This window comes from Herbidospora sp. RD11066 (assembly GCF_054661255.1).
This window is the reverse complement of the sequence record NZ_BAAGDO010000008.1, coordinates 402726-454289: the sequence shown is the minus strand read 5'-3', so window position 1 is coordinate 454289 and position 51564 is coordinate 402726. Positions and strand designations below refer to the sequence as shown.

Here is a 51564-nt window from a genome sequence, read left to right as displayed (position 1 = left end):
AACGCGTCCATGACCTCCTTGCCCTTGGCCCGGGTGAAGTCACCGCTCTGCGACGCGATCACCTTGAACTTCGGGTCGGCGCCGATGACCTCACCGAAACCGGCCTTGCGGTCGTTGGCCGGGGCCGAACCGGTGGTGCCCTGGAGTTCGACGATGTTCACATCGCCCGTTTCGGAGGCGTACTGCTCGACCAGCCACTGGCCGGCCTTCTTGCCCTCCTCCACGAAGTCCGACCCGAGGAAGGTCTTGTACAGCGAGGTGTCGGCCGAATCGACCGCACGGTCGGTCAGGATCACCGGGATGCCGGCGGCCTTGGCCTCCTGCAGCACCGTGTCCCAACCCGACTCCACCACCGGCGAGAAGGCGATCACATCGACCTTCTGCTGGATGTAGGACCGGATCGCCTTGATCTGGTTCTCCTGCTTCTGCTGCGCGTCGGAGAACTTCAGATCGATCCCGGCCGCCTTCGCCGACTCCTGCACCGACTTGGTGTTGGCGGTACGCCAGCCACTCTCGGCACCGACCTGGGCGAAGCCCATCGTGATCGTCGAGTCGCCGGCCGTGCCGCCGCCTTCGGCGGCCGTATCCGAACCGCCACCGCAAGCGGTCGCCAGCACACCGACCGCCACCAGGGCAATGATCTTCTTAAACAAGGGCCGAATTCCTTCCTTGCCATCCAGCGCTCACACAAATGGCGGGGCCAGCGCAGAGGAGCGTGTTCTGCTGCGTCGACTGTGAGCGCTAACATAGGTGAACGTCAAGGGCTCCCCTCGTCACGGTACGGTTACGCGCCACCCCTTCTCCGACTATCGCGGGCAACGTCCGCGAAACCTGCCGATCACGCGATCGGACAAGGTCGACCACCGACAGTGAAACGAATGACGCCTTTACCACCGGCCATTGACAGCATTAAAAGTTAGCGATAACAGTCGTCAGCAGGAAGGACTCCATCGCGCCCTCCCCCCGACCCGACGGCAGGAGCGATCACCGTCCTTCGACCCTGGGCTGAGCAGTGCGCAGCCCGATAGGACCGAATTTGAACGCAATGACACCAGGCTCCGGCGGCGGGCCGGCCGAACGGGCCAAAGCGGCGATCCTGGAGGACGTCGCGAGCCTGGCCGGGGTCTCCGCCATGACCGTCTCGCGAGTGCTCAACACTCCGGAGAAGGTCCGCCCGGAGACCCGCACCCGCGTGCTGGCCGCCATCAGGGAACTCGGCTACCGCCCCAACTTCGCGGCCCGCTCCCTGGCCACCGGCCGCTCCGGCGTGCTCGGCGTCGTCAGCTTCGACACCACCCTGTACGGCCCCGCCTCCACCCTCTACGCCATCGAGAGCGCCGCCAGAGAACACGACTACCTCGTCAACATCGCCAGCCTGAAGGCGATGACCCGCCGCTCGATCGCCGAAGGAGTCGACCGCCTCCGCCAGCAGTCGGTGGACGGCATCATCATCATCGCCCCCCACGAGTCGGGCGCCGTGAGCCTCCAGGACCTCCCGCCCGACCTGCCCGTGGTCGACGTCGGCGGCGGCGACCGCCTGCCGGTCCCGGCCATAGCGGTCGACCACCAGGCGGGCGCGATGCGCGCCACCCGCCACCTGCTCAACCTGGGCCACGAGACCGTCCACCACCTGAGCGGCCCCGCCAACTGGATCGACGCCAACGGCCGCATCGCGGGCTGGCGCAAGGCCCTCGGCGACCACGCGGCACCGGAGCCCCTGGCCGGCGACTGGACCGCGAACAGCGGCTACGAACAGGGCAAACGCCTGGCCCGCGACCCGTCGGTGACGGCGGTGTTCGTGGCCAACGACCCCATGGCCCTGGGCCTGATGCGCGCCCTGCGCGAGGCCGGGCGACCGGTCCCGGAGGACGTGAGCGTGGTCGGTTACGACGACGTCCCCGAAGCCGCCTACTTCTGGCCGCCGCTGACAACGGTCCGTCAGAACTTCGAGACCCTGGGCCGCCAGGCCTTCCAACTCCTCCTCGACCAAATGGAAGGAGCAGAATCAGCCGAACGCCGAACAGTAGAGCCCGAGTTGGTCGTACGAGAATCAACAGACCGCCGCTGAGAATTCAACGGCATTAACATGCCACACAAAATTAGCGGACCCCCGGATATTCACCGGCACGGAGATACCGAGGGGTTATTCAGCGATGCCCACTCGAATTCCCGACAGAATCGCCTGCCAGCTCCAACATGGCCCCACTGCGCCTCCCATCAGCATGACCTCCGCCTCGGCGCGGCTCCGCCCTCCAGCGCACGCCCCCTTCCGGAGTGAGGCCGCATTCCGGACACGCCCACCTTTCGGCGCGCGGCTTTCCACTCCAGAGCACGGCTTTCCCCTCCGTAAACGATCTCCCCTCTAGCGCATGCCCGCCCCGACACACGGCCGTCAATCAACACACGGCCCTTCGACCAGACTTCCTTCAGATGCGAGCCCCCCTCGCATTCCCTCTGACACGCGTCCTGCCATTCAGCGCGCGGCGCACCTTCAAACCACGGCCCTCCCTCAAACCGCGCCCCTCCCCCAAAGCGCGGCCCTCACCGAGAGCATGACCCTCCTCTTCGACGCGCGGCCTGCTCTTGAGGACATGCCTCCTCTCCGACCTGCGATCCGCCCTCGGCACACGGTCAGACATTCCGCCCACGGCCGGTCCGTCGATGCGCGGCACCTCTTCGAGGACATCGCCTACCTTTAGGGTGCAAACCCCACCTCTGGCGCACAGTCCCCTCCAGCCCAAAGCTCACCTGTGCCGCAAGCGCCCTTCCGGAGCGGTCCCCTCAGCCCACAGCTCCCTTCCAGCGCGCCTTCTTCCGGCCCCGCCTTCTTCCGGCTCCGGTTCCCTTCCAACGCGGCCTTCCTTGGCGCACGATCCCCCACCCGCGCGGTCGCTCCTGGCCTTCGGTCTAGCCTCCGACCCGCAGGCCGCCATCCCGTCCTGCGGCCCCCTCCGGTTCAGGGCCCCTTCGACGCGTGGGCTGCTCTCCAGCGGCGGCAGGTAGACGTCAGCCCCCTGCCAGTTCCTTCAGCCGGGGGAACTCCCCCGTCCCGCTGAGGAAGCCGTTGTGGATGGAAGGGTCGCAGCCCTCCAGCACCGTGACTCCCGCGCCGGGGCCCTCCTCGTAGCGGAACTGGAGGTTGTAGTGGGCCGTTGACGGGCCCTGGCATGACACGCCGATCCTGGTGTGGACCACGATCGAGTTCAGTTCGGCGGCGAGGGATGCGGCGACCTCGGGGCCGTGGTCACGCCCCACGTTTCCGCCCTTCGAGTCCTTGCCGCAGACCAGCACACCGATCGGCCGGTCGGGGACCATGCGGCGTTCCTGGCCCCGGCGCCCTGCCGACTTCCAGCAGGGGTCCTCGTTTTCCAGGCGGCTCCATCGGCCCGTCCGGAAGGTGGCGGTCATCGCGCTGCCGATGTAGCTCGGGGTGCGGAAAACGCCGTTGCTCGTGCTCACGCACCTGTTGGGCTCCTCGGCCGTGGTGAGCCAGACGCGTTCGCCGCCCGGGTAGTCGAAGCGGACCAGGTAGTTGATCTGCCTTCCACCGACCAGGCTGCAGATACCTGGGCCGGGGCCGGACGGGAGGTAGCCGAGGTCGCCGGCCATGCTTTCCGCCACCTCGCCCGGCAGTTCCCGCTGCCCGACGAGGCGCTCGCCGCCCGGGTCGGTGTTCGTCCCCGGATAGGCGCAGACGAGCGCCCCGACCGGATCTCCCGGCACCAGTTTGTCCCACACGCCGTAGACGGTCGCTCTCTCCGGCACCTCGCCGGTCCACTCCACAGGGCACGGCGGGGGCGCCGTGACGGGGGGCGGAGCGGTCGTACAGGCGGCGGTCAGGAGGAGCACCGGTAACAGCGTTGATCGCCTCATGGCCTCATGGACGCCCGCAGACGTCCATAAGTTCACGTCATGATCACTTTTCCTCGCGCAACGTCCCCGCCGCCTCGGTCAGGTGGTGCAGAGTGCGGCGGACCTCGTCCCAGCCGCGGGTCTTCAGCCCGCAGTCGGGGTTGGCCCACAGCCGGTCGAGCGGGATCGCCGCCAGCCCCCGGCGCAGCAGCGCCGTGATCTCCGCGACGTCCGGGACGCGAGGCGAGTGGATGTCGTAGACACCGGGCCCGACCTCGCGCGGATAGCCGCCCTCGGCCAGCTCATGGGCCACCCGCATGTGCGACCGGGCCGCCTCCAAGCTGATCACGTCGGCGTCGAGGGCGTCGATGGCGGGCAGGATCTCGCCGAACTCGGCGTAACACATGTGCGTGTGGATCTGCGTCTCGTCGCGGACACCCGAGGTCGCCAGCCGGAACGACTCGGTGGCCCACTCCAGATAGGCCGCCCGGCCTGCGGCGCGGAGGGGCAGCGTCTCCCGCAGCGCGGGCTCATCGACCTGGATGACCGCGGTCCCGGCCGCCTCCAGGTCGGACACCTCGTCGCGCAGGGCGAGGGCGACCTGGCGGGCGGTCTCGCCGAGCGGCTGGTCGTCGCGGACGAACGACCACGCCAGCATCGTGACCGGCCCGGTCAGCATGCCCTTCACCGGATGCGCGGTCTGCGACTGGGCATAGGTGGTCCAGCGCAGCGTCATCGGCTCGGGGCGGGAGACGTCACCGGCGAGGATCGGCGGCCGGACGTACCGGGTCCCGTACGACTGGACCCACCCCTGCCGGGTCGCGAGATACCCGGCGAGTCGCTCGGCGAAGTACTGGACCATGTCGTTGCGCTCGGGTTCGCCGTGCACCAGGACGTCGAGCCCGGCCTCCTCCTGGAACGCCAGGACGTCACGGATCTCGGCGGCGATCCGCTCGTCGTAAGCGGCCTCGTCGATCCGCCCCGCCCGCAGGTCGGCCCGCGCCGCCCGCAACTCCGCGGTCTGCGGGAACGACCCGATCGTCGTCGTGGGCAGGGGCGGAAGCTTCAGCCGGGCCCGCTGCGCGGCGACCCGTTCGCCGTAGGGGCTGGTCCGACGCGAGTCGGCCGAGGTGACCGCCTCGGTCCGGGCCCGGACGGCCGGGTCACGCGTCAGCGCCGACTCGGCCCGCGACCGCAGCGCGGCACGGTTGGCGGCGAACTCCGGTCCGCCCCCGGCGAGGGTGACGAGCTCGGCGGTCTTCTGCCGGGCGAACGCGAGCCAGCTCCGGATCTCCGGGTCGAGGTCGGTCTCCAGCGCGGTGTCGTAGGGCACGTGCAGCAGCGAGCAGGAGGCCGCGACGTCCACCCGGTCCGCCAGCCCCCGCAACCTGGTGAGCGTCGCCAGCGAGCGGCCGAGGTCGTTGATCCAGATGTTGCGCCCGTCGACGAGCCCCGCGACGAGCCGCTTCCCGGGCAGACCGCCCAAGGCGATCAGCTCGTCGAGGGCGCCGGGAGCGGTGAAGTCGAGCCCCAGTCCCTCGATCGGCGCCGCCGCCAGCACCGGGAGCGCCTCGCCGAGCCGGTCGAAGTAGGAGGCGACCAGGATCTTGGGGCGCCGCTCCAGGTTCCCCAGCCGCTCATAGGCGCGGGCCAGCGCGGCGAGAACCGCCTCGGGCCGGTCCTGTACGAAAGCCGGCTCGTCCAGCTGCACCCATTCGGCCCCCTCTTCAGCCAGGGCGGCGAGAAGGGTGGCGTACACGGGAAGGAGCCGGTCGAGCAGCGTGAGGGGATCGAAGTCGGCCGCGACGTCGGGGGCGGGCTTCGACAGCAGCAGGTAGGTGACCGGCCCGACCAGCACCGGACGGGCGTTGTGCCCTTGGAGCCGCGCCTCCCGCAGTTCGGCGACCTGCTTGCGGGGGTCGGCGGTGAACGCGGTGCCGGGGCCCAGCTCGGGCACCAGATAGTGCTAGAACATTCATATAGGCCCTATTACGCAGACGGAGGAGAACATGGCCACTGACCTGGTGCCCGTGGTGTCGTACGCCCGGATCTCCGCCGACCTGCGGGGCGACGAACACGGTGTGCAAGAGCAGCACCGGGTGAACCGCGAGACGGCTGCCCGGCACGGCTGGACCGTCGTCCACGAGTTCACCGACAACGACAAGTCCGCTGCCAAGGCCGACGTCTACCGCGACGAGTTCGAGGCAATGTTGAAGGCACTGCGGGCGGGGAAGCTCGCGAACGGCTCGACGGTGCGGGGTGCCGTGGTCGTTGCCAATGACCGGCTGGCCCGTCGCCCCGGCGACTACGAACGCTTCGTAGAGGCGTTCACGTACAACGACGGCTTCGTCTTCGCGGACTCCAAGCAGCGGTCGGACCTCTACAGCGAAGACGTGGAGAGCATGGGCCTGTTCGGGGCGGTCATCTCCAAGATGGAAGTCCGCAAGATGCAACGCCGCATGCGCGCCTCGCACCAGGCGCGGGCAATCCAGGGACGGGCGGTCGGCGGGCCTCGGCCGTTCGGCTGGAAGGAAGACCGCATAGCCCTCGACGAGGATGAGGCCGCTCTCTTGCGACAGGCCGCGCGAGACTTCGTCTCCGGCTCGTCGCTCTACGCCATCGTCATGGATTGGCAGCGCCGGGGCATCAAGACTCCTCGTGGCAACGAGTGGATCAAGACCACCCTTCGCGCGGCCCTGCTCAAGCCTCGGATGTGCGGCTATCGCGAACTGCGCGGCGACCTGGTCCGCGACGCGGCGGGCAACCCTGTTCTTGGTGAGTGGCACCCGATCCTCACCCCGGAAGAGTGGCTGGCCGTCCGGGAGATCATCGATGCGCGCCGGGGTCACACTGTGAAGCGCGGCGGCGCGGTCGGCGCTCCTCTCCCCCATGACTACCGGGAACATCGCTACCTGCTGACCGGGGTGGTGCGCTGCGGGCGTCCCGTTGACGGTGGCGGTGTCTGCAACACGGCTCTGCGGACCAAGAAGCTCGGCGCGCGGTTCAACTACTACTGCCCCGGCAAGGACGTGGGAGGTTGCGGCGGAGTCTCCCGGCGCGGTGACCTGGTGGACTTCGCGATCTCGGAACTCGTGCTCCAGAAGATGGAGAGGGCTCAGTTCGTCTCCGACACGGACACCCCTACGTGGACTCGCGAGCAGGAACTCAAGGACGTCGAAGAGCAGTTGGCGGAGCTGACCCGGCAGTGGCGGGCCAAGCGGATCTCCAACAACCTGTACTTCGAGCAGGTGCCGGGGCTTGAAGCCGACATCTCCCGGCTGCGGGCCGAGAAGAACTCGATCGTCGGTATGGCGGAACGTGTGCGGGTGAACCGGGAGATCGACATCAAGGACATCCGGGAGCGCTGGTACAAGTCCGAGGAAGATGGCGGGCTCCCGTTGTCGCGGAAGCGGGCGCACGTCCGTGAGATGCTCCACGCGGTGATCGTGCATCCGGCGGGCAGGGGGCGCACGACCTTCAACCCGGATCTGCTCGAACCGGTCTGGGTGGAGTAAGACGTCCTGGACGTCCTCACCCTGTCGTGAAGGTGACAGCTCCCTTGCTCGGCACTCTTTTCCGCCCGTCGAGACGGACGGCATGGGACTCCAACGGACCCCAAGGGACGCCTACGGACATCTGCGGTGAATGACTGGCACGCACTCTGACCTGCGTGGACTCCCTCATTTCGTGGTACATCTGAAGGTAATAAAAGCCCCCTCCCTCCGACGCAGCGAGCAACCGGCCGCGACGACTCAGAGCGAACCAAGCCACCGGGTGAAAGAGAACCACCAGCCGTTCCGCTGGAGTGACCCGGCCCAGCGGTAGGCATCGGCATCGCTCACCGGTTCACCGTCGCACAGACCCTCCTTGCACTCGCCTCGCTGAAAGCACCATCCCTGCATCCGCCGTGAGCCGTCTTCAGCATGCGCGCGGATGCCTCGTCGGACGTGGCGGGCGGCTTCCCTACGTAGGAAAGGAGGCCCCTGCTGGTACCCGAGGAACTGGGTCCATATGCCGCGCTTGTCGGGGAGTGGTGCAAGCGCAAGGTCGACGAGTCGCCTCGGTGGTCGGCCGAGAAATGGCGTCGTATCGCTGCCATTCACGGCATCCGGTACGCCGACGACTCGTCTCCCTCGCGGAGCAGGAAGGACGCGGCATGACCGAGCCGAGCCCCTTCACTCCCGAGATCCTGGCAGCCGCCCAGCGCGCCGCTATGCCGGACTTCACCCGGTGGCGAGAGATGGTGCGCGCGACGGGCGGCTGCGCCCAACCGATCCGGCTGCAAGGTCACCGGATCACCTTCGATTCCGGCTTGGAAGTGCTGGACGTCTACCGGACGCGCGACGAGCCGACCGGATACCTGCTGACGTCGTGCGGCAACCGTCGCGCGTCACGTTGCCCGGCCTGCTCCGAGGTCTACCGGGACGACACCTATCACCTGATCCTCTCCGGCCTGCGGGGCGGCAAGGGCGTACCCGAGGATGTGAGCGGCCATCCTCGGGTCTTCGCCACGTTCACCGCTCCCTCGTTCGGGGCTGTCCATGCATCTCGGCGAAAGGGCGACAAGGTAGTGCCGTGTCGCCCTCGCCGGGATGGGCCGGTGTGCGAGCACGGGAGACCGGAAGGATGCGGCGTCCGGCATGGTGAGGATGACAAGCAGTCAGGCCAGCCCATCTGCGTGGACTGCTACGACTACGCCGGTGCGGTGCTGTGGAACGCGCACGCGGGCGAGTTGTGGCGGCGGTTCACACAGGCGCTTCCGGCAACCTTCGCTCGACGTCTCGGGATCTCGCGGGCTGAGCTGCGGCGACAGCTTCGTCTGTCGTACGCCAAGGTGGCCGAGTACCAGGCGCGGGGCCTGGTCCACTTCCATGCCGTGATCCGGCTCGACGGTCCGGAGGGACCAGCCGGTTCACCACCTGGTTGGGCGACTGTGCCGGTACTTCAGGAAGCCATCCGTGAAACAGCGGGAATGGTGACGGTCTCCACGCCGGGCTTCGTCGGCCGGTGGGGAACCCAACTGGATGTCGATCCCATCTATGTCGCCTCGTCGCTCGATGACCTCGGTGACCTCCGGGTGGCTGGCTACATCGCCAAGTACGCGACCAAGGGGGCCGAGTCGGCGGGGACGGTGGACCGGCCGATTCGGCAACTCGGGGACGTGGCACGGTTGAAGGTGACCGAGCATGCGCGGCGCATGATCTACACCTGCTTCGGCCTGGCCAGCGACCCGGCCTACGCCGACGTGCCGTTACGGCAGTGGGCGCACATGCTCGGCTACCGGGGACACTTCTCGACCAAGAGCCGTCATTTCTCGACCACGCTGGGGGCGCTGCGTCAGGTCCGCGCCGACCACCAGGCGGAGAAAGCCCAGGAACGGCAAGGGCTGCCCGGGCCGGGAGAGAAAGAGACGATCACCGTAGGTCAATGGCGCTTCGCCGGTGCCGGGCTCCGTCACGGTGAGCATCTGTGGGGGGAGATGATCCGGAACCAGGTAGCCATGTCGCGACAGATCGAACGCGAGCGAAGACGGAACCAGGCTGACTGATCCGCCGATACGGAGTGGTGCGGCCGGCGCAATGCGAAGCACCCGAAGGGCCGCGAAGCGGTTGGGCCGGCGGCACCACGGCGATTCCCGAACTGATGGCGTGCGTGCTACTCGTCGGACTCGTCACGCTGGGGGCGACCACCGGTCTGCGGGTCGGCCACGAAGGTGCCCTTGCCGACCACGGTGTAGATCTCGCCGGTCTCCAGCAGGGCCCTGATGACCTTGCGGGCTGTGCCCCTGGCGACGCCGAACTCCTCGGCCATGCGAGGTTCGCCCGGGATGGGGTGCCCGACCTTGTACTCCCCCGACTTGATGCGACGGCGTATCTCTGCCAGGACGGCTTCCCACTTGAGCTCGTCGGGCCGGAACTCGATCACTGGACCAGGTTAGGAACGACAGCGTTCCATGTCGTTACCAGGCGTACCCATGGAAACCTATAGGTAGGACTAGGAAGGAGTAGGAAGGTTGGCGTAGCCTCGACCTACTGCCCGCCCGCGAGAGGAGCACCCATGCGCCCGACCATCGCCATCAGCGACCAGGACGTGGAGCGGCGCAGCCGGACCTTGCGCGCACTCGGTGCGCCCCTGGCGGCGCATGGCCTTCGTGTTCGTCTCGTTCGGCGTATCGCGCTGAGGCTGGGGCAGGCTTGGACGGCCTCCGAGGAAAGAGGGGTCGAGCTCGACGTCTACGGGCAGCGCGGGCAGCTTGCGATCGTCACCGTGAGCCTCGGAGATGGCTCGTCGTGGTTCGCGATCACGCGGCGGCGGGCTGGCTGGGAGGTCTCACGGGTTCCCGTTGCGGAGCCGCAATCTGTAGCCGTGCGGCTCGTCGACTGGGCCGCCGACGGTACGCGGTGAACCGGCTCCGGCGATGGGATCTTTAGACGACTTGATCGGCTGCATGAGCCCTCACTATGCGGTCGTGCAGAAAGATCACATGCGGCTTGAGTGGTACGCGCCGACTGCGGGGGCTGATCGGGTGCGGGCCATGGCGTGGACGTGCGATTGCCGCGCCACTGTCTATGAGCTGCTCCATGCGGGTGGGCGGGCCTTCATCCGCAAGACGATCCAGAGCGAGCCGAAACCGAAGGTCGCAGAGACGTACCGCTGGGCCGTCAGGGACGCTAAGGCTGTGTGGGATCGCCTGCTACGCGGCGAAGCGCGATAGTCCTTGGGATTGCCGCTGATGCGCCCGGGCCATCAGACGGTCCAGTCCTCTCCGCTGCCCCCAATAGCTGCCAACATCAGTGGCCCGACCGAGGGGTCAATGTCGTCTTCGCGTGTCCGTTCACTGACGACGTACACCCCGGCCTTATGCCCAACCTGCACAGACGGCGTTGACGCCGACAGAGGGCCACGAACAATCGGGCGGCGGGGGCAACCGCAACAGTAGACCCATTGTGGGCTTTGGGTGCAGGATGATGACTTGCACAAGTGAGCTAATGGCGAGCTAGCCATGCTTGCTATGAAGCCTGGGAGGTTTCAAATTGGAAGCGGCGGCAGCTTGGGTGACGGCAATAATCGCACCGGCAGCACTCGCTATTGCCTATTTAACCTATAGGAGTCAGCGCGGAAAATCTCGCCTTGAGTATGTGGTGGTGAACAACACTTCGGTAGTGCCAAGAGCGGTAGCATCCCGCCTTGATGTCACATACAATGGCAAGCCCATACCTGATGCATCAGTGACAGTTATTCGCATCGTCAACACCGGCGATAAACCATTCTCTCCAGAGAATTTCAATACAGAGCTCGCCGTCCGCGCATTGGGCGCCGAAGAGATTGTCTCAGCATCGATCACGAGCATCAGGCCTCCAGATTTGAATCCAGAACTCTCCATCGAGAGAGACCGCGCCAGAATTGCGCCACTATTGCTTAACCCGGGAGACATGATAGAGATCCAGCTCCTTGTTGCAGGATTAGCTAACAGAGTAATCCTAGAAGGTCGAATCTTTGGCGTGACCCCCTTAGCACGCAAAGGGCTACCATATCCCCCCGGAACTGGCATCGAAGGAGAGCTGTCAAACTGGTTCGAGAAAGCAATGATGTTTATCGTGCCCGGTTTGGCAATAAGCATCCTCTCAATTCCTTTATTAATCACATCATTGATAAATCCCATCATCAAAGCGGTTATTGCGGCAGGCGTGGTGCTGGTAGTATTCGTACTTCACCCGATGTATATACGTCACCTAATCAAAATGCGTAGATTATGGGCACCGTAGGACAAAAGGGGGGACTTTAGTGTCAACCGCCAGGCAGGCGAAGTGGAGCAGCGGCGCATACAGCCACACACCTCGCATAGTTGCGATGAACCAAGGAAGCTTCTTGGCGGCTGCGGGCATCGAATGTTGGAAGGGGACGCTCGATGAGTTGATGGTGGCCATCAGGTCACTGCCTCAGGCAATCGGCGTCGAGCAGATATCGATCGTGCGCGCCTGGATATCGTGGACCAGTGGACAGCAGGAAGTGATATCAAACATTGATTCACTAAATCAAAGATTGGAAGGTGCAACACTTGAGGAAATTTTCTCTCTTCGGGTCGAAGTAGCATCGAGCCCGCAGGGAATATCTGGACTCGTAGTTGCTCGCCAGCGAATACCTGGACTTCTGGTTAACGTCAACGGAAACGACCAAGCAAAGGTACTCGGAGTTACTCAGCTAGTTTTCCAGGAAATGATGATTGGTTATGTTGATCGAATGGGTGGATGGCGTGCGCCAATTTGGATACTCCTATCCCTTGCCCCAATGATGCTCGTCTCCTTTTTTATTCAAGAGAACGCCGAAAACAATGTTTCTCGTTCATTTCTCGTCATCGCAAGTGCTGCATCGGCTATAATGATCTTGGGGTTAGGTTATCGAATGCTGCAACATTCGATCGCTTTTACTCTTGTGCAAGTCCTGCCCCGCAAGCGAGGAAGTGCCCTTCTTGAGTGGGCGATAAAGAAATATAGAATACCTGCAATCAAATGGCTCGCTGGCCTCGTCGGGGTAATTTTGGTTGGAATTGCTACCAATAAAATCGCCGATTGGATCCCCTGGCCCTAATTTGACCATTGGGTTTGATGGACTTGTTCTCGTGAACAGGTGACGTACCGATGTCACGTCAGTATGGCCCCGAACATGATTTGCGCGGCGGCGCGGTCCGTGACCGGCCGAAGAGCCGCAGCGCGGACCGCGACCGCCAAGCGCGCGGCACGCCGCAGGCGGGCCGCCTTGACCCTGTAGTGAAAATCCTCGCGGCCGTGTGCTCCCTACCGATCTTGCAGACATCTCGCCAAACGGGAAGACTGCCCGAGGTTCATGTAGTGGTGCTGGTCAACGACACAAACGCCTAACCTGGACCGCTCGGTGCCTAGTCTCTGGCCCTCGAAGTCCTTGTTGCCTTTGTGCACCAACTACTGATAGTTGGTGTCGAACCACTTGGTCATCTCCAGCGGCGCGACGTCCTGCGTTCCCCGCGCCATGGCGAAGTAGCCGTCGAGCGCGTCGGCCGCCACGGCGGCGCGGTGCCTGTCGGGGATGGCGCCGACCATGACGGTGGTGTCGAGCACATGGTCGTACAGGGAGAAATCACCGGTGGGAACCTCGGCCAGACCCGATTCCACCATGTCGCGCCAGTTGGCGCGACGCAGGGTGGCGGCGGTGGCGCGCAGGTCGCCGGCGCTGAGACGACCGGCCCAGTAGCCCTCGACGGCCTTCTTGAGTTCCCGGTCGGCGCCCTGTCGTGGGTAGCCGTAGACGGTGGCGAGTGTCACGAAACTCTCCTTCGCGAGTCACGGAAGACATCCGATCGCACTCGAACGAAGGCACGGCCACGGCACGGAACCACGCCCGCCCGCTGCGCCGGCCCGCCCTCGAGGCCATCGACGTTTCCGCGCGCGGCCGCGCGCGGGCAGTGGCAGGTCTTCGGACTCGTGGGCGTCGTGCTCGTTCCTACTGGCCGTCGCTTCCCCGGCCCCAAGGCCGAGTGCTGGTTGACGGCGGTCGTTCCCACTCACCGCTGCGGGGCAGTCCCGGATTCACACCGGGTTCCCTCTTGCGACTCCCCGCCTGGCTGACAGGGCGAACCGACTGCGCTCCCACCCTACGGCCGGCGGCGGGGCGGCCGGAACCGGTGGAGTTCGAGGATCGCGGGTAACGGCACCAGACCCGGGCCGCCCGCGCTGATCCACGCCGCGATGTCGGCGGTCGCGTTCTCGTCGTTGACGAAGGCGAGCCACACCGGCCGCCCTCCGGCGGCGCGGCCCTCCGGCGTCGGCTGCACGACGACGACGTTGGCCTGGTCGCACACGTCGAGGCAGTCGGTCACGCGGACCTCGGCGACCTCGCCCAACAACCTGATCTGCTCGTCGTGGTCGAGATGGGGCACTTTGCGGGCGCTGCCGCAGCAGCAGTCCCGGCATACCGTGATCCTCTTCACACGGGCCTCTCTCGGGGAGATCCGCCCCGGCTGGTGAGGAGGCGACCGCGTGAGTCTCTGGCTCCCGGTGCTCACGCACCGGTCACAGTGGCGGGACCGCGCCGGATTCGCACCGGTTTCCTCAGTCCGCGCTCGCCTTTCCCGAATTGTACGACTATGTCGCGACCAGCTCGGTGGGCAGCAGCCGCAGCCCCCGCACGACGGAGGGAGTGGCCGCGAACGCCTCCCCCACCACGGGATCGCTGTGCAGCAGGTGCGCCAGGTGCCGCAGGGCGTGCGCCGCGACGTTCTCCACCTGAAGGTCCTGCGGCGTCGGTGTCGCGGGGGCCTCGCCGCGGGCGAGCCGGTAGTCGGTCAGCAGGTCGGCGGGAGAGGCCGGGTCGGGGTCGGGGCAGACGGCGTAGGTCAGCACCAGCCTCCCGTGTGCCTCGTAGCGCCAGCTCGTGGAGTGCACTACCGTGACCGCGTCGCCGGCCGCGACCTCCGCGTGGCGGCGGGCGGCCTGGTCGGGGGTCTCGCCGTCGCGCAACGTGGTCTCCAGCCGGCGGTACCGCCAGCCGAGGTCGTCGGCGCGCAATGCCAGGATCTCCACTGACAGCGGTACGAGCCCCACGAGCTTCCTCCCACTTGTTGCAACTGATATGCAGCAGCGTACCGATCGCAGGTTGTGGACGAGAGGCGGAGACCATGGCCGGACTGTTCGTGCTGATGGGGTCGGGTGAGACCAGCCCCACCATGGTCGAGGTCCACCGGTCGGCGGCCCGCGCGCTGGGTGGGCGGCCCCGGGCGGTGCTGCTGGACACCCCTTACGCGTTCCAGGAGAACGCGGCCGACATCTCGGCCCGTGCCCGTGACTACTTCGCCCGCAGCGTCGGTCTCGACGTGGCCGTCGGCGCCGACGTCGCGGGGGCCGACTGGGTGTTCTCCGGCCCCGGCAGCCCGACCTACGCGCTCGACCGCTGGTCGGAGGGCCCGCTCGGCGCCGACCTGCGGTCACGGGTGGCGGCCCGCGAAGGTGTCACCGTGCTCGCCTCCGCCGCCGCGTGCACCGCCGGGGTCGCCACCGTTCCCGTGTACGAGATCTACAAGGTCGGCGCGCCCCCGCACTGGCGGGAGGGCCTCGACCTGCTCGGTCCCCTCGGGCTGCGGGCCGTCGTGATCCCCCACTACGACAACACCGAGGGCGGCACCCACGACACGCGCTACTGCTACCTCGGCGAGCGCCGCCTGACCCTGATGGAGGCCGAGCTCGACGACGACGTCTCCGTGCTCGGCCTCGACGAACACACCGCCGTCACCGTCGACCTCGGCACCGGACGGGTGACCGTGGCCGGCCGGGGCGGCCTGACCATCCGCCGCCACGGCGTGCAGACCCGGCTGCCCGCCGGGACCGTCACCGACCTGGCCGGGCTGCGCGACCTCGCCCACGGCGCCGCCGTCGCCGCTTCCCCGCCCGCTCCCCCGGCGACCGCGGCCGACGTTACGCTCGCCGAGGTGATGAGCGGCTGCGCCGACCGCTTCACCTCGGCGCTGGCCGGCTACGACGGCCCGGAGGCGGCCGCGGCCGTGCTCGACCTGGAGGCGGAGATCCTCCGGTGGTCGGCCGACACCGAGGCCGACGAGGGCGGCGTCGAGCAGGCCCGCGACGCCCTCCGGCTGATGATCGCCAAGCTCGGCGCGTCGGCGGGGCACACAGACCGCGTCGTCGCGGCCGTCGTCGCCCTCCGCGCCGAACTCCGCGCGAGGGGCGACTACCGGGCGGCCGACGAGCTCAGGCGGGCGCTCGCGACCGCCGGTGTGACCGTTCAGGACGCGGGCGACGGCCCGAGGTGGGAGCTCCTCTAACGCGTCTCGGCGCCGACGGCGACCGGGGCCTCCTCCTCCGGCGCGGGTGGGTCGAGCGTGTCGGCGAGCAGCGGCGGCCGGGTGGTCCGGCGCCGTTCGAGGAGCACGTCGACCGCCAGGAACACCGCCAGGCTGACCGCGACCATCGGCACGAAGTAGCCCACGAACACCGTCGTCACGACCACCAGCGCCAAAACCCCCGGTGTCAGCGCGCGCAGGCTGCCGCGCGGCGCCGGGCGCCCGAACCTCGCGCCCCCGTTGCGGGTCGGGCGGCGCTGCCACCACATGCCGTAGCCGCGCACGATGACGAAGATCACGCCGATCGCGAGCGCGGCCAGCACGAGCTGGTTGGCGATGCCGAACAGGATGCCCATGTGGGCGTCGATGGTCCAGTTGGTCATCTTGGCCATGAAGGGCCACTCGTCGAAGTCGACCCGGTCGACGACCGTGCCGGTGCTCCCGTTGACGGTGACCGCGTCGAAGCGGGTGGGCCAGTCGCGCTTGCTCTCGTTCACCTTCCAGGCCGACTGGCCGTCGGCGGGCGGCGCGATGAACAGGGGGACCCGCAGGCCCTGCGCGGTGGCGGTGGCCATGACGCCGTCGATGCCGACGCCCGAGGTGAACACCGCGTCGCCGCCCTCGGCGGCCGGGGCGGTTCCCGCGTGCTGGTGTTCGGCCGCCTGGCCGTCGGCGGTGAGGCTCGTCTCCAGCGGCGGGGAGGTCCAGTCGAACAGCGTCCGGACGTCCGCGATCTTCGCTCCCGCGTAGTTCGACCAGGTCAGGCCGGTGACCGAGAGCAGCAGCAGGCCGAGTGTGATCCACACGCCGGTGGCCGCGTGCCACGACAGGTTCCGCGAGCGCCCCTTCTTGGCCGAGGTGTCCGGCAGCGTGATGCGCTTCAGGCTCCGGCGCCGCCCGATCCACAGGGCCAGGCCGCCGAGCACGACGATCCACATCCAGCTCGCGGCCAGTTCGCTGTAGTTGCGGCCGAACGCGCCGAGGTGCAGGTTGCGGTGCAGGTCGTCGATCCAGGCCCGCACGCCGAGCCACTGCCCGAAGGTCCGCTCCTGGCCGCGCACCTCCAGCGTGTACGGATCGACGAACACCGCCATCTCGTAGTCGGCGGGCACGGTCTCGTCCGAGAAGACCACCCGGGTCGTGCTCGTCGCGTCGACGGCCGGCATGACCGAGTTGATGTCCCCGGACGGATGCGCGGCCCGCGCGGCGGCGACCTGTTTGCTGAGCGGCTGCGCCGTCTGCCCGGCCGGGACGCGGAGCTCGTGGTCGTACACGATGCTCTCGAGCTGTGGCGCGGTGGTGTAGATCAGGCCGGTGACGGCCGCGACCAGGATGAACGGCGCGATGAACACACCTGCGTAGAAGTGCATGCGCAGCAGCAGGGGGCGCAGCTGGGCCCACACGCCTCGGCGGGGAACGGGGTCGGCGGTCACGGGAGTCCTCTCGAAATCAGGCGCTGCAATGAGGAGTCGTGTCCGCGCTCCGTCTGGTTCCCGGCTTTCCGGACTTCTTGGGAGCCGGGCGAAGGTCATGCAATGATGACCGCGCCATGACACGTGCCACCTCAGCCTCGACGCCCTTCCGCGTCGCCCGGGCCACCGCCTTCGCGGCGGTCTCGGTCGTGCTGAGCGTCGGCGCGCACGCCTGGGCGGGTGGCTCGACCACCGCGACCGCGGTGCTGGTGGCGCTGACCCTGGCGTTCCTCGTCGGGTTCGCCCTGGCCGGGCGCGAACGGTCGGCCCAGGTGATCTTCCCGGCGCTGGCGGGGTGCCAGGCCGCGCTGCACCTGATGTTCTCCTACGCCCACGCCGTCGAGCCGATGACGGCCGGGCACCACCACACGTCCACGCTGCTGCCCAGCCTGAGCATGCTGGTCACCCACGTCTGGGCGGCCGGCGTCACCGCGCTGTGGCTGTCGCGGGGCGAGGCGGTCCTGTGGGCGCTGCTGCGCCGCATCGAGGTCCGGCTCCTCCTGCTGCTGCGCGTGGCCCTCGAACCGGGCCATCCTCAGCTCGCCCTGCCCGCCGCCGACCGGGTCGTCATCCCGGCCTCGGCCTCGCTCCGCCATGAGATCAGCCGCCGGGGTCCTCCCGGCATCGTCAGCCCTCTCGCCGCCTGAGTCGCAGCTCAGCGCGGTTTCTCTGACGTTGCCGTCCACCCCCGGAAGGGTTCTTCTCTCATGTCTTCGCGCTTCGCGCTGTCCCTGCTCGCCCTCGCCCTGGCCGTCTCCGCCTGCGGCACCACCGCGACCCCGGCGGCCGCACCCGCCGCACCCGCGCCCGCGCCGGTCGTCTCCACCCCCGCCGGTCCCGCCCTGTCGATCACCGATCCGTGGGTGAAGACCGCCAAGAAGGGCATGACCGCCGCCTTCGGGACCCTGGTCAACAACTCCGGCGCCGACATCACGGTCGTGTCGGGCGTCTCCCCGCTGTCGCCGATGATCGAGCTGCACGAGGTCGTCGAGTCCGACGGCAAGATGGTCATGCAGCCCAAGAAGGGCGGGTTCGTCGTCCCCGCGGGCGGCACCCACGAGCTCACGCCCGGCGGCGACCACATCATGATCATGGACGCCAAGGAGCCGGTCGAGCCCGGCGCCGAGATCCCGTTCACCCTCACCCTCGCCGACGGCGGCACCTTCGAGTTCACCGCCCTCGGCAAGGACTTCGCCGGGGCCAAAGAGGACTACCAGCCCGACATGTCCGGCATGTCCGACAATGGCTGACCTCACCCGCCGGGGGCTTCTCACCGGCGGCGTCGTGGCGGGGGTGGTCGCACTCACCCCCGCCGCGGCGGCCGGGGAGGCCGAAGCGGCCAAGACCATCGTCCCCTTCCACGGCCCGCGACAGGCCGGGATCGCCACCGAACCGCAGGCCCACGCCGTGTTCGTCGCCTTCGACCTGCGGAAGGACACCGACCGGGACGCCCTCGGCCGGATGATGCGGCTGCTCACCGACGACGCCAGGCGGCTCACCCAGGGCCGCCCGGCGCTCGCCGACACCGAGCCCGAACTGGCGGCCTCCCCGGCGCGGCTGACCGTGACGTTCGGTTTCGGTCCGGGCCTGTACGCCCATGCGAAGACGGCGTCCCCGATCGGGCAGTTGCCCAGGTTCTCCATCGACAAGCTCGACAAGAAGTGGACCGGCGGCGACCTGCTCGTCCAGATCTGCGCCGACGACCCGCTGACCGTCACCCACGCGCTGCGGATGATCGTCAAGGACGCCCGCTCGTTCGCCACGGTCCGCTGGACCCAGCGCGGCTTCCGCCGTACCAGCGGCGGAGGCACCCCGCGCAACGTGATGGGCCAGCTCGACGGCACCGCCAACCCGAAACCCGGCACGCCGGAGTTCGACCTGGCGGTCTGGCGCCCCGACGGCACGACCCAGCTCGTCGTCAGGAGGATCAGGGCCGAGCTGGAGACCTGGGACGCCGCCGACGTCGTGGCCAGGGAGTTCACCATCGGCCGCCGCCTGTCGACCGGCGCACCGCTGACCGGGACGAAGGAGCACGACGCACCCGACTTCGCCGCGACCGGCGCGCACGGTTTCCCGGTGATCTCGGAGTACGCCCACATCCGCCGCGCCCACGCCGGTGACCCGTCGCTGCGCATCCTGCGCCGGGTCTACAACTACGACGACGACGTCACCGCCCAGGGTCACGCCGACTCGGGTCTCGTGTTCGCCTCCTACCAGGCCGACATCGAGCGCCAGTTCGTCCCCATCCAGAAACGGCTCGCCGAGGCCGACCTGCTCAACGAGTGGATCACCCCGATCGGGTCGGCGGTCTTCGCCGTCCCCCGGGGCTGCGACGAGAAGGGCTGGATCGGCCAAGAGGTCCTGTCCTGACCCCTGCGGTCTGATCACGTCCTTCCTCCTCACCGGCCGGGTCGCGCCCGGCCGGTGACGGCCGTCCCACCACAGGGGAACGATCATGGATGTCCTTCTCGACGACCCGCTGACCGAACTGGCGCTGACCGCCCGCACCGGCCGCGCCGCCGACATCGACGCGTTCGTGCGCGCCGCCTATCCCGACGTGCGCCGGTTCCTCGTCCACCTCACCGACCGGGAGACCGCCGACGACCTCGTCCAGGAGACGTTTCTGCGGATGCTGCCGAGCCTGCCGAGGTTCGCCGGGCAGTCGTCGGCGCGCACGTGGTTACTGTCGATCGCCCGGCGGGTGGTGGTCGACCGGTTCCGGGCCGCCTCCGCCCGGCCGAAGGTCGCCGACCTGGCCGACTGGCAGACCACCGCCGAACGCCGCCAGCCCCGCGACGTGCCGTGGCTCGACGAGGGGGTGGCGCTGGCCGACCTGCTGGCCCACGTGCCCTGCGAGCGCCGGGAGGCGTTCGTGCTGACCCAGGTCATCGGGGTGCCCTACGCCGAGGCGGCCGAGCTGCTCGGCTGCCCGATCGGGACCGTGCGCTCCCGGGTGGCGCGGGCCCGCACCCAGCTCGTGACGTCCTGGAACGCGAGTACGGCCCCCGCCTGAGGCGAGGGCCGTACCGGAGAAGGGAAGGTTCTTTACAGCGCCGCGACGGGCTCTTCCTTGCTGAGCTCTTCGGGGCCGCCCCGCAGCGGGACCTCCTTGATGAAGGCCGCCAGGATCGGCACCACGACCGCGAACACGATGGCCCAGAGGAACACACCGCTGATCGCTCCGGCCAGCGACTCCAGGAAGCCGCCCTTGATCTCGGCGGGGAGCTGCGCGAGCGCCGCCGGGCTCATCGAGCCGCCCGAGGACACCATGTCGGCGGCCTGCGGGCCGAACTTGTCGGTGAGGCTGTCGGTCAGGTGGTTGTTGAACACCGCGCCGAACAGGGCCACACCGAACGAGCCGCCGATCGACCGGAAGAACGTCGACGCGCTGGAGGCGACGCCGAGGTCCTTCTGCTCCACGCTGTTCTGCGCGATGAGCATGGTGGTCTGCATCAGGAAGCCCATGCCGAGGCCGAGCACGGCGATGAACACGCCGGTCTGCCAGAGCGGGGTGTCGACGTTCATCAGCGTCAGCAGGCCCATGCCGATCGCCATGACCACACCACCGATGACCGGGAACGCCTTGTACTTGCCGGTGGTGGTGATGCGCTTGCCGACGTACAGGGAGACGACCATCGACGCCGCCATCATCGGCAGCAGCAGCAGACCCGAGTTGGTCGCGGTCGCACCCTGCACGAGCTGCTGGAACAGCGGCAGGAACGAGATCGCGCCGAACATCGCGAAGCCGAGCAGGAAGCCGATCCACGAGATCAGGTTGAAGTTCCGGTCTTTGAAGACGTGGAGGGGCATGATCGGCTCGGGCGCCCGGCGCTCGATCGGGATGAACGCCGCGAACGAGATGACGGCGAGCACGCCCAGGCCGATGATCTGCCACGATCCCCACGGGTAGCCATGACTCTGGCCTCCCCATGAGGTGATCAGGACCAAAGCGGTGATCCCGACCGTGAGGACGATCGCGCCCAGCCAGTCGATGCGGTGTTCGGTGCGCTTCTTCGGCAGGTCGAGCTTGAGCCAGAGCCACACCAGCGAGATGCCGCCCAGCGGCAGGTTCACGTAGAAGGCCCAGCGCCAGTCGAGGTGGTCGGTGATGAAGCCGCCGGCGAGGGGGCCGGCGATCATCGCGAGCGACATGATGGCGGCCATGATGCCCTGGTACTGACCGCGCTCACGCGGCGGGACCAGGTCACCGATGATGGCCATCACGCCGACGATCAGTCCACCGGCGCCGAGACCCTGGATCGCGCGGAAGGCGATCAGCTCGGTCATGCCGTTGTCGACCCCGCCGAAGAACTCCGAGCCGGACATGCCGCACAGGGCCGATCCGACCAGGAAGATGACGATCGAGGTGAGGAAGACGGTCTTGCGGCCGTAGAGGTCACCCAGCTTGCCCCAGATCGGGGTCGAGACGGTCGTACCCAGGATGTAGGCGGTGGTGACCCAGGTGAAGTATTCGAGACCGTTGAGTTCGCCGACGATGCGGGGCATCGCGGTGCCGACGATCATGTTGTCGAGGAAGGCGAGCATCATCGCCAGGAGGAGACCTGGGAGGATGATCATGACTTCTCTGGACCGCGCCGGAGGAGGAGCGGCGGCGGTTTCCGACATTTCGGGGCCCCCTTGCTAACCCGTAACTTACTTGCCGACCGGCAAGTAGCCGGAGTTAAGGTAAGGTCCGTCCTAGCCGCCCGTCAAGTTGGATTAAAGGACTACCGACACTATGAGCGAGCGAACGAGCACGGAGAGTGCGTTCGCCCCCAGAGACACCCGAGCGCGCATCCAGGAGATCGCCCTCGACCTCTTCACCGAACAGGGCTATGAGGCCACCTCCCTGCGGGAGATCGCCGAGGCGCTGGGGGTGACCAAAGCGGCGCTGTATTACCACTTCAAGACCAAGGAAGACATCGTCGCGGGCATGATCGCCGACCGCATCTCCTCGCTCGACTCGATCATCGAGGAGCTCCGCGCCCACGCCACGGTCACGCCCCAGATGCGCCGCGAGGCCATCGAGCGTTACGCCAAGGGCGCATACGAGGGCCGGGCCATCACCCGCTTCATGGAGCGCAACCCGACGGCGATGAAGCACCATCCGGTGATGCTCCAGATGCGCGAGAAGGTCGTCGCACTCAGCGAGTTGCTCGTCTCCCCCGACGACGCGCTGGAGGTCCGGCTGAAGCGCGGCCTCGCGCTGTTCGCCATCCACGCCGTGGGCTTCATGCTCCCCGGCCAGGAGATCGACGAAGACCAGCGCTACGAGACCTCATTGAAGGTTGCCCTGGAATTGATCGAGTCGGACGCGGGTTGATCCGCCCGAAAGGGTAGGTGATTCCACATGCTTTTCGGTAAGGAACACGTCGAGCGTTACCAGGCCACAGACGGCGCCGAGGGTCACGACTGGCAGGGCACCACGGCGGCACTGCTGACCACCACGGGTCGCCGCACCGGCAACGAGCACACGACACCGCTGATCTACCAGACGTACGGCGACGACTATCTGATCGTCGCCTCCAAGGGCGGCGCCGACGCGGCGCCCGAGTGGTACCTGAACCTTCAGGCGAACCCCGAGGTGGGGTTCCAGGTCGGGAGCGACAAGTTCCGCGCCCGCGCCCGGACCGCCACCCCGGAGGAGAAGCCCGACATGTGGCGCGTGATGACCGCCGCCTGGCCTCAGTACGACGAATACACGAAGAAGACCGACAGGGAGATCCCCGTCGTCGTCATCGAGCGCATCTGATCACCAGGCCAGCACACCCTCCTCGTTGACGAACGTGCCTGTGGGGCCGTCGTCGCCGAGCAGGGCCATCGACACCGACACGGCCGCACCCATCGCGGCCGGTCGGGTCGCGGAGAACCCGTTGAGATCGGTCGCGCAGTAGCCGGGGCAGATCGCGTTGACCTTGATCGGGGCCAGCTCCTTGGCGTACGTCACGGTGACCATGTTCAGCGCCGTCTTGGACGACTGGTAGGCCAGCCCGTTCATCGTGTACCACGGCGTGGCCGGGTCGAGCGTGCGGGTCAAGCTGCCGACCTCGCTGGAGACCATCACGACCCGCGCGGCCGGTGACTTCCGCAGGAGCGGGACCATGGCGTTGGTGACCGCGACGACACCGTAGACGTTGACCTCGAACAGGTCGCGCATGAGGCTGAGCGGGGTCTCGGTGGGCGGGCCGCCCAGGGCGATCCCGGCGTTGTTGACCAGGATGTCGAGCGAGCCGAACCGCTCCTCGACGAACGCGGCGGCGGCGTCGATCGTCGCCTGCGAGGTCACGTCGAGCTCGACGGAGACCGCCCCCGAGCCGATGCGGGCGGCGGCCTCCTCCCCCTTGCGCGGATCCCGGGAGCCGATCACGACGGTCACGCCCCGCTCCGCCAGGAGTCGGGCGGTCTCGAAGCCGATTCCCTTGTTCGCGCCGGTGATGAGTGCTGTTGTCATGCGGCCCAGCGTGGCCGGAACGCGTCATGGGCACGAGAGAACGCCGGAGGCTGGGATCGGCGGTACCACCCACGCCGTCCCAATAAGAGGAAAAATCGGTTCATGGACAGAAACGGGCTGGCCGACTTCCTCCGCACCCGGCGCGCCCGGCTGAAGCCCCGCGATGTGGGGCTGCCCGACGGCGCCCGGCGGCGGACCGAGGGGCTGCGGCGGCAGGAGGTCGCCGAGCTGGCCGGGATGTCGATCGACTACTACATCCGCCTGGAACAGGGCCGGGGGCCGCACCCGTCCCGGCAGGTGCTCAACGCGCTGGCCCGCGCCCTCATGCTCAACGGCGACGAACGCGCCCACCTCTACCACCTGGCCGGCGAGGTGCCTGGACACCGGCATTTCGCGGGAGAGGCCCCCGGCGACGGCCCGGCACGCACCGCGAAGGCGCCCCGGCAGGGAATCCAGGAGCTCCTCGCCACGCTGACCGACGTTCCCGCCTACGTCCTCGACGACGGGTTCGACATCCTGGCCGCCAACCCGCTGGCGCTGCACCTGATCCCCTACCTGAAGGTCGGCGGCAACGAGATGCGCGGCATCTTCTCCGGCCCCCTCCACCACGAGGTCTGCCGCTACGCCGACTCGTTCGCCGCGGCGGCCGTGCGCGAACTCAGGGCGGCCACGGCGACCCGTCCGGAGCTGCGGGAGCTGGTCGCCGAGCTGACCGCGGGCAGCCCCCTCTTCGCCGGGCTCTGGGCCGCGCACGACGTCGAGATCCGCCGTGAGCTGCGCAAACAGTTGCTCCATGCGGTCGTCGGGGAGATCGACGTGCGCAGGCAGATCCTCGACATCCCCGATTCGGGCCAGCGATTGATCATGTACGTCCCCATCCCGGGCACCGGCGCCCAGGAGGCGCTCAGGACGGTTCGGGAACTGTTGGAACGACCGGGATTCGCGCGGTCAGGGTGAACCCTCCGGAGCTCGCGCCCGCCGCGAGCGTCCCGCCGACCAGCATGATCCGCTCGCGCAGGCCCGCCAGCCCGTAACCGGACTCCCCGAACACCATCCCGCGCGGCGGACCCGCCGCGTTGTGGATGACGATCACGAGCTGGTCGTCGGAGATGGTGCCCGTCACCGTGACGGTCGCCCGGGGCGCGTGCTTGCGGGCGTTGTTGAGCCCTTCCTGCACCACGCGGTAGGCGGCGTGCTCGATGCTGCGCGACAGGCGTACACCCTGGATCGCGAAGTTCAGTTCCACCCGCTGACCGGTGGTGTTGCTGTCGGCCACGAGCTGCGGGATGGCGTCGACGCCCTGGGCCGATGCCGGGAGGTCGCCCGCGCGCAGCACGGTCAGCAGCTCGCGCAGTTCCGTGAGGGCGCGGACACCCTGGTCTTCGATGTCCCTGGCCAGCGCGGGGTTGTCCTCCGCGTCGGTGTCCTCCTGGATCATCCCGGCCTTGAGCACCATCACCGTCACGGCGTGGGTCACGGTGTCGTGCAGCTCGGCCGCGATCCGCCTGCGCTCCCGCGCGGCGGCATTTTCTTCTCTGAGGTGGACGTCGTCCGTCAGCCTCTGGATCAGGTCACGGTAGCCGCGCACCCAGGTGCCGAGCACCGCGGCGACGTACACGGTGGTGACGGCCCGCACCACGCTGACCAGCACGTTGGGGTTCTCGTGCGGCTGGTAGTAGTTCCCGAGCGCGAACCCCACGGTCATGACCGCCGCCACCGCCTGCCACCAGCGCACCGTCCGGTGGGCGGTCATGGCGTAGGCGGAGATCGACACCGGCATCGCCTGGGCGGTCAGCAGGTAGCAGACCAGCGAGAACACCAGCGAGGGCCCCGCCCACCGCCGCCGCACCAGCATGGCCAGCGACGCCACCGCCGCGCTCGCCGTGGCCACCCAGGTCGGGGCCGCGATCGCGGAGTCGTTGGGATCGACCAGCGCCGGAGGCAGCGTGTAGACCAGGAGCGTGGCGGCCAGGGCGACGTCGACGACCCGGTTCCGCCGCTCCTGATCGAGGGAGTCCCAGCCCTCCCGCCACCGGTCGATCGTCTCCCGCATCCCGCCAATGTCGACGCTCCCGGCGGGCGGCGACCCCCCTGACACGCGGACTTTCCCGATCTTGTACGAACACTCGTTTTCGCTCCCCCATCACTTCGGGGCAGGATAGAGCGGTGAGCCTGATCGAGCGCCTGCCGCGCACCCCCGACCCTGATTCCCTCTTCGAGGCGTTCGCCGCCTGGAACGAAGAGCGCGGGCTCACGCTCTATCCGGCGCAGGAGGAGGCGCTGATGGAGGTGGTCACGGGAAGCAACCTGATCCTGTCCACCCCCACCGGCTCGGGCAAGTCGCTGGTCGCCGCGGGCGCCCACTTCGCCGCGCTCGCCAACAACCAGGTGAGCTTCTACACCGCCCCGATCAAGGCGCTGGTCTCGGAGAAGTTCTTCGACCTGTGCGCCGTCTTCGGCACCGAGAACGTCGGCATGATGACGGGCGACGCCTCGGTCAACGCCGACGCCCCGATCATCTGCTGCACCGCCGAGATCCTCGCCCAGGTCGCGCTCGCCGAGGGCCGCGAGGCCGACGTCGGCATGGTCATCATGGACGAGTTCCACTTCTACGCCGAGCCCGACCGGGGCTGGGCCTGGCAGGTCCCGCTGCTGGAGCTCCCGCAGGCCCAGTTCGTGATCATGTCGGCGACGCTCGGCGACGTCACCCGCTTCGAGAAGGACCTCACCCGCCGCACCGGCCGCCCGACGGCCGTGGTGAAACATTCCGAGCGGCCGGTGCCGCTGGTCTATTCGTACAGAATGACGCCCCTGCACGAGACGCTGGAGGAGTTCCTGTCGACCGGACAGGCCCCCGTCTACGTCGTGCACTTCACCCAGGCCGCCGCGATGGAGCGCGCGCAGGCGCTGATGAGCATCAACATGTGCAGCAAGCCCGAGAAGGAGGCCATCGCGGCCCTGATCGGCAACTTCCGCTTCACGACCAAGTTCGGCCGCGCCCTCTCCCGTCTTGTACGCCACGGGATCGGCGTCCACCACGCGGGCATGCTGCCGAAATACCGCCGTCTCGTCGAGAAGCTCGCCCAGGCCGGTCTCCTGAAGGTCATCTGCGGCACCGACACCCTCGGCGTCGGCGTGAACGTCCCGATCCGCACGGTCCTGTTCACCGCGCTGACCAAATACGACGGCAACCGCGTGCGCCGCCTGCGCGCCCGTGAGTTCCACCAGATCGCCGGCCGCGCGGGCCGGGCGGGCTTCGACGTGATCGGCTACGTCTCCTGCCAGGCCCCCGACCACGTGATCGAAAACGAACGCGCCCTGGCGAAGATCGGCGACGACCCGAAACGGCGACGCGGCTACGCCCGCAAGAAGCCGCCGGAGGGCTTCGTCAACTGGAACGAGGAGACCTTCGAGAAGCTCCAGACGGCCGAACCCGAGCCGCTGACCAGCCGTTTCAAGGTCTCCAACGCGATGCTGCTGGCCGTCATCAACCGTCCGGGCAACTGCTACGACGCGATGAAGCGCCTGCTGACCGACAACCACGAGGAGCGCAAGAACCAGCGACGGCACATCAGCCACGCCATCGCGATCTACCGCTCCCTGCTGGCCGGCGGCATCGTCGAGACGCTGAAGGAACCCGACGACCAGGGCCGCTACGCCCGCCTGACCGTCGACCTCCAGCAGGACTTCGCCCTCAACCAGGCGCTGTCCACCTTCGCCCTGGCCACCTTCGAACTCCTCGCCCCCGACAGCCCGACCTACGCCCTCGACGTCGTCAGCGTGGTCGAGTCGACCCTCGACGACCCCCGGCAGATCCTGCACGCCCAGCTCAACAAGGCCAGGGGCGAGGCGGTCGCCCAGATGAAGGCCGACGGCATCGAATACGAGGAGCGCATGGAGCTCCTCCAGGAGATCACCTACCCGATGCCCCTGGAGGCGCTGCTGTTCGGCGCCTACGAGACCTACCGGCAGGGACACCCGTGGGTCGGCGACCACACGGTCAGCCCGAAGGCCATCATCCGCGACATGTACGAACGCGCGATGACCTTCACCGACTACATCGGCTTCTACGAACTGTCCCGCTCCGAGGGGACGGTGCTGCGCTACCTGGCCGACGCCTACCGCGCGCTGTCCCGCACGGTCCCCGAGCACATGAAGACCGAAGACCTGATCGACCTCATCGAGTGGCTGGGCGAACTGATCCGCCAGGTCGACTCCAGCCTGATCGACGAGTGGGAGAAGCTGGCGAACCCGTCCGAGGCCCTGGAGCAGCGCGACGAACTGGAGTCGAAGCTGCGTCCCGTCACCGCGAACGCCCGCGCGTTCCGCGTGCTGGTGCGGAACGCGATGTTCCGGATGGTCGAGCTCGCGGCGTTGGACCAGCAGGAGACGCTCGAAGAGATGTATCCGGATGTCGACTGGGCGGCCGGGCTCGACGCCTACTACGACGAACACGACACGATCGGCACCGGGCCGTCGGCGCGCGGCCCGGCCTTCCTCCGGATCGAGGAGGAGGCCGGGGTGTGGCGGGTGCGCCAGGTCATCGAGGACCCCAACGGAGACGGCGACTGGGGGGTCGCGGCGGATGTCGACCTGGCGGCGTCCGACGAGGAGGGCTCGGCGGTGCTCCACGTGGTGGGCATCAACCGCCTCTGATCGTCCTCCGCCGGAGGACAATTCATGGAATGAGCGGATTCCGTGGGCGACTGTTTCGCATGGGCGGCCTCGCGGCGGCGCTGATCCTCGTCGGGACACTGGTCCCGTCCAGCGCGTGGCACGAGGCCGACAGCCGCGTGACGCCGGATATGGCGGAACGTTTCCGACTGGTCGCCGAGGGCCGCAAGCCCGTCTCGTGGCGGAACAACCACAACTGCGAGGAGGTCGCCCTGCCTCGCTGCGACGCCCTCTCGGCGACGGCCCAATTCCGGCAGTGGGTATCTCTTCTCCGCGAAGAAGACCGAGGCGTTCTCGCCCAAGTGGGGCTGGACCTCATCGAGTTGAGAAAACTCGCGAAACAGCACCGGATTCGCGGCGTCATCATGAAAACGTCAGGTGTGGAGACGGTGGCGACCCTGTACGAAAACCCCCAGGTCCGATCGATCGCCATCGCCCAGGTAGCGCTCGAAGACTAGCTTCCGGCCTTGGCCAGGTCGACGACCACATAACGCCCGTCCTGCTGGTAACTCAGCAACCGGTCGTCGGACGCGGGCACCGGAATCGCGACCCCGCCCGCCTGCACCCCCCGCGCCGGCAGCGGTTTCACCCCGAGATCGGCCACCTGCCCCGACACCAGGTCGTAGAGCCCCGCCCAGACCTCCCCCGGCCCCGCCAGAGTGCTCGACGTGACGAACCGGTCCCGCGCCGGGCGCGAAACCGGCGGATCGGTCAGCTTGGTCGCCCGCAACCCCGCCCCCGACCGCGCCGACGCCAGCCGATCGGGCCCCACACACAGGTTGACCCCGCACAGCGACCCGGCCCGGGTGGCCCGCCGCTCCCCCGTCTCCAGGTTGATCGCCGTGGTGAACTCACGCGCGGGCGACCCCACCCACGGCCACTTCAGCACGTGCTGCCCAGTAGTCCCCGGCACGGCGGTCGGCCGCCCGCCCTCATAGGGCACCCGCCACACGCCCCCGGAGTCGGTCGACCAGACCACGCCCTGGGCCGTCAGCTCCAGGCCGGTCACGGTCCCGGTCAGCGCGAACGCCGCGATGGCCACCGGGTCGCCGCCCTCGACGGGCACCGCCCAGATCTCCCCGACCCGCCCGGTGCCGTCACGCCGGGCCGTCCACCAGGCGATGTGCCCGGCCCCTGCGGCCACGCCCGAAGGGTGCACCACGGTCCGGGGCGGCAGCGGAAGGTCGGCCAGCTCGGTGGTCTCCCCGTTCGTCAGCTTGTACGCCACCAGCGCCTCGGCCCGCTCGAACCCCTTGGCCGCGGTCAGCAGCAGGGTGTCGTCGTCGAGGAACAGCCGGGGCGTGACGGCCCGCCCGTCGGCCAGCACGGCCGGAATGACGTGCACGGCCTGCGGCCAGAGGTTCTGCACGAGCGGAGGACGTTCGACGAGCGCGGACCCGTTCAACGTGCCGGTGAGCGCGAGAGCGGCGAGCAGTATGCGCAAGATCAGCCCCCCACAGAGCTGCGGCGGACAACGACGAACCGGCCCGCCACACGCAAGGCCGGCTTCGTGGCACGCCTTCCCAGGTGGTTCATTAGCCTCCCACCGCACCGCAGTCGGACACGAAGGTCCCCGTCAGCCGGCAGGTCTGCAACGCCACGTCGGCACCCTCCGCAGGCTTCAGGTAGTGCCGGACGACCGTGCCCGCGCCACCGGTGTTCTCGTCGAACCCCTGGCCCACGCCCCCGACGCCGACGTAGGTCCGGACCGCGTGGCCGTCGGCCTCGGTGTCCCACACGTCGAGCACGCCCTGGTCGTAAATCGCCCGGCCCCCGGTCGGGGTCAGGGTCGTCACCGGTCCGCCCGCGGCCGCGCTCGCGGGCGCAGCCAACAGGGCCACCGTGAACACGGCGGCGACAGCCGATCTGCGACGCATGCAAGCACGATAAGTCACGAATCTATAAACTGCCTATCAACCGCCGGAAAGTGCGTCTTCGACCTCGGGCACGGCGAAGTCGTCGGGGTCGTCGAGCCAGCCCACCGGCAGCGAGACCTTGTCGCGCTCCCCGCTCTTCCCGCGCGGCCCGTCGGCGGCCTCGCCCGGCCACGGCTGGTCGAGGTCGAGCCCGGACAGCCGCTCCCGCAGCTCGTCGAGGCTGGAGGCCTGGGCGGTCAGCCGCCGGGTCTCGGCACCGACCGAGAACGCCTTCAGATACCAGCCGACGTGCTTGCGGAAGTCGGAGACGCCGTGCTTCTCCGAACCCATCACCTCGACCAGGAGCTCGGCGTGGCGCAGCAGCATGGTCACCACCTCGCCGAGGCGGGGCTCGGCGCGCTCGGGCGATCCGTTGAACGCGTTCTCCAGATCGCGGAACAGCCACGGCCGCCCGAGGCAGCCGCGCCCGATCACGACGCCGTCGCAGCCGGTCTGGGCGACCATCCGCAGGGCGTCGTCGGCGGTCCAGATGTCGCCGTTGCCCAGCACCGGAACGTCGGCGGGGACGACCTCGCGCAGCCGGGTGATGGCGTCCCAGTCGGCGAAGCCGCCGTAGTGCTGGCGGGCGGTGCGGGCGTGCAGCGCGACGGCCTGGACGCCCTCCTCGGCGGCGATCCGGCCGGCGTCGAGGTAGGTCAGGTGGTCTTCGTCGATGCCCTTGCGCATCTTCACGGTCACCGGCAGCGGGCCCGCGCTGGCAACGACCTCGCGGATGATCGACCGCAGCAACCGCCGCTTGTACGGCACCGCCGCGCCGCCGCCCCGCCGCGTCACCTTCGGCACGGGACAGCCGAAATTGAGGTCGATGTGGTCGGCCAGGTCTTCGTCGACGATCATCTTGGCGGCCCGGCCCATGATCACCGGGTCGACGCCGTAGAGCTGGATGCTGCGGGGCGTCTCTGTCGGCCCGAAACGGATCATCTCGTAGGTCAGCGGGTTGCGTTCGACCAGCGCCCGCGAGGTGATCATCTCGCACACGAACAGGCCACCGCCCTGCTCACGGCAGAGGGTGCGGTAGGCGCGGTTGGTGATGCCCGCCATGGGGGCCAGCACCACGGGGGGCCAGACGTCGAGCGACCCGATTTTCATCCTCTCATTGTCCTTCACGGGAAGAAGTGACCGGTGCATTAGCCTGATCACATGCTGCTGCGGCTACGGATCGCACTGCCAGACCGTCCCGGTGCCCTGGGCACCGTCACGCAGGCCCTCGGTGTCGCGGGGGCCGACATCATCCAGGTCGTCGTGCTCGACCGGGGCGACGAACGCGCGGTCGACGACTTCACGATCGCCTGGCCCGACACCGCCCCGCGCGAGCATCTCATCCGCGCGCTCGACGAGATCCCCGACATCAAGGTCGAGGGGGTCTGGGCCACCCGGGAGGCCCCCGGCACCTACCCCGAGCTGGAGATCCTCAAGTTCCTGACCACCGCCGGAGACCGCGCGCTGGCCACCTTGGTCGACGCGATGCCGGTGATGTTCAGCGCCGACTGGGCCGCCTGCGCGACCGAGCGCGCCTGCGAGGTGGTCTGTTCGAGCTGGCGGGCGCCCGAGTCGATCAGGTTCCCCGAGCTCGCGCCGTCCCGCCCGGTGGCGGCGACGCTGGAGGGGGGCGTCCACGTCGTCCACGCGCCGCTGCCCCCGCTGGCGCTGACCCTGCTGCTGGCCCGCGCCGAGGGGCCCGCCTTCCACCGCACCGAGGTGACCCGGCTGGCCCGGATCATCGACCTGTTCCTGCTGCTGCCAGCGATCGAAGAGGGCACAGAACGGGCCTTCCGGCAGGCGGGCCGTTAAAAGCCTTAAAAGCCTTTTTCTTTACGGCTCCCGCCTGCCCTCGGGCGCCACGACCGCTCAGCTCACATGGTCACGCCACGAGTGCTCCGGGTTGTAGCCGAGCACCTTCCTGGCCTTGTCGATCGACAGCAGCGTGCCGAACTCGCCCACGTCGTGGGTCAGCTCGACGCCGGGGAACTCCTCGCGGAGCAGGTCGGCCGACGGGCGGTTCATGATCGTGTCGGCGGCCGCGATCACGAAGCTCTCGGCCCCGGTGACCTCGGCCTCCAGGCCCACGCGGCAGGCCTGGGCCACGTCGCGCGCGTCGACGTAACCCCAGAGGTTCCAGCGGCGGGAGGCCGCGCTGTCCCAGTACGACGGGACGTTCGCGTAGTCCTCGACCAGATGGATGTTGGAGATCCGCAGCGCCACGAACGGGATGCCCGACCAGGCCGACACGTGTTCGGCGGTCGTCTCGGTCACGACCTTCGACAGGGCGTAGGTCGAGGTCGGCACCGGATAGTGGGCCTCGTCGACCGGGGCGTAGCGGGGGTCGTCGTCGAAGGGCAGGCCCAGCGTGGTCTCGCTGGAGGCCCAGACCACGCGGCGCAGCTTCAGGGCGGCCGCCGCCAGGAACACGTTGGCGTTCATGGTCACGTTGCGCTGGAAGGTGATCGCCGGGGTGGCCAGGCCGGGCGCGGGGATGTTGGCCAGGTGGACGACGGCCGTGCAGCCTTCGAGGACTTCGACGGCCTGCCCGTAATCCGTCAGGTCGGCGGCCAGCACGCCGGGGCCGGCGAGGTCGGTGGCGACCACGTCGTAGCCGTGTTCGCGCAGGTAGGCGACGACCACTTTGCCGGCCTTACCGGCGGCACCGGTGACACAAATGCGTTCCATGGCACCGAAGCCTTTCACATCCGGGCGAGTCGGTTGATACCGGTCGCATACAGGATTTTTGGTGCGTTTTTCTCTCCGCGCGCCAGGGTCAGCATGGCCCGGCCGATCTCCTCCGTGGAGGTGACCATCTTCGGGAAGAGCCGCGTGAAGACCGGCCAGATCGGGCTGCCGATCTTGTACATGACCCGGTAGGCGGGCGTCTTGCTCACCGCGCCGTGCATCGCGCGGATGAAGCCGGGACGCATCGCGTAGGCCCGGTCGAACCGCTCGAACAGCGCGTTCTCGGTCTCACCCTTCACCCGGGCCCACATCCGGTGCCCATGAGGGTCGGTGCCCTGCGCCGAGACGTACACGAAGACCACATCGCGCCGCAGCGTGCGGGCCACATCGGTGGTCAGTGTGTACGTCACCCGCCGGTAGTCGGCCTCTTTCATCCCGCTGGAGCTGACCCCGATGCAGAAGAAGACGGCGTCGTACCCCTGGAGAAACGTCGCGTACCCGGACGGGCGCGACACGTTGGCGATCACTTCGGTCAGTTTCGGGTCGGTGACGCCGGTGGGCGTGCGCCCCACGACGAGCACCTCGGACACGTCGGGGGCGAGCAGGCATTCCCGCAGGACCCCCTGGCCGACCATTCCGGTCGCCCCGAACACGATCACTCGCACATAAGCGACATTACGCCTGCACCACCACGGAGGTGACGATGAGCCCGCCCCGGGCCACCCAGCGGCCCCGGAACGCCGGTAGGGGCGAGTCGATGAGGATCCTGGCGGTAAACCCACCCTCATCAAAGGTCACATGGGCGTCTTCGAACCCCAGCCAGCGCCCGGTGATCGGGAACCACGCCTTGTAGACCGACTCCTTGGCGCTGAACAGCAGCCGGTCCCAGGCCACCGACGGGTCGTCGGCCGTCAGGGCCGCGATCACGACCCGCTCCTCGGGCAGCGAGACCACGCCGAGCACGCCCTCGGGGGTGGGTTCGTCGGGCTCGGCGTCGATGCCGATCGAGACCGCCACGTCGTCGGTGGCCACGGCGGCGCCCCGGTAGCCGTCACAGTGGGTGAGGCTGCCCACGATGCCCTTCGGCCACACGGGTTCGCGTTTCGGGCCGCGCAGGACGGGCGCGGAACCGTGGCCGAAAGAGGACAGGGCCTGGCGGGCGCACCAGCGGGCGGTGGCGAACTCGGCGCGGCGGCGCGGCACGACGTGGCCGAGCATCGCTTCCTCGTCGGGATGGAGATCGGCGCCGGGGGGATCGCCGAAGGCCTCATGCCACGCGACCCCGGGAGGAAGGACGGCTTCCAGCACAGCGGGAACCTTACCGTGTGGAGTGTCACGGTAAAGTGACAGCCCAGGAGGTCCGATGTCTGACAGCACGCCCGAGTCCGCCGTCGAGGCGGAGGTGATCGACGAGTCGGCTGACGGGGTCACCGACGCGGAGACCACGGAAGACGATCTCAAGCGCAAGTTCCGGGAGGCGCTCGACCGTAAGCGTCAGGCGCAGTCCGACCGCAACGGGAAGGGCGCTCGTGGGTCTTCGAAGATCCACGGCACGCATGAAGCCGCCGGCGGCAAACGTTCGTTCCGCCGCAAGAGCGGGGGCTGACGTCCACTGAGTGGGGCCGCCATCGGTGGGGGGCCTTCCGATCCGCGTGATCCGGGCGCACTATGGAAAGTGACATCCTGGGCGAAATCGCATGGAGCGGCTGTGCATAGTCACCTTCCGGCGGCGGTCCCGCTGCTGTCCCGAGGAAAGCACCGCAACCCGCGCAAGGGCGCGTGTTTCATGGAGTTCGCTTCCTACCTGGCCGGGGAGCGATGGAGTGATCATCCGGCCTGCACCCACCCGCTGCTGGCCGCCATGGCCCGGCTGGTCAACGACTACACCACCGACGCCAACCGGCAGCGCCTCGCGCCGCTGATCCCGTCGGTGATCGGGCTCACCACCACCGATCCACGGGCCGACGTCCGCATCGCGCTGCGCGCGGCGACGACCGCCCTGCCGGTCGTCGCGGCCGAGCGCCAGCTGGCGCTCGCGGTCTCGGTGCTGGCCGCGGAACACGTGCTCGCCGACCTCGACGGCCGGGAACCCGGTCTCGAACCGGCCAGCAAAGAGGCGCTCGACCTGGTGCCCGAGGCGGCCCGCTGGGCCTACGGCTTCCGCAGCGGGGTCAAGGTCTCCCGCCGCGGCTTCCGCCGCTACGCCGCGCCGAACACCGTTCAGCTCGCGGTCAGGGGGGTCTCACAGGCGTGTGTGGACGACCCCGACGCGATCCTGCGCGATCTGCTGACGGCCTCCATCGCCGACGTCCAGGCCATGGCGCCGGTCGACGATCAGGTGGACAGCCGGCCGCTGGCCTTCAGGGCGGGTCGATAGAGCGCGCCTCCGGCGAGGATCGCCACGCAGGCCGCGCCGAGCATGAAGCCCCAGCTCACGTCGGTCAGGTGGTGCATGCCCCGATAGAGGCGCGAGGCGGCGATGCCCAGCGGGATGCCCAGGCCGATCGCCAGCAGCACCCATCGCATGATCGCGTGCCGGTGCAGGTGCAGGGTGAGCACGGCGGCGACCCCGAAGTAGAAGGCGACCCCGGCGCTGGTGTGTCCCGAGGGCCAGCTGGAGGTGGGCGGCGCCGGGTCGAGGTGGGCGACCTCGGGCCGGGGCCGCTGTGAGATGACGGTCGACGCCAGGAAGATCAGCGACTGCGACCACACGGCGAAGATCAGGAAGACCGACTCACGCCAGCGCTTGTAGGCGATCCGGAACCCGATCGCGAAGATCGCCGTGGCGACGACGATCACCGGCGTGTCCGAGAACGACGACACGACGTCGGTGACCCCGTTCCATAACGGTGACCGCTCCCCCGCGACCTCCCGGCTGACCGCCTCGTCCCGCTCGATCAGCCAGCTGTCCCCCAGCACGTTGACGAGCAGCAGCCCGGTCCCGAGCGTGGCGACGAGTAAGGCGAACAGGGGAAGCAGGATCCGCCGCCCGACCTCCTTGAAGTCGACCCGCTGCCAGGGATGCTTCGCCGGAACGGAGGGGGCGGGACTCGTCGTCACCATCGGGGGCTCCCATCTCGGGCTCGACGTTTTTCTGATGAGGTGGTCATCGGAGTTCGCCCCGGCCGTTCGGCGTGACGATCTCCGGTTCGATGCCTTCCAAGTGGGGTTCGACCGGGCGGCGGCCCATCCTTCGCCGCCAGGCCTCGAAGCCCGCGGCCGTGGCGAACACGACGACCAGCGCGAGGATCATCCCGGCCACGACGTCGCTCACCCAGTGCACCCCGAGGGCCACCCGGGTGAACGCGACCGTCACCGACACCAGCGCGGCCAGCACCCAGGCGACCGTGCGCCAGACACCGTGCAGCACCGGCAGCAGGACCAGCACCAGCGTGACCGCCCCCAGCGCCGCGTTGAGCGCGTGCCCCGACGGGAACGACCAGCCGGGCGCCCACGAGACCGGGTCGGGCAGCATCGGCCGGGCCCGCTCAACGGCGACCTTCACGGCCAGCCCGATCACCCCACCCGCGATCACCGTCGTGATCGCCCAGATCGCCAGCCGGGGCGCCCCGCGCAGCACCATGTAGACGGCCGCGCCGCCCACCAGCACCCGCCAGGTCTCCGGCGCGAGCGCGTCGGTGATGAACCGCATGACATCGGCGAAGGCCGGATTCTGGAGGGCGAACCCGTGCAGATCGGCCGCCACCCCCTGGTCGAGCCGGTAGAGCGGCGTGAACGCGTTCTTCACCAGAACGAGCAGCAACATGAAGGGGACCAGCAGAACCGCGGCCGCCAGGGCCGCCACCGTCAGCCGGGCGCCCAAGGCACCATCGGGTCCCAACAGCCATCGGCGCATCTCCGTCATGGACGCCCGTGCTACCCCGGCGGACGCCCGACGAACATCAACAGCCGACGCGCAAGGGTGCCTTCGCCGACCAGCGGCCCGAGGTGGCGTCCTGGGCTCGGGCGTAGGCGTTGGGGGTGCCGGTGCAGTGGGGCAGGCCGGTCTTCTTGCCCCAGCTGCCGCCCGGGTAGCCGGGGAACTCGGCGGCGGCGATGACGCCGCTCCAGACCAGGTCGCCGTCGAGGCGGCGGACGTACAGCTTGACCTGGCCGACGTTGTAGTGGCTGCCGTTGAGCTTCACGAGGTGGGCGTTGGTGGTGATCCACAGTTTCGCCAGGACCTGGCGGGACTCGTCGGCGGCGTTGTCGGCCTTGGCCTGGTCGCGGACCGAGGGGAGGACGCAGACGTCGTCCTCGTGGAAGGCCTCGCGCCAGACGTAGCCGTCTTCGCAGGTGTGGGTGTCGTCCACCCAGCGGGTGCGCTTGAGCGCGTTGTCGGCGAGGGTGCGGGCCCGGGTCGCGGGGGTCACGCAGACCTTGTCGGCGGGGCGGGCGGCGCGCGCGACGAAGCCCTCACGGCAGAGCTGCGGCGCGGCGGCCTGGGCGGGGACGGCGACAGCGCCGAGCAGTAAGGCGGCGGCCGTGAGGGTACGCAGGATCATGGGTGGAGCTCCAGGGGGCGTGGGCGTTGCCCTCCCTTATGCACCCGGGCGCCTGCAAGCGGCTTGCAAACGCGTGTCAGGCCGACTGGAGCAGGGCGTAGGCGCCGCCGGCGCGGACCAGGTCGTCGTGGGATCCGGTCTCGGTGACGCGGCCGTGTTCCATGACCACGATGCGGTCGGCGGTCCGGATCGTGGACAGCCGGTGGGCGACCACGAGCACGGTCCGCCCGGCCACCAGGCGGGCCATCGCCTCCTGGATCAGCTTCTCGGAGCGGGTGTCGAGGGCGCTCGTGGCCTCGTCCAGGATCAGGATTCTCGGGTCTCTGATCAGGGCGCGGGCGATGGCCAGGCGCTGTTTCTGGCCGCCCGACAGGCGGGCGCCGCGTTCGCCGACCACGGTGTCCCAGCCGTCGGGGAAGCGGTCGACGAACTCGGTGGCGTTGGCGTCCTCCAGCGCCCGGCGCACGACCTCGTCGGGGACCTCGGGCAGGCCGTAGGTGACGTTCTCGCGGACGCTGCCCTCGAACAGGATCGACTCCTGCGGCACGACCGACACGAAGCGGCGGTAGGTGCGCAGGTCGAGGGTCTCCATGTCGACGCCGTCGAGCAGGATGCGGCCCTGCGTCGGGCGGAGGAAGCCGATGACGAGGTTGAGGACGGTGGACTTGCCCGCGCCGGAGGCGCCGACGAGGGCCACGGTTTCGCCGGGGCGTACAGAGAGGGAAAGATCTTTGACGCCGTAGGTGAAGGCGACGTCCTGGAAGTCGAGGCGGCCGGTGACCCGGGCGACCTCGGCCTTGCCGTCGTTCTGTTCCAGGTCGGGGGCCTGGAGGACCTCGCCGATCGAGCGCACCGACTCCAGGCCCTTGCTGAAGATCGGGGTCAGGCTCATCAGCGACGTGATCGCGGTGGTCAGCGTGGTGAAGAAGGTGCTGAGCATGACGACGTCGCCGGGCGACAGCGCGAACACGCGGTAGTACGACACCAGCGCCGCCCCCGCGAGGCACACGACGCCGAGGGTGTTGAGCAGGATCCAGGCGAGCGAGCCGAACCGGCCGTTGACGAGGTCGAGGCGCAGTCCCGAGCGCAGCACGTTGCGGAGGGTGCCGTCGACGCGGTGCAGGGCGTCCTTCTCCAGGCCGTGGGCGCGGGTGATCGGGATCAGGTGGGTCATCTCGGTCACCCGGGACGACAGCCGCTCGACCTCCAGGCGGAAGCTCTCGTTGTCGGTCCGCATGCGGTCGCGCATCTTCATGACGAGGATCGCGGCGGCCGGGACGACGACCAGGAACACCGGCAGCGCCTGCGGCACCTTGATCGCGATCACCGTCACGCCCCCGGCCAGCATCACGAGGGCCGACAGGCCGATGTCGCCGGCCTGCTGCGACATCGTCTCGACGCTCTCGACGTCGCGGATGACCTTGGTCTGCAGCACTCCGGCGCTGACCCGGGCGTGGTAGCCGATCGAGAGCTGCTGCATCCGGGCGCAGAGCGAGGAGCGCAGTCCGGTGCTCACCTTGCGGATGGTGCCGCTGAGGTGGCGTACATAGAGCAGGTGGAAGGGGTAGTTCAGGGTCAGCAGCAGGCAGAGCACCCCGGCGTTGACCCAGATCCCGCTGACCGGGCCGCCGTCGACCAGGACGTCGATGATGTTGGCGGTCACCAGCGGCAGCATCCACGTGGGGCTGTGCTTGAACACGAAGGCGACCACCGCGATCAGGAGCGATGCGCGGTGGTCGCGGTAGAGGTAGGCGAGTGTCCGGATCGGATGCTCGCCCCGGTAGCGATGGTCGAGCTCACCCATCGAAATCCCCCAATGTGCAACAAATCTACAGATCAGGTAGATCTTCGCGCATCAGGCTGCAAACTTCACAGGGTGGAGTAGATGACCTTCCACACGCCGCCGTAGAGGCACTGGTCGGAGACGACGACCTTCTTGCGCTTGGGCTCCGAGCAGACCTTGAGCTCGACGTGGGTCGCGTGCTTGTACGTGAAGCTGTAGGCCGCGGGGGTCTTGTAGGTGCAGTCGCGGTAGGTCTTGTGGGTGAAGGGCTGCTGGCCGTTCTTCTGGTAGGTGATCCGGAAGATGGCGTAGCCGCAGTTGGTGCCCTTGTTCAGGTCGGCGATCTTGCCGCTGACCTTGATGTCGGCGTCTTCGATGACGGCGCCGGGGTTGGTGATGACGCCAGAGACGGAACCGTAGGCGTAGGACTTCTTGCCGGCGCCGTAACGCTCGAACTTCTTGGCGGGGGCCTGCTGGGCCAGCTCGGTCTTCGAGGCGACCGGAGGGGTGTCGGCGAACGCGGGAGCGGTGGGGAGGACGACGAGGGCGAGAGCTGCGACGAGGCCGCCAAGGAGGCGCACGGCTGGTTCCCTTCGGGGGGTTTGTCTCTGTTGTGCTCCTACCATCTCGGAATCTCCTTGCATGACGCTTACGATCCGGTATATGGCAGCAGTCCTGAATGCCCGGCGGGTCGCATGGGACGCCGCACGGGTGATCGTCGAGGCGTCGACGGCCGAGGCCTACTGGTGGGTGGGCGACATGGTCAACCGCCACCTGGGCGTGATGTACCAACTCAAACTGGCCGAGACCCGGCTCCGGGTCCTGGAGAACGACGAGGTCACGGTCGCGGAGACCGGGATGTGGCGGGCCCGGTTCGACGAACTGCTGGGCGAGCGGCCCGACCTGATTCCGCTGGTCGCGGACCTGACGAAGGAGACCGCCGCCCGCCTTTAAGGTGGCGTTCATGACTTTTGTGGTGGTTCGCTGATGCGCGCGGTGGTCTACGACGCTTTCAAGGAACAGCCGTCGGTGCGCGAGGTGCCCGATCCGGTCGCGGGGCCCGGCGAGGTGGTCGTCAAGGTCGAGGCCACCGGGCTGTGCCGGAGCGACTGGCACGGGTGGCAGGGCCACGACTCCGACATCCAGACGTTCCCGCACGTCCCCGGGCACGAGTTCGCCGGGGTGATCACCGAGGTCGGGCCCGGGGTGACCGGCTGGGCGGCCGGCGACCGGGTCACCGCGCCGTTCATCATGTCGTGCGGCCAGTGCGCCGAGTGCCGCAGCGGCAACCACCAGGTGTGCCCGGCGCAGACCCAGCCCGGGTTCACCCACTGGGGCTCCTACGCCGACTACGTGGTGGTCCGCAACGCGGCGGTGAACCTCATCGCGCTGCCCGCCGACCTGTCGTTCGGAGCCGCCGCCGCGCTGGGGTGCCGGTTCGCGACCGCGTTCCGCGCCGTGGTCCATGTGGGGCGGGTACGTCCCGGCGAGTGGGTGGCCGTCCACGGGTGCGGCGGGGTCGGGCTGTCCGCGGTGATGATCGCGGCGGCGGCCGGGGCCCGGGTGGTCGCGGTCGACGTGCACCCCGACGCCCTCGCGCTGGCCGCCGCGGCCGGGGCGACCGAGACGCTGCCCCCGGGCCGGCTCGACCGGCTGGTCTCGGTGACCGGCGGCGGGGCCCATCTGTCGATGGACGCCTACGGCAGCCCCGAGACCTGCGTCAACTCGATCGCCGGGCTGCGCAGGCGCGGGCGGCACGTGCAGATCGGGCTGCTGCCCGAGGGCGCCGACGTGCCGATGGGCCGGGTCATCGCGTGGGAGCTGGAGGTCCTCGGCAGCCACGGCATGCCCGCGCACGCCTACCCCGAGATGCTCGCCCTCATCGAGAGCGGTTCGCTGGTGCCGGAGATGCTGATCACCCGGACCATCACCCTGGACGAGGCCCCCGAGGCACTCGTCCTGGGTGGCAGGCCCGGGGTGACGCTGATCAGCCCTTGAAGCCGCGCAGCCGCAGGCTGTTGGTGACCACGAACACCGACGACAGCGCCATCGCGGCCCCGGCGATCATCGGGCTGAGCAGACCCAGCGCGGCCAGCGGCAGGGCGGCGACGTTGTAGGCGAAGGCCCAGAACAGGTTGCCCTGGATGATCCGCAGCGTCCGCCGCGACAGCCGGATCGCCGACGCGGCCACCCGCAGGTCGCCTCTGACCAGGGTGAGGTCGGCGGCCTGGATGGCGGCGTCGGTGCCGGTGCCCATGGCCAGGCCGAGGTCGGCCTGCGCGAGCGCGGCGGCGTCGTTGACGCCGTCGCCGACCATGGCGACCACGCGGCCCTCGGCTTGGAGGCGCTTGACGGCGTCGACCTTGCCGACCGGGAGGACCCCGGCGATGACCTCGTCGATGCCGACCTGGTCGGCGACCCTGCGGGCGACGGCCTCGTTGTCACCGGTCAGCAGCACCGGCTTGAGCCCGAGCGCCTTCAGCTCGGCGACGGCCGTGGCCGACGAGGGCTTGAGCACGTCGGTGACCGTCATCCGCGCCGCGGGCTCGCCGTCGATCGTCACGGCGATGCCGTGGTCGGCGCGGCCGATGACGACGTCACGGCCCTCCACCCGCCCGCGGACACCCTCGCCCGGGGTGGCCACGAAGTCGGTGACCGGCGGCAGGTTGGTGTGGCCACGGGTGAGCGCCCTGGCGATGGGGTGTTCCGAGGCGTGTTCGACGGCGGCGGCGAGGCGGCGGACGGTCTCCTCGTCGAAGCCGGGTGCCACGGTCACCTCGGTGAGGGTCATCCGGCCCTCGGTGACGGTGCCGGTCTTGTCGAGCACCACGGTGTCCACCCGCCGGGTCGACTCCAGTGCCTCCGGGCCCTTGATCAGGATGCCGAGCTGGGCACCCCGGCCGGTGCCGACGAGCAGCGCGGTCGGGGTGGCCAGCCCGAGGGCGCACGGGCAGGCGATGATCAGCACCGCCACGGCGGCGGTGAAGGCCGCCGTCGCGCCCGCGACCGGGAGCCAGAACCCGAGGGTGCCCACCGCGAGGGCGATCACCACCGGCACGAACACCCCGGAGATCCGGTCGGCCAGCCGCTGCACCTGGGCCTTGCCGGTCTGGGCCTCCTCGACCATGCGGGCCATCTGGGCGAGCGTGGTGTCGGCCCCGACCTTCACGGCCCTCACCACGAGGCGCCCACCGGCGTTCACGGTCGCGCCGGTCACGGCGTCGCCCGCGCGCACCTCCACCGGCATCGACTCACCGGTGAGCATCGAGGCGTCGACCGCCGAGGCGCCCTCGTGGACGACGCCGTCGGTGGCGATCTTCTCCCCCGGCCGGACGACGAACAGGTCGCCGACCTTGAGCAGTTCGGCCGGGATGCGCGTCTCCTTGCCGTCGCGCAGCACCGCGACGTCTTTGGCGCCGAGTTCCATCAGGCTGCGCAGCGCTGCTCCGGCGCGGCGTTTGGCGCGGGCCTCGAAGTAGCGCCCGGCCAGCAGGAACGCGGTCACGCCCGCGGCGGTCTCCAGGTAGATGTTGCCGGAGCCGTCGGTGCGCTCGATCGCGAACGAGAACGGGTGGACCATCCCCGGCTCCCCGGCGGTGCCGAGGAACAGCGCCCACAGCGACCAGCCGAAGGCGGCCAGCGTGCCCAGCGACACGAGGGTGTCCATGGTCGCGGCGCCGTGGCGGAGATTCGTCCAGGCGGCCTTGTGGAAGGGCCAGCCGGCGTAGACCACCACGGGGGCGGCGAGCGTCAGCGAGAGCCACTGCCAGTAGGTGAACTGGAACGCCGGGACCATCGCCAGCACGATCACCGGGACGGCGAGCACGACGGCGGTGATCAGCCTGGCGCGCAGAGGATCGCCGGTCTCGGCAGGCGGGTTCTCCTCGGGGAGCTGGGCCGTGTATCCGGCCTTCTCCACCTCTTCGACCAGGGCCTTCACCGACACACCCGGGGCGAAGACGACGTTGGCCTTCTCGGTGGCGTAGTTGACCGTGGCGGTCACGCCGTCGATCTTGTTGAGCTTGCGCTCGATCCGGTTGGCGCACGACGCGCAGGTCATGCCGCCGATGGAGAGCTGGATCAGATTGGACATGTCTATCCCGCCAGCGTGAACGACGCGGTTCGGACGGTGCCGTCGTGCTTGAAGTCGAAGAACAGCCGGTAGGAGCCGCCTTCCGGGGGCGCCTGGGCCATGAAGATCAGCCCGGTCATGGGGTGGACGTGCAGGTAGGCCAGGTCGCCCGCGCGCAGCGCCACCAGGTGTCCCTGGGCGCCCAGGTAGGGCTCCAGCTCACGGATGCGCTCGCCGTCTTTGCTGACCGTGAACGAGAGCGGTGAGGGCTGGCCCGGGTTCATCTCGCCCTGGAGGGTGACGGTGTAGCCGTCGACCGTGGAGGTGCGGCTCGTCTCGGGGAACGGCTCCGGGCGGAAGTCGCCCGGCGCGGTCAGGTCGGCGCCGAGGGTCAGGGCCGGGCCGCCTTCGGGGGCGAAATCGGCGTACATGCGGTAGGTGCCGGGGTCCGGGAGGGTGAGCGGGATCGTCCAGGTGCCGTCGGGGGCCAGTTCGGGGTGCAGGTGCTGGAAACCGCCGAGGTCGCGCGGTGCCACGATCAGGTGGAGCTTCTTCTCGTGGGCGACCTGGTAGGCGGTGACCGGCTTCCCGTCGGGGCCGATCACGTGGAAGGCGAAGTCGTGGCTCTCGCCCGGCTTCAGGTCGGTGGTCACCGGGTGGAGGCGGTAGCCGTCCTGGGAGATCTGGAGACCGCCGGGCACGTGGCTCGCGGGCTCGCCGGTCGTCTCCTCGTGGGCGTGGCCGCCGCCGTGGGCGGGCGCCTCTTCCGGAGTGTAGGTCGCGGAGCCGCGCGGAGGGTCGGTCTGGGTCGCGCCGACCGCGTAGGCCCCGCCGAAGACGACGGCGAGGCCGGCGGCGAAGACGCCCAGCTTCGTGGCGGTGTTCACGCCGGGCCCACCAAGGTGTAGCCGGCCTCCTCGACGGCGGCCTTCACGGCGGACTCGTCGACCTGGCCCTCGCTGGTCACGGTCACCCGGCCGGTCGGCACGTCGACCTTGACGTCGCTGACGCCCGCGATGCCGCCGACCTCCTCGGAGACGGAGCTCGCGCAGTGGCCGCAGGTCATGCCGGTGACGGTGTATGCGGTGACGGTCATGGCGATTTCTCTCTTTCGTGAGTCAGGAACGGACGAGCCGGGCGATGGCCTCGGAGGCTTCCTTGATCTTCGCGTCGGCCTCGGGACCGCCCTTGGCGGTGGCCTCGGCGACACAGTGGGCCAGGTGCTCCTCCAGCAGCGCGAGCGCGAACGACTGGAGCGCGCGGTTGGCGGCCGACACCTGCGTCAGGACGTCGATGCAGTATTTGTCTTCCTCGACCATCCGCTGCAGGCCCCTGACCTGCCCCTCGATGCGGCGGAGCCGCTTCAGATGGTCTTGCTTGTGATCGGTGTAGCCGTGCATCGCGACCTCCCCGGCGCTTCGTCCTTGCGAAATCATACCCCTAGGGGGTAGTGGTATAGAAGCTAGCATACCCCCGGGGGGTTATTTCAAGGAGGATCACGAAATGCACGATCACCACGTGGCGCGCTTCCGGCGCCTGTTCTGGGTGATGCTGGCGCTGGCCGTGCCCGCGGTCCTGGCCTCCGGCATGTTCGCGATGATCGTCGGCTACTCGGCGCCCGACGTGCCCTGGCTCTCACCGGTCCTCGGCACCGTCATGTATCTCTGGGGCGGCAGCCCCTTCCTGACCGGGGCGTTCGGCGAGCTGAAGGCGCGGCGGCCCGGGATGATGCTGCTCATCGGGCTGGCCATCACGGTCGCCTTCGTCGCCTCGCTGGGGGCGAGTCTCGGGCTGCTCGACCACGGGCTCGACTTTTGGTGGGAACTGGCGCTGCTGATCGTGATCATGCTGCTGGGCCACTGGATCGAGATGCGCTCGCTGGCCCGCACCACCTCGGCGCTCGACTCCCTGGCCGCCCTGCTGCCCGACGAGGCCGAGCGCGCCGACGGCACGGTGGTGCCGCCCTCGGAGCTGGAGGTGGGCGACGTCGTGGTGGTCCGGCCGGGAGGCAGGGTGCCCGCCGACGGCGTGATCGTCTCGGGCTCCGCCGGCATGGACGAATCGATGATCACCGGCGAGTCGGCGACCGTCCGGAGGGGCGAGGGCGACCAGGTCGTGGCCGGGACGGTCGCGACCGACTCGGGCCTGCGGGTGCAGGTACGGGCCGTCGGCGAGGACACCGCGCTGGCCGGCATCCGGCGGCTGGTCGAGGCCGCGCAGAACTCGACCTCCCGGGCCCAGCGGCTCGCCGACCGGGCGGCGGCCCTGCTGTTCTGGTTCGCGCTCGGCGCGGGCCTGGTCACGGCGGTCGTGTGGACGCTGCTCGGGCAGCCCGACGAGGCCGTGATCAGGACCATCACGGTGCTGGTGATCGCCTGCCCCCATGCCCTCGGGCTGGCGATCCCCCTGGTGGTGTCGATCGCCACCGAGCGGGCGGCGCGGATGGGCGTGCTGATCAAAGACCGGCTGGCGCTGGAGAGCATGCGGACCGTGGACACCGTCGTGTTCGACAAGACGGGCACCCTGACGAAGGGCGAACCGGCGGTGACGTGGGTGACGTCGGACGAGGTGCTGACGCTCGCGGCGGCGGCCGAGGCCGACTCGGAACACCCGCTGGCCAGGGCGATCGTGGCGGCGGCCAAGGAGCGCGGGCTGGCGATCGAACCGGCCTCGGAGTTCACCTCCTCCCCGCGGTCGGCGTGTCCGCGCTGGTCGGGGGCGTGCGGGTGCGGGTGGGCGGGCCTGGACTCCTCGCTCAGGAGGGGGCCGTGGCGCTGCGGGAGAGCGAGGGGTCGACGGTCCTCCACGTGCTGGCCGACGACGTGATCGCCGGGGCGCTGACATTGGCCGACGAGATCCGGCCGGAGTCGCGGGAGGCGGTCGCGCGGCTGACGGCGCGCGGTGTCGAGGTGGTGATGATCACCGGGGACGCCCGTGAGGTGGCCGCCGTCGTCGCTTCGAAGTTGGGGATCGAGCGCTACTACGCGGGGGTTCGGCCCGAGGACAAGGCGGGAGCCGTACAGGACCTTCAGAACGAAGGGCGGCGCGTCGCGATGGTCGGCGACGGGGTGAACGACGCGCCCGCGCTGGCGCGGGCGGACGTCGGCGTCGCGATCGGGGCGGGGACCGACGTCGCGATCGCGTCGGCCGGGGTCATCCTCGCCGGGGACGACCCCAGAGCCGTGCTGTCGATCATGGATCTGTCCCGGGCGGCCTACCGGAAGATGAAGCAGAACCTCTGGTGGGCCGCGGGTTACAACCTGATTTCGGTCCCGCTGGCGGCGGGCGTGCTCGCCCCGATCGGGTTCACGTTGCCGATGTCCGTCGGGGCGATCCTGATGTCGGCCTCGACCGTCGTGGTCGCGACCAACGCTCAGCTCCTGCGCAGGCTCGCGTAGAGGTCTCTTGTACGTTCGGCGACGGCCGGCCACGAGAACGAGCCGACCGCCCTCTTCCGCCCGGCCTCGCCCATGCGGGCGGCGAGGGCGGGGTCGGCGAGCAGCCGGTTGACGTCGGCGGCGATGGCGCGCGCGAAGACGGCCGGGTCGCGCGGCTCCCCGTGCTCACCGGCGTCGATGGGCACCAGGAAGCCGGTCTCGCCGTCGGCGACGACCTCGGGGATCCCGCCGGTCGCGGTGGCCACGACGGCGGTCTCGCAGGCCATCGCCTCCAGGTTGACGATGCCCATGGGCTCGTAGACCGACGGGCAGACGAAGACGGTCGCGTGGGTGAGGATCTCGATGATCTCCGGGCGCGGGCGCATCTCGGTGATCCAGATGACCCCCTCGCGGGTGGCCTGGAGCTCCTGGACGAGCGCCGTCACCTCCGCCGCGATCTCGGGCGTGTCCGGGGCTCCGGCGCAGAGCACGAGCTGGGCCGCCGGGTCGAAGTCGCGGGCGGCCCGCAGCAGGTGGGTCAGGCCCTTCTGGCGGGTGATGCGGCCGACGAAGACGACATAGGGCTTGCCGGGATCGATGCCGTGCCTGGTGAGAGCTTCCTGCGTCTTCGCGGGCGCGTACTCGTCGGTGTCGATGCCGTTGTGGATCACCGTCACCCGGTTCGGATCGATCTCCGGGTAGGCGGTCAGGACGTCGCGGCGCATGCCGCCCGACACGGCGATGATCGCGTCGGCCGCCTCCAGCGCGGTCCGCTCGGCCCACGACGACAGCACGTAGCCGCCTCCGAGCTGCTCGGCCTTCCAGGGGCGGTGCGGTTCGAGGCTGTGGGTGGTGACGACGTGCGGAATTCCGTACAACATCTTGGCGATGTGGCCCGCAAAGTTGGCGTACCAGGTGTGGGAGTGGACGAGATCGGCCCCGGCGCAGGCGGAGGCCATCTCCAGATCGGTCCCGAGCACCTGGATGGCGGCGTTCGCCGAGGTCAGGCCGGGTGGAGTGGCGTAGGCGTCGGCTCCATCGCGCGGTTCGCCGAAGCAGCGGACCCGCGCGTCGAGGAGCCGGCGCAGCTCGCGCGAGAGGTACTCGATGTGCACACCCGCGCCGCCGTAAACGTCGGGCGGGAACTCACGGCTCAAAAGATCGACACGCATATGCGCAGCCTAGTGTTTGCGACCGTTTTGACGGGTTAAGGTCTGCGTCATGAGGGTCATGGCAATTGTGCTCGCCGGTGGGGAAGGGAAGCGGCTGATGCCGCTGACCGCAGACCGGGCAAAACCGGCAGTACCGTTCGGCGGGATCTACCGGCTCATCGATTTCGTCCTGTCGAACCTGGCCAACGGCCACTATCTCCAGATCGTGGTCCTGACCCAGTACAAGAACCACAGTCTCGACCGGCACATCTCGCGCACCTGGCGCCTGTCGGCGATGCTCGGCAACTACGTGACGCCGGTCCCCGCCCAGCAGCGCCTGGGCCCGCGCTGGTTCTCCGGCTCGGCCGACGCCCTCTTCCAGAACCTCAATCTGGTGTACGACGAGCTGCCCGACCACGTGATCGTCTTCGGCGCCGACCACATCTACCGCATGGACCCGCGCCAGATGGTCGAGCAGCACATCGACTCGGGCGCCGACGTGACGGTGGCGGCGATCCGCCAGCCGCTGGCCCTGTCCGACCAGTTCGGCGTCATCGACACCGACCCGACGGGCCGCCGCATCACCGCGTTCCGCGAGAAGCCGAAGGACGCCGTCGGCCTGCCCGACTCCCCCGGCGAGATCTACGCCTCGATGGGCAACTACGTCTTCCGCACCCAGGCCATGATCGAGGCCCTCCGCGAGGACGCCATCGACCCCGCCAGCAAGCACGACCTGGGCGGCAACATCATCCCGATGATGGTCAAGGCCGGCAGCGCCGAGGTGTACGACTTCAAGGACAACAAGGTCCCCGGCTCGACCGAGCGCGACCGGGGCTACTGGCGCGACGTCGGAACCCTGGACGCCTACTACGACGCCCACATGGACCTGATCTCCCCCCACCCGGTCTTCAACCTGTACAACGACCGGTGGCCGATCTACACGGGCCACGACCCGCTGCCGCCGGCCAAGTTCGTCCACAACGACGGCGACCGGGTCGGCCGGGCGATCGACTCACTGGTGTCCGCGGGTGTGATCATCTCCGGCGGCCTGGCGCTGCGGTCGGTGCTGTCACCCGGCGTGATCCTGCACAGCCACGCGCAGGTCGAGGACTCGGTGCTGATGGGCAACGTGAAGGTCGGACGCGGCGCCATCGTGCGCCGCGCCATCATCGACAAGAACGTCGTCATCCCGGACGGCGCCCGCATCGGCTTCGATCTCGAGGAGGACCGCGAACGCTTCGCGGTCACCCATGACGGTGTCGTGGTGATCGGCAAGAACGAGATCATCGACCGCTGAAGGCCGATCGGATCGGCCTTTCTTCATCTGCCGTTGATGCGCCACGTGGGCTCGACGACCGTCCAGGCGTCGGCCCACTCCCGGCGGACCCGGCGCCACACCAGCATCCGGGTCAGGCCGAGCAGGGCGCAGGTGCCGACGATCGCCGCGAGGGGCACTCCGGTGCCCACGGTCAGCGCGGCGACGACGGTGGTCTCACGGTCGCGTGGACGCGGCACGACCTGGCCCTTCGCGTCGGTATAGATGGTGATCTTCTGGCCTTTGACCGCCAGGACCGGGGCCTGGACGAGCCCCTCGTGGTTCACACCGTCGAGGCCCTTCCAGCTCGCCTGGACGGTCGCGGTCGCCGGGGCGTTGACGCTCGTGTGCATGCGGGCGTCGCCCAGTAGTGTCGCCTCGGTGGCGTGCCGGGCATGGGCCTGTTGTTGTTCCGTACGGACACCCTCGCCGTAGGCCTTGATCCCCAGCATCAGCCCGCACACCACAGCGGCGAGCGTGACGAGGACGGCCAACCGACGGACCGTCGCCTCGACGCGGTCACACGGGCGGCGCAACGGGTTCCGGTCGAATCCGAGCCAACGCCGGAACCGGATCACGGGATTTGCAGCCATCTCCCCACCTCTAGGGAGACCTACCACTTCACATCCGGTTTATGCCTATTTCCGAATTTGTCAGGAGGGCTTTCCCAGGGTTCGCGTTACGCTCGAGGGCGTGCGTCCAGCCCTCGTCGTCCTCACGGCGTTGCTCCTGCTCACGGCCTGCTCCAAGGAGGAGCCCAAGCCCATCCCCGGCACGGAGGTCCCCAGCGGTTTCCACCGCATCGGCGGCACCGCGACCGGCCTCTCGATCGGCGTCCCGACCAGTTGGAAAAGCGCCGACTTCTCGAAGCCCGACGGCGAGGCCCAGATGAACGCCACCGGCCTGACCGGCGAGGCCCTTGAGCGGGCCAGGAAGACCCTGAGGGCCCTCATATCCACCAAGGCCGTCTACGCCGTCGATCTCGCCAGCCAGCAGGAGTCCCCGGCCGGTCTGGTCACCAACCTCAGCGGCCTGTGCGCGCCCAGCGTGGGCGCCTCCGACGACGCACTGATCGCGGCGGCCAAGAAGGAGATCGCCGCCTACGACGCGAAGATCGTCGATGCGCGCCCGGTGACAATGGGCACGGTCCGCGGCGTGCGCATCCGCTACACCGCGGAGATGTACGGCACCCAGTCCCAGGGCACCCAGTACTACATCCCCTCCCCCAAGGGCACGACCTGCGTGGTCACCCTGACGACCGACCTGCCGGGCAAGGAGGGCCTGTTCGAGCAGATCGGCGCGACGATCAGGCTTCTGTGATCCGGAACCTGGGGAGGCTTTCGGGGTAGTTCTCCCGGATCCAGGTGACGAGGTGTTCGCGGACGTCACATCGGAGGTCCCAGGCGCTGGCGGAGTCGGCGGCGGACATGAGGGCGCGGATCTCGACCAAGCCGTTGGGGAGCACGTCGGTGACCTGGAGGGTCCAGTCCTTCTGGTCCCAGAGGGGGTTCTCCTTGATCGCCCGGTGCAGTTCGGCCCGTAGTTCGGGGATCGGCACCATCCAGTCGACCCGGAGGAAGACGGTGGCGAGGATCCGGCTCTCGTGCCGGGTCCAGTTCTCGAACGGGTTGTTGGCGAAGTGGGAGACGGGCAGCATCAGCCGCCGCTCGTCCCAGAGCCGCAGCGACACATAGGTCAGGGTCAGCTCCTCGACGCGCCCCCACTCCCCCTCGACCACTACGACGTCGTCAAGCCTTATGGCGTCGGAGAAGGCGAGCTGGAGCCCGGCCAGCAGGTTGCCGAGGGTCGACTGCGCGGCGATACCGACGAGCACCCCCGCGATCCCCGCTGATGCGAGCAATCCCGCACCCAGTGCCCTGACCTGAGGGAATGTGAACAACATCGCCCCGAGGGCGACCACGATGACGACGGCCGCGCAGACCCGTCTGACGAGGGCGATCTGTGTCCTGATCCGGCGCGCCCGCCGGTTGGCCTCGCCCTCGACCAGAACCAGCCGTTCCAGGACGACATCCGTTACCGAATAAGCCGCCTGGATGACGAGCCACGTCACGCAGAAGATCAGCGCGAGTGTCGTGAGATGCCCGACCCAGCCTTCGGCATCCGGCGGGATGAGGCCGCGATCGTAGACGGCCGTGGCGGTGGCGAGGGCCGCGGTCACGAACCCGGGCCAGGTGCAACGCCGGACCAGCGGCCCGGCAAGGGCCCATCGTTCTCCGATGAGCCGTGAGCGCAGGATGCGTCTGACCAGCTCAACCGCGATGAGGGCGGCGAGCACGGCGATGGCGAGGGAGATCCAGTTCCATGCGTCCGTCACGTGACGAGATCATCACATTTCCGGCTTTTTGTCAGATTATTGCCAGGAGCAGAAGCCAGCCACGGACCCTGAGGCCGACCACGGGCGCAGAGGCCGACCACGCGCGCAGAGATCGGCCAAAGACGCAGAGTCCGGGCTCGGACACA

Annotated in this window: 52 protein-coding genes, 1 pseudogene and 2 riboswitches; of the genes and pseudogenes, 24 read left to right on the top strand and 29 right to left on the bottom strand. The window is 68.9% G+C overall.

Annotated elements, in window-relative coordinates; genetic code table 11:
• Positions 1–629, bottom strand: a 629-nt coding sequence (locus ACYQ78_RS29460; protein ID WP_459804201.1) for a substrate-binding domain-containing protein, incomplete at its 3' end; no start/stop codon positions are given.
• Positions 630–1045: 416 nt separating this feature from the next.
• Here ACYQ78_RS29460 and ACYQ78_RS29455 point away from each other — a divergent pair.
• On the top strand, positions 1046–2068 hold the full coding sequence (locus ACYQ78_RS29455; protein ID WP_459804200.1) for a LacI family DNA-binding transcriptional regulator: 1023 nt from the start codon (positions 1046–1048) through the stop codon (positions 2066–2068).
• Positions 2069–3006: 938 nt separating this feature from the next.
• Here the strand turns inward: ACYQ78_RS29455 and ACYQ78_RS29450 are convergent.
• Together ACYQ78_RS29450 and metE are read right to left on the bottom strand one after the other, a co-directional pair.
• Positions 3007–3873, bottom strand: coding sequence for a hypothetical protein (locus tag ACYQ78_RS29450; RefSeq protein WP_459804199.1), 867 nt, complete (start codon positions 3871–3873; stop codon positions 3007–3009).
• A gap of 43 nt (positions 3874–3916) precedes the next feature.
• Positions 3917–5809, bottom strand: a complete 1893-nt coding sequence (gene metE, locus ACYQ78_RS29445) for a 5-methyltetrahydropteroyltriglutamate--homocysteine S-methyltransferase (protein ID WP_459804198.1) — start codon at positions 5807–5809, stop codon at positions 3917–3919.
• 52 nt (positions 5810–5861) lie between these two features.
• On the opposite strand from metE, the gene ACYQ78_RS29440 reads away from it, so the two are divergent.
• Together ACYQ78_RS29440 and ACYQ78_RS29435 are read left to right on the top strand one after the other, a co-directional pair.
• Positions 5862–7367, top strand: coding sequence for a recombinase family protein (locus tag ACYQ78_RS29440; RefSeq protein WP_459804197.1), 1506 nt, complete (start codon positions 5862–5864; stop codon positions 7365–7367).
• Positions 7368–8008: 641 nt separating this feature from the next.
• Positions 8009–9400 (top strand): replication initiator, encoded by a 1392-nt coding sequence (locus tag ACYQ78_RS29435; protein WP_459804196.1) that lies wholly within the window; start codon positions 8009–8011, stop codon positions 9398–9400.
• Positions 9401–9507: 107 nt separating this feature from the next.
• On the opposite strand, the gene ACYQ78_RS29430 is transcribed toward ACYQ78_RS29435, so the two are convergent.
• Positions 9508–9777: a GntR family transcriptional regulator gene (locus ACYQ78_RS29430; RefSeq protein ID WP_459804195.1), complete on the bottom strand. Its 270-nt coding sequence runs from the start codon at positions 9775–9777 to the stop codon at positions 9508–9510.
• Between the two features lie 132 nt (positions 9778–9909).
• Between ACYQ78_RS29430 and ACYQ78_RS29425 the strand changes: the two genes are divergently transcribed.
• The 3 genes from ACYQ78_RS29425 to ACYQ78_RS29415 all read left to right on the top strand — a co-directional run bounded on the left by ACYQ78_RS29425 (position 9910) and on the right by ACYQ78_RS29415 (position 12441).
• Positions 9910–10257 carry a hypothetical protein gene (locus ACYQ78_RS29425; protein ID WP_459804194.1) on the top strand — a complete coding sequence of 116 codons (348 nt, stop codon included), beginning with the start codon at positions 9910–9912 and terminating at the stop codon, positions 10255–10257.
• A gap of 629 nt (positions 10258–10886) precedes the next feature.
• A complete protein-coding gene (locus tag ACYQ78_RS29420) occupies positions 10887–11618 on the top strand; it encodes a hypothetical protein (protein ID WP_459804193.1) in 732 nt (243 codons plus the stop codon).
• An 85-nt stretch (positions 11619–11703) separates the two neighbouring features.
• The gene (locus tag ACYQ78_RS29415) at positions 11704–12441 is read left to right on the top strand and encodes a hypothetical protein (RefSeq protein WP_459804192.1); all 738 of its coding nucleotides are present in this window, start codon (positions 11704–11706) and stop codon (positions 12439–12441) included.
• Between the two features lie 350 nt (positions 12442–12791).
• Here ACYQ78_RS29415 and ACYQ78_RS29410 read toward each other — a convergent pair whose 3' ends face one another.
• The 3 genes from ACYQ78_RS29410 to ACYQ78_RS29400 form a co-directional block, all read right to left on the bottom strand.
• Positions 12792–13151 (bottom strand): hypothetical protein, encoded by a 360-nt coding sequence (locus ACYQ78_RS29410; RefSeq protein ID WP_459804191.1) that lies wholly within the window; start codon positions 13149–13151, stop codon positions 12792–12794.
• Between the two features lie 125 nt (positions 13152–13276).
• Positions 13277–13484, bottom strand: a riboswitch (cobalamin riboswitch).
• On the bottom strand, positions 13481–13816 hold the full coding sequence (locus tag ACYQ78_RS29405) for a hypothetical protein (RefSeq protein ID WP_459804190.1): 336 nt from the start codon (positions 13814–13816) through the stop codon (positions 13481–13483). Its footprint overlaps the riboswitch before it by 4 nt.
• Before the next feature lie 31 nt (positions 13817–13847).
• A riboswitch (cobalamin riboswitch) is annotated at positions 13848–13990 on the bottom strand.
• Positions 13971–14429, bottom strand: a complete 459-nt coding sequence (locus tag ACYQ78_RS29400; RefSeq protein ID WP_459804189.1) for a hypothetical protein — start codon at positions 14427–14429, stop codon at positions 13971–13973. Its footprint overlaps the riboswitch before it by 20 nt.
• 74 nt (positions 14430–14503) lie before the next feature.
• On the opposite strand from ACYQ78_RS29400, the gene ACYQ78_RS29395 reads away from it, so the two are divergent.
• Positions 14504–15661, top strand: a complete 1158-nt coding sequence (locus tag ACYQ78_RS29395) for a hypothetical protein (RefSeq protein ID WP_459804188.1) — start codon at positions 14504–14506, stop codon at positions 15659–15661.
• On the opposite strand, the gene ACYQ78_RS29390 is transcribed toward ACYQ78_RS29395, so the two are convergent.
• Positions 15658–17112: a PepSY-associated TM helix domain-containing protein gene (locus ACYQ78_RS29390; RefSeq protein WP_459804187.1), complete on the bottom strand. Its 1455-nt coding sequence runs from the start codon at positions 17110–17112 to the stop codon at positions 15658–15660. The two genes, ACYQ78_RS29395 and ACYQ78_RS29390, sit on opposite strands and share 4 nt — an antisense overlap.
• 116 nt (positions 17113–17228) lie before the next feature.
• On the opposite strand from ACYQ78_RS29390, the gene ACYQ78_RS29385 reads away from it, so the two are divergent.
• The 4 genes from ACYQ78_RS29385 to ACYQ78_RS29370 all read left to right on the top strand — a co-directional run bounded on the left by ACYQ78_RS29385 (position 17229) and on the right by ACYQ78_RS29370 (position 20164).
• Positions 17229–17798, top strand: coding sequence for an MFS transporter (locus tag ACYQ78_RS29385; protein ID WP_459804186.1), 570 nt, complete (start codon positions 17229–17231; stop codon positions 17796–17798).
• 60 nt (positions 17799–17858) lie between these two features.
• The gene (locus ACYQ78_RS29380) at positions 17859–18401 is read left to right on the top strand and encodes a copper chaperone PCu(A)C (protein ID WP_459804185.1); all 543 of its coding nucleotides are present in this window, start codon (positions 17859–17861) and stop codon (positions 18399–18401) included.
• A complete protein-coding gene (locus ACYQ78_RS29375; RefSeq protein WP_459804184.1) occupies positions 18394–19521 on the top strand; it encodes a Dyp-type peroxidase in 1128 nt (375 codons plus the stop codon). The genes ACYQ78_RS29380 and ACYQ78_RS29375 overlap by 8 nt, the downstream gene beginning before the upstream one ends.
• 85 nt (positions 19522–19606) lie before the next feature.
• A complete protein-coding gene (locus ACYQ78_RS29370; RefSeq protein ID WP_459804183.1) occupies positions 19607–20164 on the top strand; it encodes a sigma-70 family RNA polymerase sigma factor in 558 nt (185 codons plus the stop codon).
• Between the two features lie 32 nt (positions 20165–20196).
• Here the strand turns inward: ACYQ78_RS29370 and ACYQ78_RS29365 are convergent, their stop codons facing one another.
• On the bottom strand, positions 20197–21729 hold the full coding sequence (locus ACYQ78_RS29365; RefSeq protein WP_459804182.1) for an MDR family MFS transporter: 1533 nt from the start codon (positions 21727–21729) through the stop codon (positions 20197–20199).
• A gap of 160 nt (positions 21730–21889) precedes the next feature.
• Between ACYQ78_RS29365 and ACYQ78_RS29360 the strand changes: the two genes are divergently transcribed.
• Both ACYQ78_RS29360 and ACYQ78_RS29355 read left to right on the top strand, forming a co-directional pair.
• Positions 21890–22474, top strand: a complete 585-nt coding sequence (locus tag ACYQ78_RS29360) for a TetR/AcrR family transcriptional regulator (RefSeq protein WP_459804181.1) — start codon at positions 21890–21892, stop codon at positions 22472–22474.
• Positions 22475–22501: 27 nt separating this feature from the next.
• Entirely contained in the window at positions 22502–22903 is a 402-nt protein-coding gene (locus ACYQ78_RS29355) for a nitroreductase family deazaflavin-dependent oxidoreductase (protein WP_459804180.1), read from the top strand.
• On the opposite strand, the gene ACYQ78_RS29350 is transcribed toward ACYQ78_RS29355, so the two are convergent.
• A complete protein-coding gene (locus tag ACYQ78_RS29350) occupies positions 22904–23602 on the bottom strand; it encodes an SDR family oxidoreductase (protein WP_459804179.1) in 699 nt (232 codons plus the stop codon).
• Positions 23603–23704: 102 nt separating this feature from the next.
• Here ACYQ78_RS29350 and ACYQ78_RS29345 point away from each other — a divergent pair, with 102 nt between their 5' ends.
• Entirely contained in the window at positions 23705–24559 is an 855-nt protein-coding gene (locus ACYQ78_RS29345; protein ID WP_459804178.1) for a helix-turn-helix transcriptional regulator, read from the top strand.
• Here ACYQ78_RS29345 and ACYQ78_RS29340 read toward each other — a convergent pair.
• Positions 24507–25655, bottom strand: a complete 1149-nt coding sequence (locus tag ACYQ78_RS29340) for a sensor histidine kinase (protein ID WP_459804177.1) — start codon at positions 25653–25655, stop codon at positions 24507–24509. The genes ACYQ78_RS29345 and ACYQ78_RS29340 overlap by 53 nt on opposite strands.
• 113 nt (positions 25656–25768) lie before the next feature.
• Here ACYQ78_RS29340 and ACYQ78_RS29335 point away from each other — a divergent pair, with 113 nt between their 5' ends.
• Positions 25769–28258, top strand: coding sequence for a DEAD/DEAH box helicase (locus ACYQ78_RS29335; RefSeq protein WP_459804176.1), 2490 nt, complete (start codon positions 25769–25771; stop codon positions 28256–28258).
• 29 nt (positions 28259–28287) lie between these two features.
• Positions 28288–28734, top strand: a complete 447-nt coding sequence (locus tag ACYQ78_RS29330; protein ID WP_459804175.1) for a hypothetical protein — start codon at positions 28288–28290, stop codon at positions 28732–28734.
• On the opposite strand, the gene ACYQ78_RS29325 is transcribed toward ACYQ78_RS29330, so the two are convergent.
• The 3 genes from ACYQ78_RS29325 to dusB form a co-directional block, all read right to left on the bottom strand.
• Positions 28731–29720: a hypothetical protein gene (locus ACYQ78_RS29325; protein ID WP_459804174.1), complete on the bottom strand. Its 990-nt coding sequence runs from the start codon at positions 29718–29720 to the stop codon at positions 28731–28733. The genes ACYQ78_RS29330 and ACYQ78_RS29325 overlap by 4 nt on opposite strands.
• Before the next feature lie 91 nt (positions 29721–29811).
• Positions 29812–30153, bottom strand: a complete 342-nt coding sequence (locus ACYQ78_RS29320) for a hypothetical protein (RefSeq protein ID WP_459804173.1) — start codon at positions 30151–30153, stop codon at positions 29812–29814.
• A gap of 36 nt (positions 30154–30189) precedes the next feature.
• The gene (gene dusB / locus ACYQ78_RS29315) at positions 30190–31302 is read right to left on the bottom strand and encodes a tRNA dihydrouridine synthase DusB (RefSeq protein WP_459804172.1); all 1113 of its coding nucleotides are present in this window, start codon (positions 31300–31302) and stop codon (positions 30190–30192) included.
• Between the two features lie 51 nt (positions 31303–31353).
• Between dusB and ACYQ78_RS29310 the strand changes: the two genes are divergently transcribed.
• Positions 31354–32004 carry an ACT domain-containing protein gene (locus ACYQ78_RS29310; RefSeq protein ID WP_459804171.1) on the top strand — a complete coding sequence of 217 codons (651 nt, stop codon included), beginning with the start codon at positions 31354–31356 and terminating at the stop codon, positions 32002–32004.
• A 57-nt stretch (positions 32005–32061) separates the two neighbouring features.
• On the opposite strand, the gene ACYQ78_RS29305 is transcribed toward ACYQ78_RS29310, so the two are convergent.
• Genes ACYQ78_RS29305 through ACYQ78_RS29295 form a run of 3 tightly spaced genes read right to left on the bottom strand, consistent with a single transcriptional unit; the run spans position 32062 to position 34188 of the window.
• Complete coding sequence (locus ACYQ78_RS29305) at positions 32062–32880, bottom strand: NAD-dependent epimerase/dehydratase family protein (protein WP_459804170.1); 819 nt, start codon at positions 32878–32880, stop codon at positions 32062–32064.
• A 14-nt stretch (positions 32881–32894) separates the two neighbouring features.
• Entirely contained in the window at positions 32895–33545 is a 651-nt protein-coding gene (locus tag ACYQ78_RS29300) for an NAD(P)H-binding protein (RefSeq protein WP_459804169.1), read from the bottom strand.
• Positions 33546–33555: 10 nt separating this feature from the next.
• Positions 33556–34188: a 4'-phosphopantetheinyl transferase family protein gene (locus ACYQ78_RS29295; RefSeq protein ID WP_459804168.1), complete on the bottom strand. Its 633-nt coding sequence runs from the start codon at positions 34186–34188 to the stop codon at positions 33556–33558.
• Positions 34189–34243: 55 nt separating this feature from the next.
• Here ACYQ78_RS29295 and ACYQ78_RS29290 point away from each other — a divergent pair, with 55 nt between their 5' ends.
• Positions 34244–34486: a DUF5302 domain-containing protein gene (locus tag ACYQ78_RS29290; RefSeq protein WP_459804167.1), complete on the top strand. Its 243-nt coding sequence runs from the start codon at positions 34244–34246 to the stop codon at positions 34484–34486.
• Positions 34487–34588: 102 nt separating this feature from the next.
• A complete protein-coding gene (locus ACYQ78_RS29285; RefSeq protein WP_459804166.1) occupies positions 34589–35257 on the top strand; it encodes a hypothetical protein in 669 nt (222 codons plus the stop codon).
• On the opposite strand, the gene ACYQ78_RS29280 is transcribed toward ACYQ78_RS29285, so the two are convergent.
• From ACYQ78_RS29280 to ACYQ78_RS29260, 5 genes are all read right to left on the bottom strand, one after another.
• The gene (locus tag ACYQ78_RS29280) at positions 35215–35943 is read right to left on the bottom strand and encodes a phosphatase PAP2 family protein (RefSeq protein WP_459804165.1); all 729 of its coding nucleotides are present in this window, start codon (positions 35941–35943) and stop codon (positions 35215–35217) included. The two genes, ACYQ78_RS29285 and ACYQ78_RS29280, sit on opposite strands and share 43 nt — an antisense overlap.
• A gap of 43 nt (positions 35944–35986) precedes the next feature.
• Positions 35987–36736 carry a phosphatase PAP2 family protein gene (locus tag ACYQ78_RS29275; protein WP_459804164.1) on the bottom strand — a complete coding sequence of 250 codons (750 nt, stop codon included), beginning with the start codon at positions 36734–36736 and terminating at the stop codon, positions 35987–35989.
• Between the two features lie 46 nt (positions 36737–36782).
• Positions 36783–37385: a hypothetical protein gene (locus tag ACYQ78_RS29270; protein ID WP_459804163.1), complete on the bottom strand. Its 603-nt coding sequence runs from the start codon at positions 37383–37385 to the stop codon at positions 36783–36785.
• A gap of 76 nt (positions 37386–37461) precedes the next feature.
• Positions 37462–39189, bottom strand: a complete 1728-nt coding sequence (locus ACYQ78_RS29265; RefSeq protein WP_459804162.1) for an ABC transporter ATP-binding protein — start codon at positions 39187–39189, stop codon at positions 37462–37464.
• 65 nt (positions 39190–39254) lie between these two features.
• Positions 39255–39749: a hypothetical protein gene (locus tag ACYQ78_RS29260; protein ID WP_459804161.1), complete on the bottom strand. Its 495-nt coding sequence runs from the start codon at positions 39747–39749 to the stop codon at positions 39255–39257.
• 82 nt (positions 39750–39831) lie between these two features.
• Between ACYQ78_RS29260 and ACYQ78_RS29255 the strand changes: the two genes are divergently transcribed.
• Both ACYQ78_RS29255 and ACYQ78_RS29250 read left to right on the top strand, forming a co-directional pair.
• Entirely contained in the window at positions 39832–40122 is a 291-nt protein-coding gene (locus ACYQ78_RS29255) for a hypothetical protein (protein ID WP_459804160.1), read from the top strand.
• 33 nt (positions 40123–40155) lie between these two features.
• Positions 40156–41166 (top strand): alcohol dehydrogenase catalytic domain-containing protein, encoded by a 1011-nt coding sequence (locus tag ACYQ78_RS29250; protein WP_459804159.1) that lies wholly within the window; start codon positions 40156–40158, stop codon positions 41164–41166.
• Here the strand turns inward: ACYQ78_RS29250 and ACYQ78_RS29245 are convergent.
• The 4 genes from ACYQ78_RS29245 to ACYQ78_RS29230 are packed head-to-tail and all read right to left on the bottom strand — an operon-like array spanning position 41156 to position 44640.
• Positions 41156–43261, bottom strand: coding sequence for a heavy metal translocating P-type ATPase (locus tag ACYQ78_RS29245; protein ID WP_459804158.1), 2106 nt, complete (start codon positions 43259–43261; stop codon positions 41156–41158). The genes ACYQ78_RS29250 and ACYQ78_RS29245 overlap by 11 nt on opposite strands.
• A gap of 2 nt (positions 43262–43263) precedes the next feature.
• On the bottom strand, positions 43264–44127 hold the full coding sequence (locus tag ACYQ78_RS29240) for a hypothetical protein (RefSeq protein WP_459804157.1): 864 nt from the start codon (positions 44125–44127) through the stop codon (positions 43264–43266).
• Positions 44124–44336 (bottom strand): heavy-metal-associated domain-containing protein, encoded by a 213-nt coding sequence (locus ACYQ78_RS29235; RefSeq protein WP_459804156.1) that lies wholly within the window; start codon positions 44334–44336, stop codon positions 44124–44126. The genes ACYQ78_RS29240 and ACYQ78_RS29235 overlap by 4 nt, the downstream gene beginning before the upstream one ends.
• A gap of 22 nt (positions 44337–44358) precedes the next feature.
• Positions 44359–44640, bottom strand: coding sequence for a metal-sensitive transcriptional regulator (locus tag ACYQ78_RS29230; protein ID WP_459804155.1), 282 nt, complete (start codon positions 44638–44640; stop codon positions 44359–44361).
• 103 nt (positions 44641–44743) lie between these two features.
• On the opposite strand from ACYQ78_RS29230, the pseudogene ACYQ78_RS29225 reads away from it, so the two are divergent.
• Positions 44744–46638 (top strand): annotated as a pseudogene (locus ACYQ78_RS29225) (copper-translocating P-type ATPase).
• Here ACYQ78_RS29225 and glgA read toward each other — a convergent pair.
• Positions 46614–47789, bottom strand: coding sequence for a glycogen synthase (gene glgA / locus ACYQ78_RS29220; protein WP_459804154.1), 1176 nt, complete (start codon positions 47787–47789; stop codon positions 46614–46616). The pseudogene ACYQ78_RS29225 and the gene glgA sit on opposite strands and share 25 nt — an antisense overlap.
• A gap of 58 nt (positions 47790–47847) precedes the next feature.
• Here glgA and glgC point away from each other — a divergent pair, with 58 nt between their 5' ends.
• Positions 47848–49065, top strand: a complete 1218-nt coding sequence (glgC, locus tag ACYQ78_RS29215) for a glucose-1-phosphate adenylyltransferase (RefSeq protein WP_459804153.1) — start codon at positions 47848–47850, stop codon at positions 49063–49065.
• A gap of 23 nt (positions 49066–49088) precedes the next feature.
• Here the strand turns inward: glgC and ACYQ78_RS29210 are convergent, their stop codons facing one another.
• Entirely contained in the window at positions 49089–49676 is a 588-nt protein-coding gene (locus ACYQ78_RS29210; protein WP_459804152.1) for an Rv1733c family protein, read from the bottom strand.
• A gap of 100 nt (positions 49677–49776) precedes the next feature.
• On the opposite strand from ACYQ78_RS29210, the gene ACYQ78_RS29205 reads away from it, so the two are divergent.
• On the top strand, positions 49777–50403 hold the full coding sequence (locus ACYQ78_RS29205; RefSeq protein WP_459804151.1) for a hypothetical protein: 627 nt from the start codon (positions 49777–49779) through the stop codon (positions 50401–50403).
• Here ACYQ78_RS29205 and ACYQ78_RS29200 read toward each other — a convergent pair.
• Entirely contained in the window at positions 50390–51418 is a 1029-nt protein-coding gene (locus ACYQ78_RS29200; RefSeq protein ID WP_459804150.1) for a mechanosensitive ion channel family protein, read from the bottom strand. The two genes, ACYQ78_RS29205 and ACYQ78_RS29200, sit on opposite strands and share 14 nt — an antisense overlap.
• Between the last annotated feature and the right edge of the window lie 146 nt (positions 51419–51564).

Bases quoted from the DNA above. Each gene is read 5' to 3' on its own strand.
- ACYQ78_RS29455 (WP_459804200.1), top strand. From the start codon at position 1,046: ATGACACCAGGCTCCGGCGGCGGGCCGGCCGAACGGGCCAAAGCGGCG.
- ACYQ78_RS29450 (WP_459804199.1), bottom strand. From the start codon at position 3,873: ATGAGGCGATCAACGCTGTTACCGGTGCTCCTCCTGACCGCCGCCTGT.
- ACYQ78_RS29440 (WP_459804197.1), top strand. From the start codon at position 5,862: ATGGCCACTGACCTGGTGCCCGTGGTGTCGTACGCCCGGATCTCCGCC.
- ACYQ78_RS29435 (WP_459804196.1), top strand. From the start codon at position 8,009: ATGACCGAGCCGAGCCCCTTCACTCCCGAGATCCTGGCAGCCGCCCAG.
- ACYQ78_RS29425 (WP_459804194.1), top strand. From the start codon at position 9,910: ATGCGCCCGACCATCGCCATCAGCGACCAGGACGTGGAGCGGCGCAGC.
- ACYQ78_RS29415 (WP_459804192.1), top strand. From the start codon at position 11,704: ATGAACCAAGGAAGCTTCTTGGCGGCTGCGGGCATCGAATGTTGGAAG.
- ACYQ78_RS29395 (WP_459804188.1), top strand. From the start codon at position 14,504: ATGGCCGGACTGTTCGTGCTGATGGGGTCGGGTGAGACCAGCCCCACC.
- ACYQ78_RS29385 (WP_459804186.1), top strand. From the start codon at position 17,229: ATGACACGTGCCACCTCAGCCTCGACGCCCTTCCGCGTCGCCCGGGCC.
- ACYQ78_RS29380 (WP_459804185.1), top strand. From the start codon at position 17,859: ATGTCTTCGCGCTTCGCGCTGTCCCTGCTCGCCCTCGCCCTGGCCGTC.
- ACYQ78_RS29375 (WP_459804184.1), top strand. From the start codon at position 18,394: ATGGCTGACCTCACCCGCCGGGGGCTTCTCACCGGCGGCGTCGTGGCG.
- ACYQ78_RS29370 (WP_459804183.1), top strand. From the start codon at position 19,607: ATGGATGTCCTTCTCGACGACCCGCTGACCGAACTGGCGCTGACCGCC.
- ACYQ78_RS29365 (WP_459804182.1), bottom strand. From the start codon at position 21,729: ATGATCATCCTCCCAGGTCTCCTCCTGGCGATGATGCTCGCCTTCCTC.
- ACYQ78_RS29360 (WP_459804181.1), top strand. From the start codon at position 21,890: ATGAGCGAGCGAACGAGCACGGAGAGTGCGTTCGCCCCCAGAGACACC.
- ACYQ78_RS29355 (WP_459804180.1), top strand. From the start codon at position 22,502: ATGCTTTTCGGTAAGGAACACGTCGAGCGTTACCAGGCCACAGACGGC.
- ACYQ78_RS29350 (WP_459804179.1), bottom strand. From the start codon at position 23,602: ATGACAACAGCACTCATCACCGGCGCGAACAAGGGAATCGGCTTCGAG.
- ACYQ78_RS29345 (WP_459804178.1), top strand. From the start codon at position 23,705: ATGGACAGAAACGGGCTGGCCGACTTCCTCCGCACCCGGCGCGCCCGG.
- ACYQ78_RS29340 (WP_459804177.1), bottom strand. From the start codon at position 25,655: ATGCGGGAGACGATCGACCGGTGGCGGGAGGGCTGGGACTCCCTCGAT.
- ACYQ78_RS29330 (WP_459804175.1), top strand. From the start codon at position 28,288: ATGAGCGGATTCCGTGGGCGACTGTTTCGCATGGGCGGCCTCGCGGCG.
- ACYQ78_RS29320 (WP_459804173.1), bottom strand. From the start codon at position 30,153: ATGCGTCGCAGATCGGCTGTCGCCGCCGTGTTCACGGTGGCCCTGTTG.
- dusB (WP_459804172.1), bottom strand. From the start codon at position 31,302: ATGAAAATCGGGTCGCTCGACGTCTGGCCCCCCGTGGTGCTGGCCCCC.
- ACYQ78_RS29310 (WP_459804171.1), top strand. From the start codon at position 31,354: ATGCTGCTGCGGCTACGGATCGCACTGCCAGACCGTCCCGGTGCCCTG.
- ACYQ78_RS29305 (WP_459804170.1), bottom strand. From the start codon at position 32,880: ATGGAACGCATTTGTGTCACCGGTGCCGCCGGTAAGGCCGGCAAAGTG.
- ACYQ78_RS29290 (WP_459804167.1), top strand. From the start codon at position 34,244: ATGTCTGACAGCACGCCCGAGTCCGCCGTCGAGGCGGAGGTGATCGAC.
- ACYQ78_RS29280 (WP_459804165.1), bottom strand. From the start codon at position 35,943: ATGGTGACGACGAGTCCCGCCCCCTCCGTTCCGGCGAAGCATCCCTGG.
- ACYQ78_RS29275 (WP_459804164.1), bottom strand. From the start codon at position 36,736: ATGCGCCGATGGCTGTTGGGACCCGATGGTGCCTTGGGCGCCCGGCTG.
- ACYQ78_RS29270 (WP_459804163.1), bottom strand. From the start codon at position 37,385: ATGATCCTGCGTACCCTCACGGCCGCCGCCTTACTGCTCGGCGCTGTC.
- ACYQ78_RS29265 (WP_459804162.1), bottom strand. From the start codon at position 39,189: ATGGGTGAGCTCGACCATCGCTACCGGGGCGAGCATCCGATCCGGACA.
- ACYQ78_RS29255 (WP_459804160.1), top strand. From the start codon at position 39,832: ATGGCAGCAGTCCTGAATGCCCGGCGGGTCGCATGGGACGCCGCACGG.
- ACYQ78_RS29250 (WP_459804159.1), top strand. From the start codon at position 40,156: ATGCGCGCGGTGGTCTACGACGCTTTCAAGGAACAGCCGTCGGTGCGC.
- ACYQ78_RS29245 (WP_459804158.1), bottom strand. From the start codon at position 43,261: ATGTCCAATCTGATCCAGCTCTCCATCGGCGGCATGACCTGCGCGTCG.
- ACYQ78_RS29235 (WP_459804156.1), bottom strand. From the start codon at position 44,336: ATGACCGTCACCGCATACACCGTCACCGGCATGACCTGCGGCCACTGC.
- ACYQ78_RS29230 (WP_459804155.1), bottom strand. From the start codon at position 44,640: ATGCACGGCTACACCGATCACAAGCAAGACCATCTGAAGCGGCTCCGC.
- glgA (WP_459804154.1), bottom strand. From the start codon at position 47,789: ATGCGTGTCGATCTTTTGAGCCGTGAGTTCCCGCCCGACGTTTACGGC.
- glgC (WP_459804153.1), top strand. From the start codon at position 47,848: ATGGCAATTGTGCTCGCCGGTGGGGAAGGGAAGCGGCTGATGCCGCTG.
- ACYQ78_RS29210 (WP_459804152.1), bottom strand. From the start codon at position 49,676: ATGGCTGCAAATCCCGTGATCCGGTTCCGGCGTTGGCTCGGATTCGAC.